We start from the raw sequence: 42,822 nt of genomic DNA, 5'->3' as shown, positions 1-42,822 counted from the left end.
CAGGCCAGCTCGCAGGTTTTGCACCCGGTGCAGCGGCTGGAATCAATAAAAAATCCATACTGGGTTGTCATCGGTTACTCCTTACGCCTTTTCAACCTGAACGAGGTTTGTGTGGGATGGGTTGCCCTTCGCCAGCGGCGATGGGCGCTGCGTAGTGAGAACGTTGATGCAGCCCGCCTGATCGATACGGTTCGCATCCGGGTTATACCAGGCCCCTTCCCCCAGCGCGACAACGCCAGGCATCATACGCGGAGTCACTTTAGCTTCGATATGCACTTCGCCACGTCCGTTGAAGATACGTACGCGATCGCCATTACTGATGCCGCGCGCTTTCGCATCCATCGGGTTGATCCACATCTCCTGTCGGCAGGCCGCTTTCAGTACGTCAACGTTGCCGTAGGTGGAGTGAACACGCGCTTTGTAGTGGAAACCGGTCAACTGAAGCGGGAATTTCTCCGTCAGCGGATCGTTGTAGTTTTCGAAGCCTGGCGTATAAATCGGCAGCGGATCGATAACGTCCCCTTCCGGCAATTCCCACGTTGCGGCAATTTTTGCCAGCTCTTCGGAGTAGATCTCGATTTTGCCCGACGGCGTGGTCAGCGGATTGGCCTGCGGATCGTCGCGGAAGGCTTTATACGCCACGTGATGCCCTTCCGGATCGCGCTGCTTGTACATGCCCTGCTTGCGGAAGGTATCGAAGTCCGGCAGGTCAGGAATGGCTTTGCGTGAGAGCTCGTGCAGATGGCGCATCCACCCTTCCTGAGTACGTCCTTCAGTGAACTGCTGCTCAACGCCAAGACGTTTCGCCAGCTCGGAAGTCATCTCATAGATGGTTTTGCACTCAAAGCGCGGTTTGATGGCCTGGTCAGTGAAGATCACATAGGACATGTTGCCGCAGGAGGCATCCAGCGCGAAATCCATCTGCTCAGACGCGGTGCAGTCTGGGAGCAGAATATCGGCATACTTCGCCGATGAGGTCATGTGGCAGTCGATCACCACAATCATTTCGCACTTCTTGTCATCCTGCAAAATTTCATGGGTGCGGTTGATTTCAGAGTGCTGGTTTATCAGGCAGTTACCGGCGTAGTTCCAGATCATTTTGATCGGCACGTCCAGCTTATCTTTGCCCCGAACACCGTCACGCAGCGCGGTCATTTCCGGGCCGCGCTCGATCGCGTCCGTCCACATAAACATGGAGATGCTGGTCTGAACCGGGTTATCCAGCGTTGGCATACGTTCAAACGGGACTTCATACGAGCCTTCACGCGCCCCGCTATTACCGCCGTGAATACCGACGTTGCCAGTCAGAATCGAGAGCATAGAAATAGCGCGGGTAGCAATTTCGCCGTTCGCGTGACGCTGTGGTCCCCATCCCTGGCTGATATAAGCCGGTTTTGCTGAACCAATTTCACTGGCCAGCTGAACAATACGTTCGACTGGAATGCCGGTAATGGTGGATGCCCACTCAGGGGTTTTCGCTACCCCGTCGCTGCCCTGACCAAGAATGTACGCTTTGTAATGCCCGTTAGCCGGTGCGCTGGCTGGCAGGGTCTTCTCGTCATAACCAACGCAGTATTTATCAAGGAACGGCTGATCGACGAGGTTTTCAGTGATCATCACATACGCCAGCGCATTGACCAGCGCCGCATCGGTACCAGGGCGAATAGGGATCCACTCGTCTTCACGTCCCGCGCCGGTATCGGTATAGCGCGGATCGACGATGATCATACGTGCGTTGGATTTGGCGCGCGCCTGCTCAAGATAATAGGTTACCCCACCGCCGCTCATCCGGGTTTCGCCTGGGTTGTTACCGAACAACACCACCAGTTTACTGTTTTCGATATCCGACGGGCTGTTACCGTCTGCCCAGCCGCCGTAGGTGTAGTTCAGCCCCGCAGCAATCTGTGCGGAAGAGTAGTCGCCGTAATGATTGAGATAGCCGCCGCAGCAGTTCATCAGGCGCGCCACCAACGTTTTACCCGGCGGCCAGGAGCGGGTCATGGTACCGCCCAGCGTGCCGGTGCCGTAGTTGAGGTAGATGGATTCGTTGCCATACTCTTTGATCAGGCGCTGCATGTTAGTCGCGATAATATCGTAGGCTTCGTCCCAGCTAATACGCTCGAACTTCCCTTCCCCACGCTTACCGACGCGCTTCATTGGGTATTTCAGACGATCCGGGTTATAAACGCGACGGCGCATTGAACGGCCACGCAGACAGGCACGAACCTGATGTAACCCTTCGTAGTTATCATCGCCGGTATTGTCTGTTTCGACATATTTGATTTCACCGTCCACAACATGCATACGCAGAGGACAACGGCTACCACAGTTAACGGTACAGGCGCTCCACACCACTTTTTCCGGGGCTGAAGCGGGAGACAGAGCCTCCGCCGCCGACGCCAGACGGGTAAAAGGGAGCGTAAAGGCGCTGCTGGCAACCGCCAGACCGCCTATTGCCGTGGTTTTCATCAACCCACGGCGAGTGACCTCGGCAGCCATTAACGCTTCAGGCGCTTTGATTTTCATAAAGACTCACTTTGGTTGCTCACAAAGAAATAAAGGGCGGCATACACCGCTATATAGTTTTATGTATAACGATATTTTTGGTTATCAGTGTTTTATGCTGACTTTCGTTCGGAGGAGTATTACTACTTTAGAGGGAGGGGTTATTGCTTCGTATCAAATCAGAGGCATAAAAAAAGCGCCCTGAGGCGCTTTTTTGTCTTAGAGCAAATAATTAGCCGATGAACTGCTGGCCTTTCATGTAAGGGCGCAGCACTTCCGGGATCTCAATGCGTCCGTCAGCCTGCTGGTAGTTTTCCAGCACAGCAACCAGCGTACGGCCTACTGCCAGACCAGAACCGTTCAGGGTATGAACCAGACGGGTTTTCTTGTCAGATTTGCTGCGGCAACGCGCCTGCATACGACGCGCCTGGAAATCCCAGACGTTGGAGCAGGAGGAGATTTCACGGTAGGTGTTCTGCGCAGGCACCCAGACTTCAAGGTCGAAGGTTTTGCAGGCACCGAAGCCCATGTCGCCGGTGCACAGCGCCATACGGCGGTACGGCAGGCCCAGCAGCTCCAGCACTTTCTCAGCATGACCGGTCATCTCTTCCAGCGCGTCCATAGACTCTTCCGGACGAACGATCTGTACCATCTCAACTTTATCGAACTGGTGCATACGGATCAGACCGCGCGTATCGCGACCGTAAGAACCGGCTTCAGAACGGAAACATGGAGAGTGCGCGGTCAGTTTGATTGGCAGATCGTCTTCGTCGATGATCTCATCACGCACGAGGTTGGTCAGCGGCACTTCCGCGGTTGGGATCAGTGCGTAGTTGCTGCTGTCTGCTTCCTCGTCCAGCGGACGGGTGTGGAACAGATCGCCGGCAAATTTCGGCAACTGGCCGGTACCGTACAGCGTATCGTGGTTAACCAGATACGGAACGTAGGTTTCGCTGTAGCCATGCTGCTCGGTGTGCAGATCCAGCATGAACTGCGCCAGAGCGCGATGCAGATGGGCAATTTGACCTTTCATGACCACAAAGCGAGAACCCGTCAGCTTAACCGCAGCCGCAAAGTCCAGGCCCGCATGCATTTCGCCCAGCGTGACGTGATCGCGCACCTCGAAGTCAAACTCGCGAGGCGTGCCCCAGCGTTTCACTTCAACGTTGTCGTTTTCGTCTTTGCCGACAGGCACGCTGTCGTCAGGAATGTTCGGGATCGCCAGAGCGATATCACGAATTTCAGCCTGAAGAACATCCAGTTCAGCTTTCGCCTGATCCAGCTCTTCACCCAGTTTGTTCACTTCCAGGCGTAATGGCTCAATATCTTCCCCGCGCGCTTTCGCCTGGCCAATGGATTTCGATCGAGAATTACGCTCTGCTTGCAGATTTTCAGTTTGTACCTGCAAAACTTTACGACGCTCTTCAAGAGCGCGCAGCTTATCTACATCCAGCTTAAAGCCCCGGCGTGCCAGTTTTTCAGCGACTGCGTCTGGCTCATTACGCAGCAGATTGGGATCGAGCATGCTTATCCTGTGCTTATCGAATTAAAAAAGGAAAAAGTGACCACAGCCTGCGGCCACAGAGATATATTGCCAACATTACCGCAACGATTGAACTAACGGTAGCGTTTTATAGGGCTATTTTGATCCTGTCCGGCAAGCCAGGCGAGCTTTTCGCCAATCTTACCCTCAAGACCTCTGTTTGTGGGATGATAATAGCGGGTTTGTGCCATCTCCTGCGGGAAATACTCTTCCCCGGCGGCGTAGGCATTGGGTTCATCATGGGCGTAGCGATACTCCTGCCCATACCCCATCTCTTTCATCAATTTAGTTGGCGCATTGCGCAGATGAACCGGCACATCGTAGTCCGGACGTTCACGTGCATCTGACATCGCCGCTTTGAAGGCGGTATACACCGCGTTACTTTTCGGCGCGCAGGCCAGATAGACAATTGCCTGCGCAATGGCACGCTCACCTTCCGCGGGTCCGACGCGGGTAAAGCAGTCCCAGGCGGAAATAGCGACCTGCATGGCGCGTGGATCGGCATTACCGACATCTTCTGACGCGATGGCCAGGCAGCGACGCGCGACATATAACGGATCGCCACCGGCGGTAATGATACGCGCGTACCAGTAGAGCGCCGCATCCGGGGCGCTGCCGCGCACGGACTTATGTAATGCCGAGATCAGGTCGTAAAAACGATCGCCTTTATTATCGAAGCGTGCGCTGCGCTCACCGGCTATTTCGGTCAGCAGCTCCTGCTTTAGCACCCGCTTTCCGGCATCATCCACTTCGGCCATATCGGCCATCATTTCCAGCGTATTCAGCGCCCGACGCGCATCGCCGTTGACCAGTTCAGCGATCGCACGACGCGTGTCGTCCGGCAGAACGATATCCTGTCCGCCGTAACCCCGCGCTTTGTCCTCCATCGCCTGGGTCAGAACCTTTTCGATATCCTCTGTGGTCAGGGATTTAAGCAGGTAAACGCGGGCGCGGGAAAGGAGCGCAGAGTTCAGCTCAAACGACGGGTTTTCCGTGGTTGCGCCGATGAAGAAAATCGTGCCGTCTTCAATGTGCGGCAGAAACGCATCCTGTTGGCTCTTGTTGAAGCGGTGGACTTCATCAACAAAAAGAATGGTGCGGCGCCCGGCATTACGGTTTTGCCGCGCGCGCTCGATCGCCTCACGAATCTCCTTTACGCCGGAGGTAACCGCCGAGATGCGCTCAACGTCCGCGTTAGCATAGCGGGCGATCACTTCAGCGAGGGTTGTTTTGCCGGTGCCGGGTGGCCCCCAGAGGATCATGGAGTGCAGATGCCCGGCCTCTATGGCGCGCGGCAAGGGTTTCCCCGCAGCCAGCAGGTGTTGCTGGCCGATGTACTGCGCTAAATTTTCTGGCCGCATACGGGCGGCCAGAGGTTGAAACGCATTATCTGAAAAATCGAGCGACAGGTTGCTCACTCATGCCTCTTACTTATTACGTTGGTCGTCCACCGTTACGCCCTGCGGCGGGGTAAAGGTGAATTTCGAAGCATCTACAGCGCCGTTTTGCTGAGACTTAAGCTGATAGCTACTGCGCTGATCGTCCTGCTCAACCGCACCGAACTGATTAATGGTACCGTTGCTGCTCACGTTAATGGTGAACTGCTTCAGGTTACCGTTGCTGCCTTTTGGCGTCAGGACGAACTCATCACCGTTTTGTTTAATGTTGTACTGCTGCCAGTCGCTGGACTGGTTACGGGCAATGAGCATAAACGGCGTATTGCTGGTCGCGTCTTTCAGCCAGGTGGCGGTCGCCTGCTCAACAAACGGATTGTAGAACCATAAGGTTTTCCCGTCGGACACCAGCACGCTTTCATCCGGCTGGGTCATGTGCCAGTTGAAGAGATTCGGGCGTTTCACCCACAAATCCCCCTGACCTTCCTGCACCGCGTTGCCACTGCCGTCAGTCACTTTTTGCGTGAAGCTGGCGTGGAAGCTGCTCACTTTATCCAGTCGGCTTTTAAGGTCGCTGGCTGCATCAGCCCAGACGCTGCTGGCAACAAAACTGGAGAGTAATGCACAGACGATGGCGATTTTTTTCATTGTTATTCCTTAAAATACGTCTTCCCGATATGGGGGTTCCGTTTCTATTCTGGACCTGCCCGAAGGCAGGCGACAGAAGAATATGCTTAATTTTTGCTGATTTACCCTTCTTTGCAATCGCTGAAGGTTAATCAAACGGCGGTGGCGCCAGCACCTCACGGTTACCGTTATGCCCCTGTTCGCTCACAATACCCTGGGCTTCCATCTGCTCGATAATACGCGCCGCGCGGTTGTAGCCAATACGGAACTGGCGCTGGACGCCGGAGATGGACGCCTTACGTTTTTCGGTAACGAAATTAACCGCCTGGTCAAATAACGGATCCAGCTCTTCGCCGCCGTCAAAACCACCGCCGCCACCTTCGCTTTCACTGTCGGAGGTGATGCCGTCAACGTATTGCGGCCGACCGCGCGCTTTCCAGTCCTGCACCACCGCGTGCACTTCCTGGTCGCGAACAAATGCACCGTGGACACGCACCGGCGAGGTGGAGTTCGGGCCGGAATAGAGCATATCACCCATCCCCAGCAGCGACTCTGCACCGCCCTGGTCCAGGATAGTACGCGAGTCAATTTTACTCGACACGGTAAACGCGATACGGGTCGGGATGTTTGCCTTAATAAGTCCGGTGATAACGTCTACGGACGGACGCTGCGTTGCAAGCACCAGGTGGATGCCCGCCGCACGCGCTTTCTGTGCCAGACGCGCAATCAGCTCTTCCACTTTCTTGCCAACGGTCATCATCAGGTCGGCGAATTCATCCACCAGCACCACGATGTAAGGCAGTTTTTCCAGCACCGGATGCTGGGCATCCATGCTGTCACCCGGCTTCCAGTATGGGTCCGGAATCGGACGGCCCATACGTGCAGCCTCAGCGATTTTCTCGTTATAACCGGCCAGGTTACGCACGCCCAGCGCCGACATCAGCTTGTAGCGACGCTCCATTTCATTGACGCTCCAGCGCAATGCGTTGGCGGCGTCCTTCATGTCGGTCACTACTTCCGTTAACAGGTGCGGAATGCCTTCGTAGACGGACAGTTCAAGCATTTTCGGGTCGATCATGATGAAACGCACATCTTCAGGCTGCGCTTTGTAGAGCATACTGAGGATCATGGCGTTCACCCCGACCGATTTACCGGAGCCGGTGGTACCCGCAACCAGCAGGTGCGGCATCTTCGCGAGATCGGCAACCACCGGATCGCCAGCGATATCTTTACCCAGCACCACGGTCAGCGGGGACGGGTTGTCGCGGAATTTGGTGTTATCCAGAACTTCACGCAGATAAACGGTCTGGCGTTTCTTGTTTGGCAGCTCAAGGCCAACGTAAGGCTTACCTGGGATCACTTCCACCACGCGTACCGCCACGGTCGACAGAGAACGCGCCAGGTCACGGGACAGGTTAGAAATACGCGCCGCTTTTACGCCTGGCGCCAGGTTCAGTTCGAAACGGGTGATCACCGGGCCAGGGGAGTAGTTCACCACGTCCGCTTTAATACGGAAGTCAGCCAGACGCGCTTCCACCAGACGGGCCATCTGCTCAAGAGCAAAAGTATCCACCGGTTCGACTTCCGCTGGCGGCGGCGTTAACAGATCCAGCGACGGCAACGGCGTACTTGGTCGTTGCAGCGGACGGCTGTCTCCGTTACGCATCAGCAGCGGGTGAATCAGGCTTTCCTGCGGCTGTGGTGCTGGCTGCTGGAACTGCGGCTGCGGCGGTTGGGCCGGCGGTGTATGCGGCTGCGCATAAGCCTGCGGCACTGGCTGTTGTGGTTGCGCATTAACCTGCGGCGCTGGCGCCTGACGCACCGGTTCCGCTTCTGGCATCACGCTCGGCGTGAACAGCGGTTCGCTCGGACCGTCATCCACCAGATCTTTCATCGGTGAAAATTCAAAATCCGAGAGCGAGAACGGGTTTGCCCCCGAAGGCTGCTCACCGGAATAACGTTGCTGCTGCGTGGCCGCAAACTGACGCGCTAATTCCGCTTCGGCAGCATCATCTTCATCCTGCTGAGAATGAACATCGTGTTGGTACTCATTCCCGTAGCGTTGAGTCTGCTGGGCGGCAAACTGACGCGCCAGCTCATCCTGATGCAGTTCGTCGGCATCATCTTCGTAGTCGGACTCACGGGCTTTTTCTTCCGCCATACGCTGGGAAGGCAGTTTAATGCCATAAGAGGCCAGCTCCCGGCGCGTCGGTACGCGCACGCGATTAGGACGCGGCAATTGTGGACCAATGCCCTCTTTTACCTGAGGACGCGGCGCACCATCGGTTGCCGGGCTGAATAGCGGAGCGGACGCGGCAGCGGCTGCCGTTGCCTGCTTCACGGTTTCCGCTCCTGACGCAACGGCTGGCGCTGGATCTACAGGTGCAACGCTTGCAGAAGGCGCTTTTACAACAGGCTCCTGCACCGGCTCAGGCACGGGCTGATACCAGGCGGCAAGCTGCTCGCGCTCTCGGGCACGGCGCTCTTCCACCTCTTCAAAATAGTACAATGGCGGACGGGATGGCTTCGCTTCCTCCACCACTTCGGGTTCAGACACCGGCGCAACGTATGGCTGTTCAGGTTCAGCAGGTTCGGGCGTATAGGCCTGATACGGCTGTTGCGGCTCGCTGGCAGGCTCAGGCGTCTGATACGGTTGCTGCCACTGTTCCTGCTGCACAGGAATATAGCTTTCAGGCTCCGGCGCAATGGTCGGTTCAGGCGTATGGACGCCTGGCGCAGTCTGCCAGTCCACCTGCGGTTGCTGGATCGCGGACTCCGGTGCCGGAACAGGCGAGGACGGCATCACGGCTTCAACAGGCGCAACATGGGCCTGCGCAGCCGTCGTTGCGGCAGCAGCAGCGGCTACCGGTTCAGTCACGGAATGACCATGCAACAGCGGATCGTATTCGTCATACTCACCCGGCGTAGCTCGATGACCAGAGAACAACACATCATCAGGATCGACGGCCGCGCCGCGATACTCAATCTGCTCCTCTTCATCCATACGTTTGCCGGAGAAAAGCGCGGCATCCGTTTTACGGCCTAACGGGTTAGCAAATTTTTCAGCAACGCGCTGGCGGCGCGCCAGAGCACCGCGCAGAATACGGGCACGGCGGGATTCACGACGCTGCACGGGTGCCTCGTCTTCCTCTTCGTACTCATCTTCATATTCATCTTCATCGACCCACGTATCATCACGACGGGTGCGATTGCTGGCAAACGTCAGCAGAGTCAGAATAAAGCTGCCGATTTTTTCGGCAATGCTCACCCAGGACCAGCCGGTAAACAGCGTCAGGCCCGCTGCCCAGATACAAAGCAGCGCCAGCGTGCCGCCGCTGCTGTGAAGCATCGGTTGCAGCGCGGAGCTCAACAGGCTGCCAATCACCCCGCCGGAGGCGAAGTACCAGATGTCATCGGCGTTGATCGCCGCCAGTCCGCAGGAGGTGAGGATCAGCGCCAGGGCGCCAATCAGGCGCAGCGAAACGGCAAAATAATCGATGTAGTCGTCGTTCTGTCGATGACGCCAGGCAAACCAGCATCCGCCAATAATGATGACGGGAAGGGTATAGGCCATCACACCGAAAATGAAGAAGAGTGTGTCCGCAAGCCAGGCGCCGGGAACGCCACCTAAATTATGGATAGGCTCATGCCATGCGGTTTGCGACCAGCTGGGGTCTGAGGGGTTGAAACTGAGTAAGGCAGCCATCAGCCAGACGGCAAAAAGGGCAATAACAATCAGTAACGCCTCAAGGAGACGACGTCCGCTGCTTAGCTTAGATAATGTGACTTCTTTGTCTTCAGTGTATTCCTGGCTCAAGAAAGGCTCTCCAGGTATCAGGCATGTCCTGCCTGTGTGCTAAAACGGACAACAGCGCCGGGACTCCCCGGCACTGTTGCTGTATGGATTAACAGGAGTGTAATCAAACTACACTGATTTTGCACCTGTTCCGTGTTAGCGCGTCTTAATAACCAGACGATTGCTCTGTTTGACCTCTTCCATCACCACATAAGTACGGGTGTCGTTCACGCCTGGCAGACGCAGCAGGGTTTCACCCAGCAGCTTACGGTAGGCGGACATATCAGGCACACGGGTTTTCAACAGGTAGTCAAAATCACCGGAAACCAGATGACACTCTTGAATTTCTTCAAGTTTTTGTACAGCGGCGTTAAATTGCTCAAACACATCTGGTGCACCACGATTCAGAGTAATCTCAACAAATACCAGAAGTGAGGCATCCAGATAATGCGGGTTCAGCAGAGCCGTATAGCCCTGAATAAAACCCTGTCTTTCCAGTCGACGCACACGCTCAAGGCACGGCGTCGGGGAAAGTCCCACACGTTTTGAAAGCTCGACGTTGGAAATACGCCCATCCTTTTGCAATTCATTAAGAATGTTACGATCGATACGGTCGAGATCTTTGCCAGGGCGCTTCTTGCTATCTACCATTATTATTGTCTCTCTGTATTCCTTCCCTACTCCTGCCTGGACCCTGTGCACATCACTGTTCAGAGCCTGGACCCGTTATTCATCACATCGCCTGGTTATGTATTAGACGCGATGTAGATTCGGGTTCTGCGGTAAGAAGACCGTTGCCCGAAAGCAGTCACAGACATCACGTATGGCGTCTGTCCACACCATGCGTAGATTTCACTGACCCGGTAAAAATGGCATTTCCGTGCATGTCTATGCGGCATGCAGTTCGTGCGTCTTTTTTTCTTCCTTGAATGTTTTCGCAAAAGCGCAGGGGATTGTCAAAGCAAAACATCGATTTTTAGTACAACATGCCGGATATTCATTACGGAGGGGTATTAATCCTCATTTTATTGCCTTATAAACGCGCGGTTTTCAGTAGCAGAAGTGATGTGACCGCCTCTGACCCATAGGGCGCGTCTATTGCATATATCGGAAGCAAAACTCTCCTGCTCTTTTTTTACGGCAACAAATTCCCTACAATCCAGCCCATTGCCTGCCAACAACAATGGGGATCTCATGGGCACGACCAAACACAGTAAGCTGCTAATCCTTGGTTCTGGACCTGCGGGATATACCGCAGCGGTCTATGCTGCACGCGCTAACCTGCAACCGGTACTGATCACCGGGATGGAAAAAGGCGGTCAGCTGACCACCACCACGGAAGTGGAAAACTGGCCTGGCGACCCGAACGACCTGACCGGGCCGCTGCTGATGGAGCGCATGCACGAGCATGCCGCCAAATTCGAAACCGAAATCCTGTTCGACCACATCAATAAAGTGGATTTGCAGAACCGTCCGTTCCGCCTGACGGGTGACAGCGGCGAATACACCTGCGATGCGCTGATCATCGCCACCGGCGCCTCTGCCCGCTATCTCGGCCTGCCGTCTGAAGAAGCGTTCAAAGGCCGCGGCGTGTCAGCCTGCGCGACCTGCGACGGTTTCTTCTATCGCAACCAGAAAGTTGCGGTTATCGGCGGCGGCAACACCGCTGTGGAAGAAGCGCTGTATCTGGCAAATATTGCCTCAGAAGTACACCTGATTCACCGTCGCGACACCTTCCGCGCGGAGAAGATCCTGATTAAACGCCTGATGGACAAAGTGGCGAGCGGCAACATTGTGCTGCATACCAACCGTACGCTGGAAGAAGTGACTGGCGATCAGATGGGCGTGGCGGGACTGCGTATCCGTGATACCCAGAACACCGATAACGTCGAAACGCTGGAAGTGGCAGGCCTGTTTGTGGCAATCGGTCACAGCCCGAACACGGCTATCTTTGAAGGCCAGCTGGAGCTGGAGAACGGCTACATCAAAGTGCAGTCTGGCATTCACGGCAACGCCACCCAGACCAGCGTTCCGGGTGTCTTCGCAGCTGGCGACGTGATGGACCATATTTATCGTCAGGCGATCACCTCTGCGGGCACCGGTTGTATGGCCGCGCTGGACGCAGAACGCTACCTGGACGGGCTGGCTGAACAAGGCAAATAATCTTTACAAGTCAGTAACAAACGTAAATAAAGGCGGCCACTGGTCGCCTTTATTTTTGCTCGCGTGTAACATGCAGAGGTCTAATTTCTTATAACGTCACCTGCAAAGTACGCAATGGAAAAAACCCGTCAACAAGAGTTAACCCGCTGGCTGAAACAGCAAAGCGTTCTGTCCCGCCGCTGGCTTATGATTTCCCGCGTTTTGGGATTCATCAGCGGTCTGTTGATTGTTGCCCAGGCATGGCTGCTGGCCCGCATTCTCAACCATATGATCATGGAGAACATCCCGCGCGAAGCGCTGCTGTTGCCGTTTATCGTTCTGGTGCTGGTTTTCGTTCTGCGTGCGTGGGTGGTCTGGCTGCGCGAGCGGGTTGGGTTCCACGCCGGGCAGCACATCCGCTATGAGATTCGCCGCAAGGTGCTCGACCGGCTTTCGGAAGCCGGGCCTGCGTGGATCCAGGGCAAGCCGGCCGGTAGCTGGGCGACGCTGATCCTTGAGCAAATCGACGATATGCACGATTACTACGCGCGTTATCTTCCGCAGATGGCGCTGGCGGTGTTTGTGCCCCTGATGATTGTTATCGCCATCTTCCCTGTTAACTGGGTGGCGGCGTTGATCCTGCTGGGCACCGCCCCGCTCATCCCGCTGTTTATGGCGATGGTCGGCATGGGTGCGGCAGATGCTAACCGTCGTAACTTCCTGGCGCTGGGTCGGTTAAGCGGCCATTTCCTGGATCGTCTGCGCGGTATGGAAACCCTGCGTATCTTTGGTCGCGGTGAAGCGGAGACCGAAAACATTCGACTGGCGTCGCAGGATTTTCGTCAGCGCACCATGGAAGTGTTGCGCATGGCCTTTCTCTCTTCTGGCGTACTCGAATTTTTCACCTCCCTGTCGATTGCGCTGGTGGCGGTTTACTTTGGTTTCTCCTACCTCGGCGCGCTGGACTTTGGCCACTACGGTACGGCGGTCACGCTTTCCGCCGGGTTCCTGGCGCTGATCCTGGCCCCGGAATTTTTCCAGCCGCTTCGCGATCTCGGCACCTTTTACCATGCCAAAGCGCAGGCGGTGGGTGCTGCCGACAGCCTGAAAACCTTCATGGAAACGCCGCTGGCGAATCCGGAGCGTGGTGAGGCAACGCTGAATACGAACGATCCGGTGACCATTGAAGCACAGGATTTTTCTGTTCTGTCGCCTGAAGGCAAAGTGCTGGCCGGTCCGCTGAACTTTACCCTGCCTGCCGGGCAACGTGTGGTGCTGGTGGGCACCAGCGGCTCAGGTAAAAGCTCATTGCTGAATGCGCTATCAGGCTTTATGGCCTACACCGGATCGCTGCGTATCAACAAAACGGAGCTGCGCGAGCTCGATCCTGATGCCTGGCGTAAACAGCTAAGCTGGGTGGGGCAAAACCCGCAGCTGCCTGCCCCGACGCTGCGCGAGAATGTGCTGCTGGCACGCCCGGATGCGCGTGAAGATGAGCTGCAATCGGTCCTCGACCGCGCCTGGGTCAGCGAGTTTCTGCCGCTGCTTGCGCAGGGTGTCGATACCGTCATTGGCGATCAGTCTGCCGGGCTGTCAGTAGGCCAGGCACAGCGCGTCGCGGTCGCCCGTGCGCTGCTGAACCCCTCTTCGCTAATGCTGCTGGACGAACCCGCCGCCAGCCTGGACGCTCACAGCGAGCAGCGCGTGATGGATGCGCTTAACGCAGCCTCACGCCAGCAAACCACCCTGATGGTGACTCACCAGCTGGAAGGTATTGCCGACTGGGATCAGATCTGGGTGATGGAAAACGGACACATTGTTGAACAAGGCGATTACGCCGCGCTTGTTGCCGCGCAGGGGCCGTTTGCGACCCTGCTGGCGAACCGTCAGGAGGATATCTGATGCGCGCCCTGCTTCCGTATCTTGCACTGTATAAACGCCACAAATGGATGCTGACGCTCGGGATCGTGCTGGCGATCGTCACTCTGCTGGCCAGCATCGGTCTGCTTACGCTTTCCGGCTGGTTCCTCTCCGCATCTGCGGCCGCAGGCTTTGCCGGGCTGTACAGCTTTAACTACATGCTGCCTGCCGCCGGGGTGCGCGGCACGGCGATTACGCGAACTGCCGGACGCTACTTCGAACGTCTGGTCAGCCACGACGCGACCTTCCGCGTGCTGCAACACCTGCGTATTTACACCTTCAGCAAACTGCTGCCCCTCTCCCCTGCCGGGCTGGCACGTTTTCGACAGGGCGAATTACTCAACCGCGTGGTCGCAGATGTGGATACGCTGGATCACCTCTATCTGCGCGTCATTTCACCTATGGTGGGCGCGTTTGTAGTGATTGTCGTGGTCACGCTGGGGTTGAGTTTCCTGGATGTTCCCATCGCACTGACGCTCGGCGGCATCATGCTGATGACGCTGATTATTCTGCCGCCCCTGTTTTATCGTGCAGGTAAAACCACCGGGGAAAACCTGACGCGCCTGCGAGGGGAATATCGCCAGCAGCTCACCGCCTGGTTGCAGGGACAGGCCGAGCTCACCCTTTTTGGTGCCAGCAAACGGTACCGCGCCCGCATGGAAAATACGGAGCTGAACTGGCATGAAGCCCAGCGGCGCCAGTCTGAACTGACCGCGTTCTCCCAGGCGCTGATGATGTTAATTGGTGGGATTGCCGTTATCGCCATGCTCTGGATGGCCTCCGGTGGCGTGGGCGGTAACGCGCAGCCTGGCCCGCTGATTGCGCTGTTTGTTTTCTGTGCCCTGGCAGCCTTTGAAGCCTTAGCCCCGGTCACGGGCGCCTTTCAGCATCTCGGCCAGGTGATTGCCTCTGCGCTGCGCATTACGGATATTGCCGAGCAGGAGCCGGAAGTGAAGTTCAGCGCGGGTCAAACCGCTGTGCCAGAGCAGGTCGCGCTGACGCTCAGCAATGTCACTTTCGCCTACGACAAGCAGGCGCAAAACGCGCTGGAAGACATCACCCTTTCTGTTGATGCCGGGCAGCGCATTGCGATCCTTGGCCGTACGGGATGTGGGAAATCGACACTTCTGCAACTTCTCACGCGCGCGTGGGACCCACAGCAGGGCGAGATTCGGTTTAACGACGTTCCGCTGTCTGGTTTTAGCGAAGCGGCCTTGCGTAAAACGGTCAGCGTCGTGCCCCAGCGGGTGCATCTGTTCAGCGCTACGCTGCGCGATAATCTTCTTCTGGCGGCACCAGACGCCTCCGACGATACGCTGCGGGCAATGCTGGAGCAGGTTGGGCTGCACAAGCTGCTTGAAGACGACGGGTTGAACAGCTGGCTGGGTGAAGGGGGTCGACAGCTTTCCGGCGGCGAACTGCGTCGTCTGGCCATTGCGCGTGCGCTGCTGCACGATGCGCCGCTGATGCTGCTGGATGAACCGACAGAAGGACTGGATGCCACGACAGAGAGCCAAATCCTTGATTTACTGGCGAATGTGATGAAAGGTAAAACCGTGCTGATGGTCACGCACCGTCTGCGCGGGCTGGGGAATTTCGATCAGATAATTGTGATGGACAACGGACACATAATTGAGCAAGGTAGTCACGCAGAGCTGCTGGCAAAACAAGGTCGCTACTACCAGTTTAAACAGCGCCTGTAGACTATATTTGTAGCGTCCTCTCTCGCGTACTGGAGTTCTGTTGTCATGCGCCTGGTGCAGCTTTCTCACCATAATATTGCGTTCCCTTCTCCGGAGGGGGCGCTGCGTGAACCTAACGGCTTGCTGGCTCTGGGCGGCGATCTCAGCCCGGCACGGCTCTTAATGGCTTACCAGCGCGGCATCTTTCCGTGGTTTTCTCCTGGCGACCCGATCTTATGGTGGTCTCCTGACCCGCGAGCCGTACTGTGGCCTGGGCAGTTTCACCTGAGCCGCAGCATGAAGCGTTTTCATGCAAAATCACCCTTTCGCGTCACGCTCAATCACGCCTTCGGCCAGGTTATCGAAGGCTGCGCTGAAGATCGTCACGAAGGCACCTGGATAACCCGCGATATCATTATCGCCTATCACCAGCTTCATGAGCTGGGTTACGCGCATTCGATCGAAGTGTGGAGCGGCGACGACCTCGTCGGGGGTATGTACGGCGTGGCTCAGGGTACGCTTTTCTGCGGCGAGTCGATGTTCTCCCGCGCCACGAATGCGTCGAAAACCGCACTGCTGGTTTTTAGCCAGGAATTTGCCCGACGTGGAGGACAGTTAATGGATTGTCAGGTGTTGAATGAGCACACCGCCTCGCTCGGCGCCGTTGAAATCTCCCGCCGACACTATATCGAACACCTTGAACAGTGCCGAAAGGAGACCCTTCCACGCGATTTTTGGGTTCCCAGAACGCTCTTTATACCCAATGCCTAAATGTTTTCCGCATATTTTTTATGAGGGTGTTATAATTACGCCGCAGAGTAGCTTCTGCCTGTTGCCCCGCCGCCGTTTGGGACCCTCGCTTCAGATAACGTCCTTACGTTTATCCTGTCGTCTCCCCTTTACGAATGCGCTTTCCGTTCGGTTGTACCGTGACGCTTGGGCAATACGCTGAGACTGTTTTGCTGCGTTTTAAACGCGCAATTCTTTACTTAATTGAGGAATTTCGGCATTATCTTGCCGGTTCAAAACTTGGTAGTGATACCCCAGAGGATTAGATGGCCAAAGAAGACAATATTGAAATGCAGGGTACCGTACTTGATACGTTGCCTAATACCATGTTTCGCGTAGAACTGGAAAACGGTCACGTGGTAACTGCGCACATCTCCGGTAAAATGCGCAAAAACTATATCCGCATTTTGACGGGCGACAAAGTGACTGTTGAACTGACCCCGTACGACCTGAGCAAAGGCCGCATTGTCTTCCGTAGTCGCTAATTGTTTTCGCCTGTAATGGCAGATGAATATTTAAAAGGTCGGGACAATCCCGGCCTTTTTTATTTATGGCTTTAGTGTTGCTGCGTCGGAAGATGTATTGTCATCCATGGTTGGACAGGAGCGATTAAATCCCCCGCCATAGAATGAGCCATGTCATGGAGTAATCCCGTCAGGTGCGGCAACATATCGCGGTCAAAATGCGACACCAGCAGCACATGGTTTAACGCCCGGCAGTAGTCGCATTTCGTTTCTGTATCTTCAAGCAACCACTCTTTTTGTCGCGGCTGTTCCGCTTCATCCTCAAATTCCACCACCTGAAAATCACGCATTGACTCTGTGAGGCCGATTTTCACCTCTTCCAGGTAAGCTCCGAGACAGCGGCAAACGGGCTGCGTTTGCGGGAGTGATTTGCAATCCAGCAGAATCTCGGTGAGCAGTTTGCAGCGCTCAGCCAGGATTGGAAGATCGGGATTGAGGGAGAGTTCGGTGTATAAATGGGCGAAATTGTTTTCTATATTCATTGGGTAATTCCTTCACACACTTTGAATTTACCACCGCAGGAAACGCCAATTTGCTGGCGGCGGACGAAAAGGAATTGGCGTACCAGTGTGTGTGCTACTGGCGCTTCAAAAGAAGCTTCCGATTCGCCCGCCAGATGCAGAATTATACCCTTTTCCTTAGGGCGAACGAAGCCTACAGCAATACTGCTGGTCACACACTTTCAGGACGCCAATCCCGACACCTGATTTTGCAGGTGCGCCGCCATTCTATTCCTGTGAATTTATCCAGCAATAAACCTCGAAAGAAACTGGAAAGCGCCTCGCAAAATTTCGTTGCGGCCTGAGGCCCTCCCCCTAACCCTCTCCCACAGGGAGAGGGAGAAAAGCGGACACAAAAAAGCCGGGTTAAAAACCCGGCTTTTACACTAAAGAAAATCAGTGAGCCGCTTCCGTCTTGTGCTTCGCCGCACTCTGGAAATCGTACGTCAGTTCGTTCTTCGCCTGATCCAGCCCCACCGTTACCTGGCCGCCGTCCACCAGCGAGCCAAACAGCAGCTCGTTTGCCAGCGGTTTCTTCAGGTTGTCCTGAATCACGCGCGCCATCGGACGGGCGCCCATCGCACGGTCGTAGCCTTTCTCAGCCAGCCAGTTGCGGGCCTCCTGGCTCACTTCCAGCGACACGCCTTTCTGATCCAGCTGAACCTGCAACTCGACGATGAACTTGTCCACCACCTGATGAATCACCTCGGTAGACAGATGATCGAACCAGATAATGTTGTCCAGACGGTTACGGAACTCCGGCGTGAAGATCTTCTTGATCTCTTCCATCGCATCGGTGCTGTTATCCTGGTGGATAAGGCCGATGGATTTACGCTCGGTTTCCCGCACGCCCGCGTTGGTGGTCATCACCAGCACCACGTTGCGGAAATCGGCCTTGCGCCCGTTGTTATCGGTCAGCGTCCCGTTGTCCATCACCTGCAACAGGATGTTGAACACGTCCGGGTGCGCTTTCTCGATTTCATCGAGCAACAGTACCGCGTGCGGATGCTTGATAACCGCGTCCGTAAGCAGGCCGCCCTGGTCAAAGCCCACGTATCCCGGAGGCGCACCAATCAAACGGCTGACGGTATGACGCTCCATGTACTCGGACATATCAAAGCGCAGCAGCTCAATGCCCAGCGCTTTCGAGAGCTGAACCGTCACCTCGGTTTTCCCCACGCCGGTCGGGCCAGCGAAAAGGAAGGAACCGACAGGCTTGTGGTCATGCCCCAGTCCGGCACGGGCCATCTTGATCGCTTCGGTTAAAGCCTCAATGGCTTTATCCTGACCAAAGACCAGCATTTTCAGGCGATTGCCGAGGGTCCGCAGCGTATCACGGTCGCTCTGAGAAACGCTCTTCTCAGGAATACGCGCGATGCGGGCCACCACGGACTCGATATCCGCCACATTCACGGTTTTCTTACGCTTGCTGGCTGGCATCAGGCGCGCACGCGCACCCGCCTCATCAATCACGTCGATCGCTTTATCCGGCAGATGACGATCGTTGATGTATTTCACCGCCAGTTCCACCGCCGCACGGACCGCTTTCGCGGTGTAACGCACGTCGTGGTGTGCTTCGTACTTGGTTTTCAGGCCGTTGATGATCTGCACCGTTTCGTCAACCGACGGCTCGGTAACGTCGATTTTCTGGAAACGACGCGCCAGCGCACGATCCTTCTCAAAGATGTTGCTGAACTCCTGGTACGTCGTGGAGCCCATCACGCGGATCTTGCCGCTGGAGAGCAACGGTTTGATCAGGTTAGCGGCATCCACCTGGCCACCGGAGGCCGCACCTGCGCCGATGATGGTGTGGATCTCATCGATAAACAGGATGCTGTTGGTGTCCTGCTCCAGCTGTTTTAACAGCGCTTTGAAACGTTTTTCGAAATCACCGCGGTATTTGGTGCCCGCCAGCAGCGAGCCAATATCCAGCGAGTAGATGGTGCAGTCGGCAATCACTTCCGGCACGTCGCCCTGCACAATGCGCCAGGCCAGCCCTTCGGCAATCGCGGTTTTACCCACGCCAGATTCCCCCACCAGCAGCGGGTTGTTCTTACGGCGACGGCACAGCACCTGGATGGCACGCTCCAGCTCTTTATCGCGGCCAATCAGCGGGTCGATACCGCCAACGCGAGCAAGCTGGTTAAGGTTGGTGGTGAAGTTTTCCATACGATCCTCCCCGCCTGCTTGCTCTTCATTGCTGTTAATCTGTCCGCTGGGATCCGATGCCTGGTTAGGCTCGTCTTTTCGCGTTCCGTGAGAGATGAAGTTGACCACGTCGAGCCGGCTGACTTCGTGTTTACGCAGCAGGTAGGCCGCCTGGGACTCCTGCTCGCTGAAGATGGCGACCAGGACATTGGCGCCAGTCACTTCGCTACGTCCGGAAGACTGGACGTGGAAAACCGCGCGCTGCAACACCCGCTGGAAGCTGAGCGTCGGCTGCGTATCGCGCTCTTCTTCACTGGCTGGCAGCACCGGTGTAGTTTGTTCGATGAAGGCTTCGAGTTCCTGACGTAGCGCCACCAGATCCACGGAGCAGGCTTCCAGCGCTTCGCGGGCAGATGGGTTGCTAAGCAGTGCGAGCAGCAGGTGCTCGACGGTCATAAACTCATGTCGGTGCTCACGCGCTCTGGCGAAAGCCATGTTTAAACTGAGTTCCAGTTCTTGATTGAGCATAGGCACCTCCCCCAATTTTATGCCTTATCAGGCCTTTTCCAGCGTACACAGCAACGGATGCTCGTTCTCCCTTGCATAGTCGTTCACCATCGCTACTTTGGTTTCCGCAACCTCGGCAGTAAAGATGCCGCAGATCGCTTTGCCACGATAATGAACGGTAAGCATCAGTTGCGTTGCACGTTCAACATCATAAGAAAAGAACTTTTGTAGCACGTCAATAACAAATTCCATCGGCGTGTAATCATCGTTCATTAACATAACTTTATACATAGATGGCGGTTTTAGCGCGTCGCGCACTTTATCTTCCGCCAGCTGGTCAAAATCCAGCCAATCGTTGGTCTTACCCATTATGCATAACCACTTTGAATCTACCTCAGATGTTAGATAACAATCATCTATTACTGTCATCCGCGATGTCTGTCACAAACTGTTGCAATAGCGTTAACTGCCTCAAATTTTGGTTGATTATTGTCCCAACTCCAGCGCCAAACGCTTGACGGCTTCTTCCGTTTCTCTAAATTGTACAAGCGTGAGTTGGCGAGGTTTTGAACAGCCCCCACTCCACCACCGGTTCATTCCATCTTAATTTATAAGATTTACGAAGGATGTCGAAGCATGGAAATGGGTACTGTTAAGTGGTTCAACAACGCCAAGGGGTTTGGCTTCATTTGCCCCGAAGGCGGCGGCGAGGATATCTTCGCTCACTATTCCACCATTCAGATGGATGGTTACAGGACGCTCAAAGCCGGGCAGTCCGTCCGGTTCGATGTACACCAGGGGCCAAAAGGCAATCACGCCAGTCTTATCGTGCCCGTTGAAGCAGAAACGGTTGCATAGCTCTCTGATTCATTGTGTACACCCCGCAGGCAAAATGCCAGCCCGATCGGCTGGCATTTTTATTTTCGGGTTATTCCCGCGCCAGCGCATCCACCGGATCCAGCCGCGCCGCGTTTCGTGCCGGCAGCCAGCCAAACAAAATGCCGGTAAAGGTGGAGCACAAAAACGCGGTGAGGATCGCCATCGGTGAGAAGCCAATCTCCCACCCCGGTAAAAAGAGCTGGAGCGCGAAGGCGATCATCATCGAGAGCGCAATCCCCATTGCGCCTCCCACCAGACACACCAGCACCGCTTCAATCAGAAACTGCTGGAGCACGTCGCTGGCTCTGGCTCCGACCGCCATGCGGATGCCGATCTCTCTCGTGCGTTCGGTCACCGACACCAGCATAATGTTCATCACCCCTATCCCGCCGACGACCAGCGAAATCACCGCCACCAGCGTCAGGAACAGCTGAAGAGTACGTGTGGTCTTTTCGGCCGTTTTCAAGAGGCCGTCCATGTTCCAGGTGAAGAAATCCTTTTTCCCGTGGCGCAACGTTAACAGCCGCTCGAGCTGCTGTTCCGCCAGCGCGCTGTCGTAGCCCTCTTTCACTCGCACGGTAATGGAGTTGAGCCAGGACTGTCCCATAATGCGCCCGGAAATGGTGCTGTACGGCAGCCAGACGCGCAGGATCTTGCTGCTGCCAAACATGGACTGTTTCTCTTCCGCCACACCAATCACCGTGGCGGGCATGTTACCCACCAGGATCACTTCCCCCACCACACGGGTTTTATTGGGGAAAAGCTGTCTGCGCGAGTTAGCGTCTAACACCACCACCTGCGCCCTGCCCGCCAGCTGTTCCGCGTTGAAGGTCGCCCCTTCGCTGAAGGTCATGCCGTAGACGTTGAAGTAATCTCCGCTGACGCCGTTAGCGCTGGCCGCCACGTCGATGTTGCCGTAGCGCAGACGCAGGTTTTGCGACACGGCAGGCGTGGCGGAGTTCACCCACGGCTGCTTCTGAATAGCCGCCAGATCGTCGTATTTCAGCGCCTGCTGATACTGCGGCTCGTCGTCGCCAAAATCTTTGCCGGGGTAAACGTCGATGGTATTAGTCCCGATGGCGCGAATATCCGCCAGCACCAGCTGTTTCGCCGCATCGCCCACAACCACAATCGACACCACCGAGGCAATACCGATAATGATGCCGAGCATGGTCAGCAGGGTGCGCATTTTGTTGGCCGCCATCGCCAGCCAGGCCATGGTCAGCGCTTCACGAAAGCCGCTGGAAAACTGTCCCCAGCCGGTGGACGCAGGCAAGGCTTCTTTCGCTGCCGCCGCTCTGGACTGACGCGACGGCGGGTTGCTGACCAGCTCGCCGTCGTGGATCTCGATGATGCGTTCCGCCTGCGCCGCCACCTGCGGATCGTGGGTGACAATAATCACCGTATGCCCCTGATCGCGAAGCTGATGCAGGATCGCCATCACTTCTTCACCGGAATGGCTGTCGAGCGCACCGGTTGGCTCATCGGCGAGGATCACCTGTCCGCCGTTCATCAGCGCACGGGCAATACTCACGCGCTGCTGCTGACCGCCGGAAAGCTGCGAAGGCTGATAATCAACACGCTCCGCCAGCCCAAGACGCGTTAACAGCGCCTTCGCGCGTTCAAGGCGTTTTTTGCGCTCGACGCCCGCATACACCGCTGGCACTTCCACATTCTGCGCCGCGCTCAGGTGTGAAAGCAGATGGTAACGCTGGAAGATAAAGCCAAAATGCTCGCGACGCAGCTTCGCCAGCGCGTCGCCGTCCAGGGTGGAAACATCCGTCCCGGTCACGCGATAGGTGCCGCTGGTGGGCTTATCCAGACAGCCAAGGATGTTCATCAGCGTTGATTTACCCGAGCCCGACGCCCCGACAATCGCCACCATTTCACCGGCTTCAACGCGCAGGGAGATGCCCTTCAGCACCTCCACCGGCCCGTCGCCGGACGGATAGCTGCGACGAATGTCATTCAGCTCAAGCAGCGCCGTCATTGCGCGGCTCCGGGCAGGGTTTCGCTGGTGACCACTTCCTCACCCTCTTCCAGCCCTTTTACCACCACCACATCGGTGTCGTTACGTGCGCCAATCACCACTTCCCGCTCGCGGGTTTCGCCGTTGCGCAGCACTTTCACCTTGTAGCGATTGTCCCCGGCGGATTCACCCAGCGCGGAGAGCGGAACCGTCAGCACGTTTTTCACGCCGGTCAGCTGGATATGCACCTGAGCGGTCATGTCCAGACGCAGCACGCCCTGCGGGTTTGGCACCTCAAAACGCGCATAATAGAAGATGGCGTCGTTGACCTTCTCCGGCGTCGGCAGGATATCTTTCAGCACCCCTTCATAGCGGGTTTGCGGATCGCCCAGCACCGTAAACCAGGCTTTCTGCCCCGGCTTAAGGTGAATGACGTCCGCTTCGGATACCTGGGCTTTAACCAGCATGGTGCTCATATCCGCCAGGGTCAGAATGTTCGGCGCCTGCTGCGCGGCGATGACCGTCTGGCCTTGCAGGGTGGTTATCTGCGTCACTTCCCCGGCCATTGGCGCAACGATTTGCGTGTAATCGAGGTTGGTTTTTGCCGTATCCAGCGAGGCCTGATTCCGTTTGATTTGCGCATCGATGGTGCCAATCTGCGCCTGCTTCACCGCCAGCTCCGTGGCGGCTGTGTCCAGATCCTGTTTCGAGATAGCCTGCGTTTTCGCCAGCGCCTGCTGGCGCGTCAGGGTGACCTGAGCGAGATTACGCTCCGCCTGAGCCTGCGCGCGCTGGGCGCGGAGCTCCATCAGCGTCGCTTCCACTTCGCGGATCTGGTTTTGCGCCTGCTCAGGATCGATCACGCCCAGCAGTTGGCCTTTTTTAACCTTATCGCCAATCTCAACTGACAGGGTTTTAAGCTGACCGCTGACCTGTGCGCCCACGTCAACCTTACGCAGGGCATCCAGTTTCCCCGTCGCCAGCACGTTTTGTTGCAGTTCACCCGGACGAACAATCAGCGTTTGATACTGTGGTACCGGCGCGTTCAGGACCTTCCATAACCAGAATCCGCCCGCTAACACCACTACCGCCAGCAGCAGAAACAGCTTTCTGCGTTTTCCCTTCAGGTTCATAAATATTCCAAATAATTGTTCTGGCTATCATCACCGTTGATTTTATCTAAACCACTCCTCAACGAAACCCCCGATCCCCGTAATCGTCGGGAATTGTTTACCCGATGTTGATAAAGCGCCTGCTGAAATAGCGATATTCCACCAGAAGCAGGATCTAACATGTCTTCCATCGTCGATACACCTTATTCAACGCTGCCCCAGCCTAAATCGGGCTGGCAACTGTTTAAAAGCCTGGCCTCGGGTTCCCTCACGCCGGGGCTGGCGTGGCAAAATCCGGCCTATCGACGTAAGTTTATGTTGCGCTCGCTGGCAACGCCGTTCACCACTGCGCGCCTGCTCGGAAACCTTGCAAAACAGCCCCGTCTGATGCAGATCCTGCGCGTGCAGCCCGGCCTGCCGTGCCGCCTGCACCGGCCGTGGCTGACCGTCAATATGGGCCGTCAGACTACGCTGGACGCATTGAACGATCACTATGAGATGATGAGCCGCCATCTTCCGGCGTCGCTGCTGAACGGCTACTTCTCCAGCCATGGCATCACGCTGGTGACGTTAACGGGCAAAGAGGAGCAGCAGTTTAGCGTTCGCCTGAGCGCGGATGCGTTTCTGGACAAAGAAGGGGAAGCGACCCTCACTTTTTGCGACCACCAGAACACGGTGCTGGCCGAGCTGACCTTTACGCTGTGCACATACCAGGGCAAGTCAACGCTCTTCATCGGCGGAATGCAGGGGGCGAAAGCGCATGTCCCGCACGAGCATATTCAGCTGGCGACCAAAGCCTGTCACGGACTGTTCCCAAAACGTCTGCTGGTTGAAGCGGTCATGACGCTGGCAGGCGCCTTCCCGGTCGAGCAGATCCTCGCGGTGAGTAACGCCACCCACATCTACCGCAGCTGGCGCTATCGCAAGAAAAAAGAGGGAAAATTGCTGGCTGACTATGACAGCTTCTGGCGCTCCCTTGGCGGGCAGCAGCAGGATAACGGCAACTTTGCCCTGCCGCTGACCATGCCACGCAAACCGATGGAAGAGATTGCGAGTAAAAAACGGTCCGAATACCGCCGCCGCTATACCCTGCTTGATAGCCTGATCCAACAGGTTTCGCAGGCGACTGCCCGTTAATCGGCCCTCCCGCGAGCCAGCCAGAGGACGCGGGAGAACATTTTACGCAGCAGCGTGGGCACCGACTCCACGCCTCGCCTGCCCGCTTCCGTCGCAACTTCAATGGCCAAATCCGGTTTTGACGACCGATGGATAGCTTTGGCAATCACCCGACGCATATTCATGGGCACATCCACCGGGATCATCGCCACGCGGTGAAAGACGTCGTCAAATCCCTGGCGGTACATAAAGTGCTCCATGTCCATCGCAGGCAGCGCGGTCAGATGTTCCCGCTCCTCTTCACGATCGTTATTGAGCAGGCTGCGCACGGTCGCCGCATATTTTTTACCCGCCTCATCGCCATCCACCAGCACGTGCCACTCTATCCCCATCCGGCGCGCAAATTTGATCAGCGGTTTTAAGCCAGACTGAGCAAATTCGATCACTTTGATCCCTTCGGCGTCAAAGTGGTGTCCGCACTGGCGAGCCAGCTCGTTTATCACCCAGGTTTCCGTTTCCCCTTCCACCAGCAACCAGCAGCGGGCAAACAGGGAAGAGGCACGGTTAAAACGGATATGAAACGCAATTCGTCGGCCATCTTCGGCATTTAACCCGCCGGGCCCGAGCCGGTAGGCGGTGACCCGCGACGATTCACGCACCAGGCGGCAGACATACTCCACCGGCGTCAGAGAGAGCAGCTCTCCGGAATTCGTGGTGGTGACTCGCTGCAACGGCAGCAAATTAAGAAGATGCCACGCCACGGAAAGCATAATCGGGTGCAGCCGCGTTTCCGGATCTTCCACCAGCAGCAGCGGGCGCGCGTCCCGATCCAGGCGCACCGTCCCTTTCGCCTGTAAAAGCGTGGAGAATAATCCCAGCAGGATCACCCGATGCGTGCGCCCGCCGGGGCGGTCGATCATGCGGTTGATAATATCGAGATAGCGCCAGCTTCGTTGTTCATCGTGCGAGCGGCGACGCATCAGACGGTGGCGCGCCTGCCCCGTTCCCTGCTCGGAGAAATAGTGCTCCAGCAGTTGCACCATGGCAGACAGTCCCTGACGGATCTGGCCGTCGGTGAGGTTCTGCGGCCGTGAGACCAGTTCACGGGCGAGGAAATCCAGTTCGCGGGCGGTCACCTCCACCTCGGGCATATTCGGCACGGTGCCGTTACGGATCCGCCGCATAAAGCGCGCGTCTCGTAAGCGCAGCACGGGGGAGAGGCGGATAAGATGGCGGGCAAGCTCGTCAATATTATCGAGCGGGATCGGATTTCCCTTCTCATCAAGAAATTCACGCAGGGTTAACACCCCGTCGTTTTGCGCCATTTCGCCCTCAAGGCGATAGAAAATACGCTGGAAACCATCTTCACAGGGCACCCAGCAGGGCGACATAGGGCGAAAACGACGCACGCGATGGCGACCGGGCTCGGATTCGCGGAAGGTCAGAATGATATGCAGGTGTTTCTCGCGTCCGTTGACATCCCCCGGCGGAAACCAGAAGTCATCATGAACGAAGTGGTACAAGTTCTCTTCGGGCGAAAGCAGCAGCGTCAGGGCATCCAGCAGGCTGGATTTACCCCAGGCGTTTTCGCCTATCAGGACGTTGTTCTGTTTCAGTTGTAGCGACAGGCGGTTAATCCCGCGAAACCCGACAATCTCCACACGTTCGAGTAGCATACATCCCCCGCAATTCGGCCACTTTTTCCTTCAAGTTATCAGCAGTATAGCGGCAGGCTGTGGGTCACGACAGCAGAATATACGCCCCCTTAATTATTGGGCTATGCTCTTATTACATCCGATCTGAACAAGGATTGACATCACATTGCCTTAAATCAAATTTAGTGAATTTATTTGAGTGGCGAAGGGATGTTGATGGTTTCAAAATACTGGCTCTTTGAGTCGTCATCCCTTTATGGCGATATAACCCGCGCGCAGGAATGGGCGCGGACGTTTATTATTGAGGTGGTTATGTTCAGAAAATTAGCGGCAGAATGCTTTGGTACATTCTGGCTGGTGTTTGGTGGCTGCGGTAGCGCAGTACTGGCAGCCGCATTTCCGGAATTAGGTATTGGCTTTGTCGGCGTCGCGCTGGCATTCGGTTTAACTGTATTAACCATGGCATTCGCCGTGGGGCATATTTCCGGCGGTCATTTCAACCCGGCCGTCACATTAGGATTATGGGCGGGCGGACGTTTCCCGGCGAAAGATATTATTGGCTATATTATTGCCCAGGTTATTGGCGGTATTATTGCCGCGGCGGTGCTGTACGTAATTGCCAGCGGTAAAGCCGGATTTGATGCCGCAGCCAGCGGTTTTGCGTCGAACGGCTTCGGCGAACACTCTCCAGGCGGCTACTCGATGCTGTCTGCCATCGTGATTGAAATTGTGCTCACCGCAGGCTTCCTGTTGGTGATCCACGGCGCAACGGACAAATACGCGCCTGCGGGCTTTGCCCCCATCGCTATTGGTCTGGCGCTGACGCTGATCCACCTCATCTCCATCCCGGTGACCAACACCTCCGTTAACCCGGCGCGCAGCACCGCGGTGGCTATTTTCCAGGGCGGCTGGGCGCTTGAACAGCTGTGGCTGTTCTGGGTGATGCCTATTATCGGCGGTATTCTGGGCGGCGTGCTGTATCGCACCCTGCTGGAAAAACGCGATTAATGGTTTTCCCCCCTCTCCCTGTGGGAGAGGGCCGGGGTGAGGGCATCAGGCCGCACCACCCCAAATAGACAAGCCGGGTAAGGCATAGCCTCCACCCGGCTTTTTTTGTAGCTTTACCTCACAGCCTTTATTGGGTAGTGTCTCTGGCGCTTAACGAAAACTCAAAAGGACCGGCTGTTCATGTTCTCAGGACTCCTCATCATTCTTCTGCCCCTGATTGTGGGCTACCTTATTCCGCTGCGTCATGAATCGGCCTTAAAGCTTATTAATCGTTTTCTCAGCTGGATTGTTTACGTCATTCTGTTCTTTATGGGGATCAGCCTGGCCTTCCTGGATAATCTGGCGACGAACTTGCTTTCCATCCTGCATTATTCTGCGGTTACGGTAGTGGTTATTCTGCTGTGCAATATTGCTGCGCTGTTCTGGCTGGAACGCACTATTCCCTGGAAAAATCACCACCATCAGGAAAAGCTTCCCTCCCGTATTGCGATGGCGCTGGAATCATTAAAACTGTGCGGCGTGGTGGTACTCGGTTTTTTACTGGGTCTGACCGGCTGGGCATTTTTACAGCACGCAACGGAAGCCAGCGAATATACGCTTATTTTCCTGCTCTTCCTGATTGGTATTCAGCTGCGAAATAATGGCATGACGCTGAAACAGATTGTCCTTAACCGCCGGGGCATGATGGTTGCCGTTATCGTTGTGGCCAGCTCACTGGCGGGGGGAGTGATTAACGCCTTTATTCTCGATCTGCCGCTGAAAACCAGCCTGGCGATGGCGTCCGGTTTCGGCTGGTATTCGCTCTCCGGTATTCTGCTGACCGAATCGTTTGGTCCGGTAATCGGCAGCGCAGCCTTCTTTAACGATCTGGCGCGCGAGCTGATAGCCATCATGCTGATCCCCGGCCTGGTACGCCGCAGCCGCTCTACTGCGCTGGGCCTGTGCGGGGCCACCTCAATGGACTTTACCCTGCCGGTGTTACAGCGCTCGGGAGGGCTGGAGATGGTTCCTGCCGCCATCGTACACGGCTTTATTCTGAGCCTGCTGGTACCCATTCTGATGGCGTTCTTCTCAGCCTGATACTGCTTTGGCGGTAGTGAACCTGCCGCCAAAATTGCGCTAAATCAATAACCCTCCACTTAGTATAAGAAAGCACTTTTCTCTGCTGTGGCACAGGCATAACCTTAAACATGTATCTCAAATATAACTTTAACAGGTGTGATTATGTTTTGTGTGCAATGTGAACAAACCATCCGTACCCCAGCAGGCAACGGCTGCTCTTACGCGCAGGGTATGTGCGGCAAAACCGCAGAAACGTCCGATCTCCAGGATCTGCTGATTGCGGCGCTGCAAGGCTTGTCCGCCTGGGCCTTCAAAGCCCGTGAATATGGCATTGTTGATCACTATGTCGACAGCTTTGCGCCGCGCGCATTTTTCTCCACGCTGACCAACGTTAACTTCGATTCTCCACGCATTGTGGGCTATGCCCGCGAAGCGATTGCCCTGCGTGAAGCCCTGAAAGCGCAGTGCCTGAATGCCGACGCCAGCGCCCGCGTGGACAACCCGATGGCGGAGCTACAGCTGGTGAGCGACGACCTGGGCGAGCTACAGCGTCAGGCCGCAGAATTTACTCCCAATAAAGACAAAGCGGCGATTGGCGAAAACATTCTCGGCCTGCGCCTGCTGTGCCTGTACGGTCTGAAAGGTGCTGCGGCCTATATGGAACACGCGCACGTACTCGGCCAGTACGACAACGCTATTTACGCCCAGTACCACAAAATCATGGCCTGGCTGGGCACCTGGCCTTCCGATATGAACGCCCTGCTGGAATGCTCGATGGAAATCGGCCAGATGAACTTCAAAGTGATGAGCATTCTGGATGCCGGTGAAACCAGCACCTACGGCCACCCAACGCCAACGCAGGTCAACGTCAAAGCAACCGAAGGCAAATGCATTCTGATCTCCGGTCATGACCTGAAAGATCTCTACAACCTGCTGAAGCAGACCGAAGGCACCGGCGTTAACGTTTATACCCACGGCGAAATGCTGCCTGCGCACGGTTACCCGGAGCTGCGTAAATTTAAACATCTGATCGGTAACTACGGCAGCGGCTGGCAGAACCAGCAGGTGGAGTTCGCCCGCTTCCCTGGCCCAATCGTCATGACCTCTAACTGCATCATCGACCCGACCGTCGGCGCGTATGACGACCGTATCTGGACCCGCAGCATCGTCGGCTGGCCGGGCGTGAGCCACCTTGAAGGCGACGATTTCGGTCCGGTTATCGCTCAGGCGCAGCAGATGGCAGGCTTCCCGTACAGCGAAATTCCGCACCTCATCACCGTCGGTTTTGGTCGTGAAACTCTGCTGGGTGCGGCGGATTCCCTGATTGACCTCGTCAGCCGTGAAAAACTGCGTCACATCTTCCTGATCGGCGGCTGTGACGGCGCGCGCGGGGAACGTAACTACTTCACCGATTTCGCCACCCGCGTACCGGAAGACTGTCTGATCCTGACCCTTGCCTGCGGTAAGTACCGTTTCAACAAGCTGGACTTCGGCAACATCGAAGGACTGCCGCGCCTGGTGGATGCTGGTCAGTGTAACGATGCGTATTCAGCCATTATTCTGGCGGTCACGCTGGCAGAGAAACTGGGCTGCGGCGTGAACGATCTGCCGCTGTCGCTGGTGCTCTCATGGTTTGAACAGAAAGCGATTGTCATCCTGCTGACCCTGCTCTCTCTCGGCGTCACCAATATCGTGACCGGCCCGACCGCGCCAGGCTTCCTGACGCCAGACCTGCTGGCGGTGCTGAACGAGAAATTCGGTCTGCGTTCAGTAACGAATGTAGAAGACGATATGAAGCAGCTGCTGAGCGCGTAAGGAGAGATTCATGACCATGCCAACCCCACAATGCCCGTGGCGGATGCAGGTTCATCACATCCATCAGGAGACGCCGGATATGTGGACGCTGTCGCTGCTGTGCCACGACTACTACCCGTACCGTGCAGGTCAGTATGCGCTGGTGAGCGTCCGCAATTCTGCGGACACCCTGCGCGCTTACACGATCTCCTCAACGCCGGGCGTGAGCGAGTACATTACGCTGACCATCCGCCGCATTGATGACGGCGCGGGCTCTCAGTGGCTGACTCGCGACGTGAAGCGCGGGGACTACATCTGGCTGTCCGACGCGCAGGGCGAGTTTACCTGTGACGACAAGACGGAAGATAAATTCCTGCTGCTGGCGGCGGGTTGCGGCGTGACGCCGATAATGTCGATGCGTCGCTGGCTGGCGAAATACCGTCCTCAGGCCGACGTGCAGGTGATTTTCAGCGTGCGTTCCCCGGAAGATGTGATTTTTGCCGAAGAATGGCGCAACTATCCGGTGACGCTGGTGGCTGAGCACAACGCGACTCACGGTTTTGTCGCGGGGCGCCTGAGCCGCGAGCTGCTGCAAAGCGTGCCGGATATTGCGAACCGCATCGTGATGACCTGCGGCCCGGCGCCGTACATGGAGATCGTGGAGAAAGAAGTGAAAGCGCTCGGCGTGACCCGCTTCTTCAAAGAGCAGTTCTTCACGCCTGTAGCGGCAGCGGCGACCAGCGGGATGAAGTTCACGAAGCTGCAACCGGCGCAGACCTTCTTTGGCCGCGTGGGCGCCACGCTGCTTGAAGCGCTGGAAAGCAACAACGTACCGGTGGCAGCGGCCTGTCGCGCCGGGGTGTGCGGTTGCTGCAAGACCAAAGTGGTTTCCGGTGAGTACACGGTCACCAGCACCATGACGCTGACCGACGCGGAAATCGCGGAAGGCTATGTACTGGCATGTTCGTGCCATCCGCAGGGCGATCTTGTGCTCGCATAATCTGTCGTGGTTCACCTGTAGGCCCGGTAAGCGTCAGCGCCACCGGGCTTTTTTGTCCGTGCAGGCCAGCTCATTTGCCTTTGTAACTCCTGTAGGCCCGGTAAGCGTCAGCGCCACCGGGCTTTTTGCCGGGTGGCACTACGTTTACCCGGCCTACATTGTGCCTACTGCCTGTACGGCAGCCCGTTATTTTTTTGACTTTGCCAGGCGCGTCGCGCAGAAAAACCACCTGTACTTAAGGAATACTGAGCAGGCAATACAGCGACTTTCTTCTAAGCTTGTAAGCGATATCACAAAAAGGAGACGGACAACCATGAAACAAACTGTGGCTGCATACATAGCGAAAACCCTTGAGCAGGCTGGCGTAAAGCGTATCTGGGGCGTCACTGGCGATTCTCTGAACGGACTCAGCGATAGCCTTAACAAGATGAAAACTATTGAGTGGATGCCCACCCGCCATGAAGAAGTCGCCGCCTTTGCCGCCGGTGCCGAAGCGCAGCTTACGGGTGAACTCGCCGTCTGTGCAGGTTCCTGCGGACCGGGAAACCTGCACCTCATCAACGGTCTGTTCGACTGTCACCGCAACCATGTTCCGGTGCTGGCGATTGCGGCTCACATTCCGTCATCTGAAATCGGTAGCGGCTATTTTCAGGAGACGCATCCGCAGGAGCTGTTCCGTGAATGCAGCCACTATTGCGAGCTGGTCTCATCGCCGGAGCAGATCCCACAGGTGCTGGCGATAGCCATGCGTAAGGCGATCCTGAATCGCGGGGTTTCGGTGGTTGTGCTGCCGGGGGACGTGGCGCTGAAGGCCGCACCTGAAACCGCCACCACCCACTGGTACTCTGCGCCCCAGCCAACCATTACCCCTGCCGAAGAAGAGCTGAAAAAGCTGGCACAGCTGCTGCGATACTCCAGCAATATCGCCCTGATGTGCGGCAGCGGCTGCGCCGGCGCGCATAAAGAGCTGATGGAATTTGCCGGCAAGCTGAAGGCCCCAGTGGTGCACGCCCTGCGCGGGAAAGAGCACGTTGAATACGATAACCCGTACGATGTCGGCATGACCGGGCTGATCGGTTTTTCCAGCGGCTTCCACACCATGATGAACGCCGACACGCTGATCCTGCTCGGCACCCAGTTCCCGTACCGCGCGTTCTACCCGACGGATGCCAAAATTATCCAGATCGACATTAATCCCGGCAGCATCGGCGCGCACAGCAAGGTGGATATGGCGCTTATCGGCGATATCAAATCCACCCTCGCCGCCTTGCTGCCGCTGCTGGAAGAAAAAACGGACCGCAAATTCCTCGATAAAGCTCTGAGCGATTATCGCGATGCGCGCAAGGGGCTGGACGATCTCGCCAAACCGAGCGAAAAAGCGATCCACCCGCAGTATCTGGCGCAGCAGATCAGCCACTTCGCCGACGACGATGCCATCTTCACCTGCGACGTAGGAACGCCCACCGTCTGGGCCGCGCGCTATCTGAAAATGAACGGCAAACGTCGCCTGCTTGGGTCGTTCAACCATGGCTCAATGGCCAACGCCATGCCGCAGGCGCTGGGTGCAAAGGCGACGGCACCGGAACGTCAGGTGGTGGCGATGTGCGGCGACGGCGGGTTCAGTATGCTGATGGGGGATTTCCTGTCGGTGGCGCAGATGAAGCTTCCGCTCAAAATCGTGGTCTTTAACAACAGCGTTCTGGGCTTCGTGGCAATGGAGATGAAGGCCGGAGGCTACCTCACGGACGGCACCGAACTGCACGACACCAACTTCGCCCGCATCGCCGAAGCCTGCGGTATCACCGGTATTCGGGTGGAGAAAGCCTCAGAGGTGGACGACGCCCTGCAACGCGCCTTCGCCATCGACGGCCCGGTGCTGGTGGATGTGGTGGTCGCCAAAGAAGAGCTGGCGATCCCGCCTCAAATCAAGCTGGAACAGGCCAAAGGTTTTAGCCTCTACATGCTGCGCGCCATCATCAGCGGGCGCGGTGACGAAGTGATCGAACTGGCAAAAACCAACTGGCTCAGGTAAAACATTTCACAAGACCTCTTAAATTAAAGGGATGTGAAATGATTGATTTACGTAGTGATACCGTTACCCGTCCGGGCCGCGCCATGCTCGAAGAGATGATGGCCGCCCCGGTCGGGGACGACGTCTACGGCGATGACCCGACGGTCAACGAACTCCAGCGCTATGCGGCAGAGCTGAGCGGTAAAGAGGCTGCCCTGTTCCTGCCCACCGGCACGCAGGCTAACTTGGTGGCGCTGCTCAGCCACTGCGAGCGCGGCGAAGAGTATATCGTCGGCCAGGGGGCGCATAACTACCTGTACGAAGCCGGCGGTGCGGCGGTGCTTGGCAGCATCCAGCCGCAGCCGATCGATGCCGCACCGGACGGTACGCTGCCGCTGGACAAAGTCGCGGCGAAAATCAAAGCCGACGATATTCACTTCGCCCGCACTAAACTGCTGAGCCTCGAAAACACCCATAACGGTAAAGTCCTGCCGCGCGAATACCTGAAAGCGGCATGGGACTTTACCCGCGAGCGTAAGCTCGGCCTGCACGTTGACGGCGCACGTATCTTCAACGCCGTGGTGGAGTACGGCTGCGAGCTGAAAGCGATCACCCAATATTGCGACTCGTTCACCATTTGCCTCTCTAAAGGGCTGGGTACGCCGGTAGGTTCCCTGCTGGTTGGCAGCGCAGACTACATCAGGCGCGCCAACCGCTGGCGCAAAATGACCGGCGGCGGGATGCGTCAGGCGGGTATTCTGGCGGCTGCCGGACTGTACGCCCTGAAAAATAACGTGTCACGCCTGAAAGACGATCACGACAATGCAGCGTGGATGGCAGCGCAGCTGCGTGAAATCGGCGCTGATGTCATGCGTCACGACACTAACATGCTGTTTGTCCGCGTCGGCGATGAGCATGCTGCCGCGCTGGGCGACTTTATGAAAGCCCGAGGCGTGCTGATTAACGCCTCCCCGGTCGTACGGCTGGTGATGCACCTTGACGTTAACCGCGAGCAGCTGACCGAGGTGGTGAAACACTGGCAGGCGTTTTTACAGCGTTAAGGAGCATACCGTGCCGCAACGTATTCTGGTGCTCGGCGCCAGCGGGTATATCGGTCAGCATCTGACCACTGCGTTAAGCCAGCAGGGGCACCAGGTGCTGGCAGCGGCACGCAACACGGAACGCCTGCAAAAGCTACATTTGCCTGGCGTGACGTGTCACAACGTTGACCTTAGCTGGCCGAAAGCGCTTCCTGCGCTGCTGGAAGGGGTCGATACGCTTTACTACCTTGTCCACAGCATGGGCGAAGGCGGCGATTTTATCGCCCACGAGCGTCAGGTGGCGATGAACGTTCGTGATGCGCTGCTGCAAACGCCGGTGAAGCAGGTGATTTTTTTAAGCTCGCTCCAGGCGCCTGAGCACGAGCAGTCGGACCATCTGCGCGCCCGACAGCTGACGGCAGAAACGCTGCGGAGCGCCCGTATCCCCGTTACCGAACTGCGGGCAGGGATCATCGTCGGCGCGGGGTCCGCCGCATTCGAAGTGATGCGCGATATGGTCTACAACCTGCCTGTGCTGACGCCGCCGCGCTGGGTACGCTCGCGCACCACGCCCATTGCGCTGGAGAATTTACTCCACTATCTGGTGGCATTGCTGGATCACCCGGCGGAGCAGCATCGCGTGCTGGAGGCGGCAGGCCCGGAAGTGCTGAGCTATCAGGCGCAGTTCGAACATTTTATGCGGGTGAGCGGCCGCCACCGCTGGCTGATCCCCATCCCCTTCCCGACCCGCTGGATATCGGTGTGGTTTTTGAATGTGATCACCTCCGTGCCGCCGACGACCGCCAAAGCGCTTATCCAGGGGCTGAAGCACGATCTGCTGGCGGACGATCGCGCGTTGCGCGCCTTAATTCCCCAGGAACTCATCCGCTTTGACGACGCGGTGCGCAACACGCTGAAAGAGGAAGAGAAGCTGGTGAACTCCAGCGACTGGGGTTATGACGCGCAGGCGTTTGCCCGCTGGCGGCCCGAGTACGGCTATTATCCGAAACAGGCGGGCTGTACGGTAAAAACCACGGCCAGCCTGGCAGCGCTGTGGGAAGTTGTGAACCAGATCGGCGGCAAAGAGCGCTATTTCTTCGGCAATATTCTGTGGCAAACGCGCGGCGCGCTGGACCTGCTGGTCGGTCACCGGCTGGCAAAAGGCCGCCCTGCCCATCCCTGGCTGAAGGTGGGCGATACCGTCGACAGCTGGAAAGTGATTATTGTTGAGCCGGAAAAACAGCTGGCGCTGCTGTTTGGCATGAAGGCACCGGGGCTGGGGCGGCTCTGCTTCACCCTGAAGGACAACGGCGACCATCGTGAACTGGACGTTCGGGCATGGTGGCATCCGCACGGAATGCCGGGTCTGTTTTACTGGTTGCTGATGATCCCGGCACACCTGTTTATCTTCCGCGGAATGGCGAAACGGATTGCGCAACTGGCAGAAGAAAAGCGGGAAAATAACTAAATAAAACTCTTAATCTTTCACCTTTCCCATTGCAACACATCGTAATTCACGAAAGAATGCGCACGAAATTCTTTTCAACACAGTGGATTGTTATGAAGGTACTGGTTACCGGGGCGACCAGCGGTTTAGGCCGAAATGCGGTCGAGTTTCTGCGCAACAAAGGCATCAGCGTGAGGGCCACCGGTCGCAATGAGGCGATGGGTAAGCTCCTGCAAAAAATGGGCGCTGAATTTGTCCATGCCGATCTGACGGAGCTGGTCTCCTCTCAGGCCAAGGTGATGCTCGCCGGTATCGATACGCTGTGGCACTGCTCCAGTTTTACCTCTCCGTGGGGTACCCAGGAAGCCTTTGATCTCGCTAACGTGCGCGCCACGCGTCGTCTGGGAGAATGGGCCGTCGCCTGGGGCGTGCGTAACTTTATTCATATCTCCTCCCCGTCGCTCTATTTCGACTATCACCACCATCGTGATATTCAGGAAGATTTCCGCCCGGCGCGCTTCGCCTGTGAGTTTGCCCGCAGTAAAGCGGCGGGCGAAGAGGTGATCGACCTGCTGGCCCAGTCAAACCCGCACACCCGCTTTACCGTGCTGCGTCCGCAGAGCCTGTTTGGGCCGCACGACAAAGTCTTTATCCCGCGACTGGCCCAGATGATGCACCACTACGGCAGCGTGCTGTTACCGCGCGGCGGCGATGCGCTGGTGGACATGACCTATTACGAAAATGCCGTTCACGCCATGTGGCTGGCGAGCCAGCCGGAATGCGATAAGCTGGTGTCGGGCCGCGCGTACAACATCACCAACGGCGAACCCTGTACCCTGCGCAGCATTGTGCAAAGGCTGATTGACGAGTTAAAGATCGACTGCCGGATCCGTTCCGTTCCCTACCCGATGCTGGACATGATTGCCCGCAGCATGGAGCGCTTTGGCAGTAAATCGGCGAAAGAGCCTGCACTGACGCATTACGGTGTGTCGAAGCTCAACTTTGATTTTACGCTGGATATTTCGCGGGCGGAGAACGAGCTGGGATATAAACCGATTGTATCGCTGGATGAAGGGATAGTGCGTACGGCGGCGTGGTTACGGGATCACGGAAAACTTCATCGTTAGCCTTTTGGCCGGTGGCGGCTGCGCCTTACCGGGCCTACAACTGCACCGTACTGTCCCCTCGCCCCCTTGGGGAGAGGGTCAGGGTGAGGGGAAAGAGCAGACACTAAAACGGCAACCCTGGGGGTTGCCGTTTGCTGTTTATAACGCCGTCCAGGCTTCAGCCCATGCCAGACCTGCGCCAGGTTCATAGTACGTCGGCGCATTGTTACACCAGCCGCTGTACGGGAACGGTTTGCACTGGAACAGTTTACCGTGGTTGTTCACGATATCACCGGCGTTGTACTTGCTGTTCGCGCTCCATGCCGGGTAAGACGTATCTTCTCCGGATGGCGTTGCCGCTTTCGCTTTCACGTTCAGCAGGTAAGACGTGGTGCTGCTCAGTTCGCCATCGCTGACGGTCAGGCTTACTTCATACTGCTGCGCCGTCGCAGACTCTGGCGCTGTAAAGGTCACAACCGCTTTGTCCTGACCGGTAACAGTCTGACCATCCTGGGAACGCCAGGTATACGTCAGCGGGTTACCATCTGGATCGGTTGAGCCTTCGGCGCTCAGAGAAACCTGCGCACCTGCTTCCACTGCACCGATCGGACCGGCAATCTGCGCAACCGGCGCGTGGTTCACCACAACCGGCGTTTCATCCGGCGTTGGGGTTGGTGCCGGCGTTGCATCGTCGGATGGCGTCGGTGTTGGCGTGACCGGCGTTTCGTCCGGGGTCTCGGAAGAACCCTCGTCGTTAACAATTTTCACGTTAAAGAAGTGCTGCACGCACTTGCTGTAGTCACCGTCTTTAAATGCGCTGAACGGGGTCTGGTAGCCCACCAGCTGGCAAGAGTAGGTTTTGCCGTCCGGGGTATCCGCGCTCCATCCCCAGTCCTGTTCCCAGTAAATCTTCAGGGCGCCTGCGCCACCTTCGTCGAACTGCTTCATGTTGGCGCAACCCAACACTTCGTTCGCCGGAACAGGCACTTTCAGGTAGTTCGCAAACTCTTTGTAGTACTTGATACGGTTTTGAGACTGCGCAATTTCAGTCGGGCCGCCGCACTCAACGCCGCCGTTGATGATCTGGGTGGTCACACCGAAGCCCGGAACCAGACCGTTGGCTTTATCGTGATCGTTCGGCTGCCATGTACCGTCGATCACCTGCAACATGCTTGGTTTTGGCGGCTGCGGATAGGCGAAGAAGAAGATCGCACTCGCCAGGTTCAGCCAGGTGTCCGCCACCAGCTCAGGTTTGTCGAGCAGCGTACGCACGTCGCCGTACATCGCTTCAGAGAATGGACCGTAGTTGTAATTGTAGGACAACTGTTTCGCTCCACGACCGAAGTAGCTCAGGAAATCGCCGTCTTTATCTTTACCGCAAGGCCAGGTCTGCCCCTGCCAGACGTCCGGGTTACATTCGCCGTTATAACCGCCCTTCTGCCCTTCGCTCCAGCCCATTTCACGTACGTGGACCAGCGCCTGACGCCATTCGGCTTCCGGACGCCAGCTTTCGTGGCCACCGGTCTCCTGGGCAAAGTGGGCAAACATGGTGGCCAGCTCTTTGCGACAAATAGCGTCGCTGTCACGACCGTCATTGTAGGTCTTACACAGCGCCGGGAATTTACCCACGGCCTTCAGGAAGTTGCTGTAGGTATAGGCCTGCGCGCGCAGCGGGAAGAGATATTCCCAGTCGCTGGCTTTCACAATCCCTTCAACGCGCTTAACGTTGTCCGGGTTCGCCGCCCGGCCTGGCTCAATCAGTTCAACCTGCGCGTTATCCAGCGTCTGGATGGTCTCTTTAACCGAAGCCATCAGCGGGAAGTCCGTCAGTTCCTTCTCTTTCTTCGCCAGATCGCTGGCTTTGATGGTGTACGGCTCACTGCTGGTCTCCTTCAGGTTAGCAGCCTGAGCCATGAGTGGCGCCACGCAGGCTCCCGCAATGAGTACACTCAGTAACGTCCTTTTGTTCATTTCAGTTTTCCTGTTCGTTTAAAATTAAATGTTAAAATCCCGGCTTAGGTATTACTCCGTTAATACATAAACCACATTCAGCTGTTTTCACTTTTCGAAGAACACCTTCAGGAATTCTTCAAAAATAAAAAACGTTAATAACGTGCTGCTAATTTCAGTTGCTGATATTTGGCCCAGACCTTATGGGCATATTTCATCCTCTGCGGATAATTTTCTTTTTTTAGTCCGGCGTTATACGCGCCAACGGCTTCCCAGTTATAGCCATACACCCTGATCATCCCGGCGAGGATAGAAGCCCCGACCATGATCGAGGTACACGGCTCCGTGATTAATCGGTATTCGTCGATTCCTCTGCTTTCCAGCGCGGTAAAATGCGAACTGTTGATTTGCATCAGCCCGACATCCCGCGTGCCATCGCGGTTTTGCCCAACCGCATACGGATTCATTCCGGATTCCACATTCGCTATCGCATACAGTAAATAAGGGTCGACATGATAATAATGCGCCGCTTTATTCCAACAGTTTGCCAGAGCGCTTTGGCTTATTATCAATAACAACAAAATCAACTTTTTCATTTTTACCTGCTGACAGTTTCGGTTATTTCTCCTTACCAACATCCTGTAAAATGAATTTTGAATGACTCCCCCTCTAAAAGGGGGAGTCATTAATGGGTTAGATTATTTGCAATCTGTTGATGCGCCTTCTTTTACCCATACGTCGCTGTTGGCTGGATTATCACCACGGGTCCACCATTTCGCACGGTAAACGTTTCCTTCATAGGTGGTGGTGTCGCCGCCGTTGTAGACCAGGTCAGAACGCCAGTTCATCTTCACGTTGCTCACCAGCTCCCATGCATCCACACCGAAGCCAGGCTGATTGCCCTGAGTCCAGTACTTCGCTTTCCACACCAGATGGTCGAAGCTTACGGTATCGCCACCGTTGTAGATTTTGCTGGATTCCCACGCCGCATATTTGCTGGCATTAGCATCCACAGGTGCATCGCAGCTCCCTTTGTCAGACGGTGGAGTCACATCATCAGCCGGAGGGGTAACGTCATCCGCCGGGTTAGTGTCTTCGTCAGCTGGCACAGGTGCAGGCGTCGCTTTCGGATTCACGGTGACCTGGACGTTAGACTGCACGCTGGTCTTACCGTCGCTCACAACCACGCTCAGGGTGTAGGTAGACGTCGAGCTTACTTCCGGCGCAATGATGTTCACGTTCGCGGAGTCAGTCCCGGTAGCGTGCATATCTGCTGGTACACTCCAGGCGTAGGTCAGCGCATCTCCGTCTGGATCCGCGGCCTGGGCATGCAGCGCATAGGTTTCACCTGATTCAAGCGTGATCGCTTCCATTGGGTTTAAAACCGGTGCCTGGTTAGCTTTCGGCGCCTTGTTCACCACCTGGACATCAATCGCGTTGCTCAGGCCTTTTGCATCGGTCACCGTCAGGCGGAACACCATGGTCTGGTCGGACGTCGCGGCGGCAACGTTAAAGGTCGCTTTCGCTTTGGTGCTGTTGGTGATGGTGACAGACGGACCAGAGACCTGAGTCCATTTGTAGGTAATCGCATCGCCATCAGGATCGCTTGAAGCAGAGCCATCGAGCGTGACGGTTACCGGGCCAGACACGTTCTGATCGGCAGAGGACGCGATTGGCGCGTGGTTGGTGACCACCGGATCAACCGGCGTAGCGTCACCGCCCAGCAGGCTTTCGTTCATCGCGTTCAGGATGTCGCCGGTGTCAGAGTCGATAGACCATGCGAACAGGCCACCCAGTTTATTCGCCAGAACATACTTACCTTTCGCCGTGGTTGAACGCGCATCTTCATACGTGATCAGGTCGCCGGTAGTTTTGTTGAAGACGTAAGGGGCTTCCGCATCAGCGTCGTAGCCGTATTCCCAGCCTGGTTTGCCTTTGTATTCGTTAACAATCTGACGATAGTCAACCACGCCGGGTTCCCAGGTCCCTTTCACCATACCCGTAGCGGTGCCGGTGAAAGGATTGTTACCGGTGTAGCCATGCACGCCGGTCCAGCCGCGGCCATACATTCCCGCACCCACCACGATCTTGCCCGGTTGTACGCCCTGGGAAAGCAGCGCGTTAACGCCATTTTCAGTGGTGTAGTCAGTGTCCGGACGCCATGCTGGCGCGCGCAGCGCCGCCTGGTGGCCGAGAACGGTGTTGCTCCAGCCGCCGTAGAAGTCATAGCTCATCAGGAAGATGTGGTCGAGGTACTGCTGAGCGGCAGTGTAATCCACGTCTTCGATCTTATCGCGGCCTGCACCGATGGCGCTGGTCAGTTCATAGGTACGTCCCGTCTGTGCAGACAGCTCGTTCAGCATGGTGCGCAGGTCGTGCATCAGTGCGGTATAGGTCGCTTTATCCTGCTGCGGGTTACCCAGATTTTCGCTCACACCGCCACCACCAGGGAATTCCCAGTCGATATCCACGCCGTCAAAGAATTTCCAGGTCTGGAGGAACTCTTTCACAGAAGAGACAAAGCGTGCGCGGATAGCCGGGTCACCCATGTGGAAGAAGGGATCGGAGAGCGTCCAGCCGCCGATAGATGGCAGCACTTTCAGGTCCGGATGCGCTTTTTTCAGCGCCATCAGCTGACCAAAGTTACCTTTGTACGGGTCGTCCCAGCCGGAGACGCCAGCCTGTGGTTTTTGCAGCGCAGCCCATGGGTCGTGGATCGCCACGGTATAGTCAGGACGGCCCTTACAGTCGTTCTGGAGCACGCGGAAGCTGTTGCCGCCTTCAATGGTTTTCAGGCCGTCGTTGATGCCGTCACCGCCACAGATTGGAATGAAGCCGTACAGAATGTGGTTGAGGTTTGCCGCAGGGATCTTATCAACCGGGAAGTTACGGTCATAAACGCCCCACTCCGGGAAGTAGGCCGCAACCACTTTATCGGTATGCTTCGCAAACGCTTTGTTATTCTCTTTGAGAGACGTATTCAGCGGCAGCAGGTGGCTACCGTCGGTGTCTGCCACAATAATCAGCTTGCTGGCGCTTTTCGCACAGCCGCTGGCGTTACAGACTTCAACCTGTTCCTGATAACGCCCGCCTTTTTTCACTTTAAACGTTGCAGAGCCCGTCGCGCCGGCTGCGCCGGTCCATACGGTCTGTCCGTCCAGCAGAACTTTCGCTGAAGTTGGCGCATCACCACTCCAGACGTTCCACTCAACTTTTACATCCACGCCATCGTTATACACTTTGACAAGATTGTTATAATCCTGGGCAGCCTGATCCACTTCCACCAGGGCAAATTTGTCATTGCCATAGCCGATCGTCGGAGCACCTGGCGCTGCTGCAAATGCGGAGCTGGTTGCCGCCGCAATAAAGAGCGCCAGATATTTTGGCTTCATAAATTTCATTTTTATTTCCTGATAAATTTATTCGTAACGTAATAACCCATGTCTTCCGTGAGATCATGGATGCGTTTCGCGTAATGCGTATTTAACCAACGTGAGTGTCGTGAACAAAAAAATTGTTGCTGCGTTGTATTCCTCCATTAAAAGATACAAGCCCAGATTCCGTGTAGCTTATATCCTTTACGATACACTGAGCAT

Annotated in this window: 31 protein-coding genes; 15 read left to right on the top strand and 16 right to left on the bottom strand. The window is 56.3% G+C overall.

Annotation, left to right across the window (positions count from 1 at the left end; all coding sequences use genetic code 11):
* The 7 genes from IM290_RS18980 to lrp all read right to left on the bottom strand — a co-directional run.
* The coding region (locus IM290_RS18980) for a 4Fe-4S binding protein (protein ID WP_163374190.1) at positions 1-71 on the bottom strand (71 nt) is incomplete at its 3' end.
* A 10-nt stretch (positions 72-81) separates the two neighbouring features.
* Complete coding sequence (gene dmsA, locus IM290_RS18975; RefSeq protein WP_193041629.1) at positions 82-2,526, bottom strand: dimethylsulfoxide reductase subunit A; 2,445 nt, start codon at positions 2,524-2,526, stop codon at positions 82-84.
* A 211-nt stretch (positions 2,527-2,737) separates the two neighbouring features.
* Positions 2,738-4,030, bottom strand: a complete 1,293-nt coding sequence (gene serS, locus IM290_RS18970; protein WP_003858266.1) for a serine--tRNA ligase — start codon at positions 4,028-4,030, stop codon at positions 2,738-2,740.
* A gap of 92 nt (positions 4,031-4,122) precedes the next feature.
* Positions 4,123-5,466, bottom strand: coding sequence for a replication-associated recombination protein RarA (gene rarA, locus IM290_RS18965; protein WP_006809396.1), 1,344 nt, complete (start codon positions 5,464-5,466; stop codon positions 4,123-4,125).
* Positions 5,467-5,475: 9 nt separating this feature from the next.
* Positions 5,476-6,090 (bottom strand): outer membrane lipoprotein chaperone LolA, encoded by a 615-nt coding sequence (gene lolA / locus IM290_RS18960; RefSeq protein ID WP_017384837.1) that lies wholly within the window; start codon positions 6,088-6,090, stop codon positions 5,476-5,478.
* A gap of 127 nt (positions 6,091-6,217) precedes the next feature.
* The gene (locus IM290_RS18955; protein WP_047727917.1) at positions 6,218-9,886 is read right to left on the bottom strand and encodes a DNA translocase FtsK 4TM domain-containing protein; all 3,669 of its coding nucleotides are present in this window, start codon (positions 9,884-9,886) and stop codon (positions 6,218-6,220) included.
* Between the two features lie 135 nt (positions 9,887-10,021).
* Positions 10,022-10,516, bottom strand: a complete 495-nt coding sequence (gene lrp / locus IM290_RS18950) for a leucine-responsive transcriptional regulator Lrp (protein WP_000228469.1) — start codon at positions 10,514-10,516, stop codon at positions 10,022-10,024.
* Positions 10,517-11,059: 543 nt separating this feature from the next.
* Between lrp and trxB the strand changes: the two genes are divergently transcribed.
* The 5 genes from trxB (at position 11,060) to infA (ending at position 16,883) form a co-directional block, all read left to right on the top strand.
* On the top strand, positions 11,060-12,028 hold the full coding sequence (trxB, locus tag IM290_RS18945; RefSeq protein ID WP_003858303.1) for a thioredoxin-disulfide reductase: 969 nt from the start codon (positions 11,060-11,062) through the stop codon (positions 12,026-12,028).
* Between the two features lie 114 nt (positions 12,029-12,142).
* Positions 12,143-13,909: a cysteine/glutathione ABC transporter permease/ATP-binding protein CydD gene (gene cydD, locus IM290_RS18940; protein WP_193041630.1), complete on the top strand. Its 1,767-nt coding sequence runs from the start codon at positions 12,143-12,145 to the stop codon at positions 13,907-13,909.
* On the top strand, positions 13,909-15,630 hold the full coding sequence (gene cydC / locus IM290_RS18935) for a cysteine/glutathione ABC transporter ATP-binding protein/permease CydC (RefSeq protein WP_193041631.1): 1,722 nt from the start codon (positions 13,909-13,911) through the stop codon (positions 15,628-15,630). Before cydD ends, cydC begins: the two co-directional genes overlap by 1 nt.
* Before the next feature lie 45 nt (positions 15,631-15,675).
* On the top strand, positions 15,676-16,380 hold the full coding sequence (gene aat, locus IM290_RS18930) for a leucyl/phenylalanyl-tRNA--protein transferase (RefSeq protein ID WP_193041632.1): 705 nt from the start codon (positions 15,676-15,678) through the stop codon (positions 16,378-16,380).
* A gap of 284 nt (positions 16,381-16,664) precedes the next feature.
* Positions 16,665-16,883, top strand: a complete 219-nt coding sequence (gene infA / locus IM290_RS18925) for a translation initiation factor IF-1 (RefSeq protein WP_002211347.1) — start codon at positions 16,665-16,667, stop codon at positions 16,881-16,883.
* A 71-nt stretch (positions 16,884-16,954) separates the two neighbouring features.
* Here the strand turns inward: infA and IM290_RS18920 are convergent, their stop codons facing one another.
* The 3 genes from IM290_RS18920 to clpS form a co-directional block, all read right to left on the bottom strand.
* Positions 16,955-17,404: a hypothetical protein gene (locus IM290_RS18920; RefSeq protein WP_193041633.1), complete on the bottom strand. Its 450-nt coding sequence runs from the start codon at positions 17,402-17,404 to the stop codon at positions 16,955-16,957.
* 414 nt (positions 17,405-17,818) lie between these two features.
* Complete coding sequence (clpA, locus tag IM290_RS18915; RefSeq protein WP_040117447.1) at positions 17,819-20,098, bottom strand: ATP-dependent Clp protease ATP-binding subunit ClpA; 2,280 nt, start codon at positions 20,096-20,098, stop codon at positions 17,819-17,821.
* 27 nt (positions 20,099-20,125) lie between these two features.
* The gene (clpS, locus tag IM290_RS18910; protein ID WP_006174393.1) at positions 20,126-20,446 is read right to left on the bottom strand and encodes an ATP-dependent Clp protease adapter ClpS; all 321 of its coding nucleotides are present in this window, start codon (positions 20,444-20,446) and stop codon (positions 20,126-20,128) included.
* A gap of 267 nt (positions 20,447-20,713) precedes the next feature.
* On the opposite strand from clpS, the gene cspD reads away from it, so the two are divergent.
* A complete protein-coding gene (gene cspD / locus IM290_RS18905; RefSeq protein WP_006809408.1) occupies positions 20,714-20,935 on the top strand; it encodes a cold shock-like protein CspD in 222 nt (73 codons plus the stop codon).
* A gap of 70 nt (positions 20,936-21,005) precedes the next feature.
* Here the strand turns inward: cspD and macB are convergent, their stop codons facing one another.
* The gene (macB, locus tag IM290_RS18900) at positions 21,006-22,946 is read right to left on the bottom strand and encodes a macrolide ABC transporter ATP-binding protein/permease MacB (protein WP_193041634.1); all 1,941 of its coding nucleotides are present in this window, start codon (positions 22,944-22,946) and stop codon (positions 21,006-21,008) included.
* Positions 22,943-24,058 carry a macrolide transporter subunit MacA gene (macA, locus tag IM290_RS18895; RefSeq protein WP_017384842.1) on the bottom strand — a complete coding sequence of 372 codons (1,116 nt, stop codon included), beginning with the start codon at positions 24,056-24,058 and terminating at the stop codon, positions 22,943-22,945. Before macA ends, macB begins: the two co-directional genes overlap by 4 nt.
* A 159-nt stretch (positions 24,059-24,217) precedes the next feature.
* On the opposite strand from macA, the gene IM290_RS18890 reads away from it, so the two are divergent.
* Positions 24,218-25,174 carry a VirK/YbjX family protein gene (locus IM290_RS18890; RefSeq protein WP_193041635.1) on the top strand — a complete coding sequence of 319 codons (957 nt, stop codon included), beginning with the start codon at positions 24,218-24,220 and terminating at the stop codon, positions 25,172-25,174.
* On the opposite strand, the gene IM290_RS18885 is transcribed toward IM290_RS18890, so the two are convergent.
* Positions 25,171-26,829, bottom strand: coding sequence for an ATP-dependent endonuclease (locus tag IM290_RS18885; RefSeq protein ID WP_193041636.1), 1,659 nt, complete (start codon positions 26,827-26,829; stop codon positions 25,171-25,173). The two genes, IM290_RS18890 and IM290_RS18885, sit on opposite strands and share 4 nt — an antisense overlap.
* Positions 26,830-27,120: 291 nt before the next feature.
* Here IM290_RS18885 and aqpZ point away from each other — a divergent pair, with 291 nt between their 5' ends.
* From aqpZ to IM290_RS18845, 8 genes are all read left to right on the top strand, one after another.
* The gene (gene aqpZ, locus IM290_RS18880) at positions 27,121-27,816 is read left to right on the top strand and encodes an aquaporin Z (RefSeq protein ID WP_026080729.1); all 696 of its coding nucleotides are present in this window, start codon (positions 27,121-27,123) and stop codon (positions 27,814-27,816) included.
* Positions 27,817-27,996: 180 nt separating this feature from the next.
* Complete coding sequence (locus tag IM290_RS18875; protein WP_015570988.1) at positions 27,997-28,896, top strand: lysine exporter LysO family protein; 900 nt, start codon at positions 27,997-27,999, stop codon at positions 28,894-28,896.
* 144 nt (positions 28,897-29,040) lie between these two features.
* Complete coding sequence (gene hcp / locus IM290_RS18870; protein ID WP_193041637.1) at positions 29,041-30,693, top strand: hydroxylamine reductase; 1,653 nt, start codon at positions 29,041-29,043, stop codon at positions 30,691-30,693.
* 10 nt (positions 30,694-30,703) lie between these two features.
* A complete protein-coding gene (hcr, locus tag IM290_RS18865) occupies positions 30,704-31,672 on the top strand; it encodes an NADH oxidoreductase (protein ID WP_193041638.1) in 969 nt (322 codons plus the stop codon).
* A gap of 313 nt (positions 31,673-31,985) precedes the next feature.
* A complete protein-coding gene (gene poxB, locus IM290_RS18860) occupies positions 31,986-33,704 on the top strand; it encodes a ubiquinone-dependent pyruvate dehydrogenase (protein WP_193041639.1) in 1,719 nt (572 codons plus the stop codon).
* 38 nt (positions 33,705-33,742) lie between these two features.
* A complete protein-coding gene (gene ltaE, locus IM290_RS18855) occupies positions 33,743-34,744 on the top strand; it encodes a low-specificity L-threonine aldolase (RefSeq protein WP_015570991.1) in 1,002 nt (333 codons plus the stop codon).
* A gap of 10 nt (positions 34,745-34,754) precedes the next feature.
* Positions 34,755-36,191, top strand: coding sequence for an SDR family oxidoreductase (locus tag IM290_RS18850; RefSeq protein WP_023296207.1), 1,437 nt, complete (start codon positions 34,755-34,757; stop codon positions 36,189-36,191).
* 92 nt (positions 36,192-36,283) lie between these two features.
* Positions 36,284-37,297 (top strand): NAD(P)-dependent oxidoreductase, encoded by a 1,014-nt coding sequence (locus IM290_RS18845; RefSeq protein WP_017384852.1) that lies wholly within the window; start codon positions 36,284-36,286, stop codon positions 37,295-37,297.
* Between the two features lie 138 nt (positions 37,298-37,435).
* Here IM290_RS18845 and IM290_RS18840 read toward each other — a convergent pair whose 3' ends face one another.
* The 3 genes from IM290_RS18840 to IM290_RS18830 all read right to left on the bottom strand — a co-directional run bounded on the left by IM290_RS18840 (position 37,436) and on the right by IM290_RS18830 (position 42,627).
* On the bottom strand, positions 37,436-39,247 hold the full coding sequence (locus IM290_RS18840) for a glycoside hydrolase family 19 protein (protein WP_193041640.1): 1,812 nt from the start codon (positions 39,245-39,247) through the stop codon (positions 37,436-37,438).
* A 134-nt stretch (positions 39,248-39,381) separates the two neighbouring features.
* A complete protein-coding gene (gene iagB, locus IM290_RS18835; RefSeq protein ID WP_017384854.1) occupies positions 39,382-39,822 on the bottom strand; it encodes a type III secretion system invasion protein IagB in 441 nt (146 codons plus the stop codon).
* A 102-nt stretch (positions 39,823-39,924) separates the two neighbouring features.
* Positions 39,925-42,627 carry a glycosyl hydrolase family 18 protein gene (locus IM290_RS18830; RefSeq protein WP_193041641.1) on the bottom strand — a complete coding sequence of 901 codons (2,703 nt, stop codon included), beginning with the start codon at positions 42,625-42,627 and terminating at the stop codon, positions 39,925-39,927.
* Between the last annotated feature and the right edge of the window lie 195 nt (positions 42,628-42,822).

Origin of the sequence: Enterobacter cloacae complex sp. S1 (genome assembly GCF_014930525.1) — a bacterium.
Lineage (GTDB): Bacteria > Pseudomonadota > Gammaproteobacteria > Enterobacterales > Enterobacteriaceae > Enterobacter > Enterobacter hormaechei_C.
Note: the sequence above shows the minus strand (reverse complement) of the source record. Positions and strands in the feature narration are given on the sequence as shown.

Coding starts and splice junctions, on each gene's coding strand:
- dmsA (WP_193041629.1), bottom strand. CDS start 2,526: ATGAAAATCAAAGCGCCTGAAGCGTTAATGGCTGCCGAGGTCACTCGC.
- serS (WP_003858266.1), bottom strand. CDS start 4,030: ATGCTCGATCCCAATCTGCTGCGTAATGAGCCAGACGCAGTCGCTGAA.
- lolA (WP_017384837.1), bottom strand. CDS start 6,090: ATGAAAAAAATCGCCATCGTCTGTGCATTACTCTCCAGTTTTGTTGCC.
- lrp (WP_000228469.1), bottom strand. CDS start 10,516: ATGGTAGATAGCAAGAAGCGCCCTGGCAAAGATCTCGACCGTATCGAT.
- trxB (WP_003858303.1), top strand. CDS start 11,060: ATGGGCACGACCAAACACAGTAAGCTGCTAATCCTTGGTTCTGGACCT.
- cydD (WP_193041630.1), top strand. CDS start 12,143: ATGGAAAAAACCCGTCAACAAGAGTTAACCCGCTGGCTGAAACAGCAA.
- cydC (WP_193041631.1), top strand. CDS start 13,909: ATGCGCGCCCTGCTTCCGTATCTTGCACTGTATAAACGCCACAAATGG.
- aat (WP_193041632.1), top strand. CDS start 15,676: ATGCGCCTGGTGCAGCTTTCTCACCATAATATTGCGTTCCCTTCTCCG.
- infA (WP_002211347.1), top strand. CDS start 16,665: ATGGCCAAAGAAGACAATATTGAAATGCAGGGTACCGTACTTGATACG.
- IM290_RS18920 (WP_193041633.1), bottom strand. CDS start 17,404: ATGAATATAGAAAACAATTTCGCCCATTTATACACCGAACTCTCCCTC.
- clpA (WP_040117447.1), bottom strand. CDS start 20,098: ATGCTCAATCAAGAACTGGAACTCAGTTTAAACATGGCTTTCGCCAGA.
- clpS (WP_006174393.1), bottom strand. CDS start 20,446: ATGGGTAAGACCAACGATTGGCTGGATTTTGACCAGCTGGCGGAAGAT.
- cspD (WP_006809408.1), top strand. CDS start 20,714: ATGGAAATGGGTACTGTTAAGTGGTTCAACAACGCCAAGGGGTTTGGC.
- macB (WP_193041634.1), bottom strand. CDS start 22,946: ATGACGGCGCTGCTTGAGCTGAATGACATTCGTCGCAGCTATCCGTCC.
- macA (WP_017384842.1), bottom strand. CDS start 24,058: ATGAACCTGAAGGGAAAACGCAGAAAGCTGTTTCTGCTGCTGGCGGTA.
- IM290_RS18890 (WP_193041635.1), top strand. CDS start 24,218: ATGTCTTCCATCGTCGATACACCTTATTCAACGCTGCCCCAGCCTAAA.
- IM290_RS18885 (WP_193041636.1), bottom strand. CDS start 26,829: ATGCTACTCGAACGTGTGGAGATTGTCGGGTTTCGCGGGATTAACCGC.
- aqpZ (WP_026080729.1), top strand. CDS start 27,121: ATGTTCAGAAAATTAGCGGCAGAATGCTTTGGTACATTCTGGCTGGTG.
- IM290_RS18875 (WP_015570988.1), top strand. CDS start 27,997: ATGTTCTCAGGACTCCTCATCATTCTTCTGCCCCTGATTGTGGGCTAC.
- hcp (WP_193041637.1), top strand. CDS start 29,041: ATGTTTTGTGTGCAATGTGAACAAACCATCCGTACCCCAGCAGGCAAC.
- hcr (WP_193041638.1), top strand. CDS start 30,704: ATGACCATGCCAACCCCACAATGCCCGTGGCGGATGCAGGTTCATCAC.
- poxB (WP_193041639.1), top strand. CDS start 31,986: ATGAAACAAACTGTGGCTGCATACATAGCGAAAACCCTTGAGCAGGCT.
- ltaE (WP_015570991.1), top strand. CDS start 33,743: ATGATTGATTTACGTAGTGATACCGTTACCCGTCCGGGCCGCGCCATG.
- IM290_RS18845 (WP_017384852.1), top strand. CDS start 36,284: ATGAAGGTACTGGTTACCGGGGCGACCAGCGGTTTAGGCCGAAATGCG.
- IM290_RS18840 (WP_193041640.1), bottom strand. CDS start 39,247: ATGAACAAAAGGACGTTACTGAGTGTACTCATTGCGGGAGCCTGCGTG.
- iagB (WP_017384854.1), bottom strand. CDS start 39,822: ATGAAAAAGTTGATTTTGTTGTTATTGATAATAAGCCAAAGCGCTCTG.
- IM290_RS18830 (WP_193041641.1), bottom strand. CDS start 42,627: ATGAAATTTATGAAGCCAAAATATCTGGCGCTCTTTATTGCGGCGGCA.